The organism is Cnuella takakiae (assembly GCF_001953305.1).
GTDB classification, from domain to species: Bacteria; Bacteroidota; Bacteroidia; order Chitinophagales; family Chitinophagaceae; genus Flavisolibacter; species Flavisolibacter takakiae.
Window position 1 is genome coordinate 1,672,037 of the sequence record NZ_MTFE01000010.1, and the last position, 57,671, is coordinate 1,729,707.

49 protein-coding genes and 2 tRNA genes (1 of these 51 cut by a window edge) are annotated in these 57,671 nt (G+C 47.6%); 28 read left to right on the forward strand and 23 right to left on the reverse strand.

The features are described from left to right. Positions 1 to 173: 173 nt before the first annotated feature. From BUE76_RS07490 to BUE76_RS07500, 3 genes are all read right to left on the reverse strand, one after another. Positions 174 to 1,769, reverse strand: coding sequence for an NAD(P)/FAD-dependent oxidoreductase (locus BUE76_RS07490; protein ID WP_073043643.1), 1,596 nt, complete (start codon positions 1,767 to 1,769; stop codon positions 174 to 176). Positions 1,770 to 2,015: 246 nt separating this feature from the next. Continuing rightward, positions 2,016 to 3,080 (reverse strand): SGNH/GDSL hydrolase family protein, encoded by a 1,065-nt coding sequence (locus BUE76_RS07495; protein ID WP_073043645.1) that lies wholly within the window; start codon positions 3,078 to 3,080, stop codon positions 2,016 to 2,018. A 115-nt stretch (positions 3,081 to 3,195) separates the two neighbouring features. After that, positions 3,196 to 4,083 (reverse strand): AraC family transcriptional regulator, encoded by an 888-nt coding sequence (locus BUE76_RS07500; RefSeq protein ID WP_073044004.1) that lies wholly within the window; start codon positions 4,081 to 4,083, stop codon positions 3,196 to 3,198. A 265-nt stretch (positions 4,084 to 4,348) separates the two neighbouring features. Here BUE76_RS07500 and BUE76_RS07505 point away from each other — a divergent pair, with 265 nt between their 5' ends. The 13 genes from BUE76_RS07505 to dnaA all read left to right on the forward strand — a co-directional run bounded on the left by BUE76_RS07505 (position 4,349) and on the right by dnaA (position 23,921). Beyond that, positions 4,349 to 7,534 (forward strand): SusC/RagA family TonB-linked outer membrane protein, encoded by a 3,186-nt coding sequence (locus BUE76_RS07505; RefSeq protein ID WP_073043647.1) that lies wholly within the window; start codon positions 4,349 to 4,351, stop codon positions 7,532 to 7,534. A 13-nt stretch (positions 7,535 to 7,547) separates the two neighbouring features. Next, complete coding sequence (locus tag BUE76_RS07510; protein WP_073043648.1) at positions 7,548 to 9,233, forward strand: RagB/SusD family nutrient uptake outer membrane protein; 1,686 nt, start codon at positions 7,548 to 7,550, stop codon at positions 9,231 to 9,233. Positions 9,234 to 9,462: 229 nt separating this feature from the next. Continuing rightward, complete coding sequence (locus tag BUE76_RS07515; RefSeq protein WP_073043650.1) at positions 9,463 to 10,608, forward strand: glycan-binding surface protein; 1,146 nt, start codon at positions 9,463 to 9,465, stop codon at positions 10,606 to 10,608. A 29-nt stretch (positions 10,609 to 10,637) separates the two neighbouring features. Further along, complete coding sequence (locus tag BUE76_RS07520; RefSeq protein ID WP_073043652.1) at positions 10,638 to 12,206, forward strand: IPT/TIG domain-containing protein; 1,569 nt, start codon at positions 10,638 to 10,640, stop codon at positions 12,204 to 12,206. Positions 12,207 to 12,391: 185 nt separating this feature from the next. Then, positions 12,392 to 13,636 carry a glycoside hydrolase family 26 protein gene (locus BUE76_RS07525; protein WP_083596532.1) on the forward strand — a complete coding sequence of 415 codons (1,245 nt, stop codon included), beginning with the start codon at positions 12,392 to 12,394 and terminating at the stop codon, positions 13,634 to 13,636. A gap of 139 nt (positions 13,637 to 13,775) precedes the next feature. Next, a complete protein-coding gene (locus BUE76_RS07530) occupies positions 13,776 to 15,605 on the forward strand; it encodes a sodium:solute symporter family protein (protein WP_073043654.1) in 1,830 nt (609 codons plus the stop codon). 143 nt (positions 15,606 to 15,748) lie between these two features. Continuing rightward, on the forward strand, positions 15,749 to 16,954 hold the full coding sequence (locus BUE76_RS07535) for a glycoside hydrolase family 130 protein (RefSeq protein WP_073044028.1): 1,206 nt from the start codon (positions 15,749 to 15,751) through the stop codon (positions 16,952 to 16,954). 10 nt (positions 16,955 to 16,964) lie between these two features. After that, positions 16,965 to 18,191, forward strand: coding sequence for an AGE family epimerase/isomerase (locus BUE76_RS07540; protein ID WP_073043656.1), 1,227 nt, complete (start codon positions 16,965 to 16,967; stop codon positions 18,189 to 18,191). A gap of 64 nt (positions 18,192 to 18,255) precedes the next feature. Next, positions 18,256 to 19,362 carry a glycoside hydrolase family 26 protein gene (locus BUE76_RS07545; protein WP_073043658.1) on the forward strand — a complete coding sequence of 369 codons (1,107 nt, stop codon included), beginning with the start codon at positions 18,256 to 18,258 and terminating at the stop codon, positions 19,360 to 19,362. A gap of 249 nt (positions 19,363 to 19,611) precedes the next feature. Beyond that, positions 19,612 to 20,286, forward strand: a complete 675-nt coding sequence (locus BUE76_RS07550) for an SGNH/GDSL hydrolase family protein (RefSeq protein WP_073043660.1) — start codon at positions 19,612 to 19,614, stop codon at positions 20,284 to 20,286. Between the two features lie 395 nt (positions 20,287 to 20,681). Then, on the forward strand, positions 20,682 to 21,431 hold the full coding sequence (locus BUE76_RS07555) for a 5'-nucleotidase C-terminal domain-containing protein (protein ID WP_083596533.1): 750 nt from the start codon (positions 20,682 to 20,684) through the stop codon (positions 21,429 to 21,431). Next, a complete protein-coding gene (locus BUE76_RS07560; RefSeq protein WP_073043662.1) occupies positions 21,421 to 22,359 on the forward strand; it encodes a bifunctional metallophosphatase/5'-nucleotidase in 939 nt (312 codons plus the stop codon). The genes BUE76_RS07555 and BUE76_RS07560 overlap by 11 nt, the downstream gene beginning before the upstream one ends. 128 nt (positions 22,360 to 22,487) lie before the next feature. After that, positions 22,488 to 23,921, forward strand: coding sequence for a chromosomal replication initiator protein DnaA (gene dnaA / locus BUE76_RS07565; RefSeq protein WP_073043664.1), 1,434 nt, complete (start codon positions 22,488 to 22,490; stop codon positions 23,919 to 23,921). A gap of 286 nt (positions 23,922 to 24,207) precedes the next feature. Here dnaA and BUE76_RS07570 read toward each other — a convergent pair whose 3' ends face one another. Both BUE76_RS07570 and BUE76_RS07575 read right to left on the reverse strand, forming a co-directional pair. Further along, on the reverse strand, positions 24,208 to 24,456 hold the full coding sequence (locus BUE76_RS07570; RefSeq protein ID WP_073043666.1) for a hypothetical protein: 249 nt from the start codon (positions 24,454 to 24,456) through the stop codon (positions 24,208 to 24,210). Between the two features lie 90 nt (positions 24,457 to 24,546). Further along, positions 24,547 to 26,535: a DUF5060 domain-containing protein gene (locus BUE76_RS07575; RefSeq protein WP_073043668.1), complete on the reverse strand. Its 1,989-nt coding sequence runs from the start codon at positions 26,533 to 26,535 to the stop codon at positions 24,547 to 24,549. Between the two features lie 276 nt (positions 26,536 to 26,811). Here BUE76_RS07575 and BUE76_RS07580 point away from each other — a divergent pair. The 3 genes from BUE76_RS07580 to BUE76_RS07590 all read left to right on the forward strand — a co-directional run bounded on the left by BUE76_RS07580 (position 26,812) and on the right by BUE76_RS07590 (position 28,414). Then, a tRNA-Ser gene (locus BUE76_RS07580) sits at positions 26,812 to 26,900 on the forward strand. A 297-nt stretch (positions 26,901 to 27,197) separates the two neighbouring features. Next, positions 27,198 to 28,271 (forward strand): serine hydrolase domain-containing protein, encoded by a 1,074-nt coding sequence (locus tag BUE76_RS07585; protein ID WP_073043670.1) that lies wholly within the window; start codon positions 27,198 to 27,200, stop codon positions 28,269 to 28,271. Positions 28,272 to 28,340: 69 nt separating this feature from the next. Continuing rightward, positions 28,341 to 28,414, forward strand: a tRNA-Pro gene (locus BUE76_RS07590). A 129-nt stretch (positions 28,415 to 28,543) separates the two neighbouring features. Here the strand turns inward: BUE76_RS07590 and BUE76_RS07595 are convergent. Further along, positions 28,544 to 31,075 carry a PAS domain S-box protein gene (locus tag BUE76_RS07595; protein ID WP_158069938.1) on the reverse strand — a complete coding sequence of 844 codons (2,532 nt, stop codon included), beginning with the start codon at positions 31,073 to 31,075 and terminating at the stop codon, positions 28,544 to 28,546. Between the two features lie 184 nt (positions 31,076 to 31,259). Then, a complete protein-coding gene (locus BUE76_RS07600; RefSeq protein WP_073043674.1) occupies positions 31,260 to 31,547 on the reverse strand; it encodes a hypothetical protein in 288 nt (95 codons plus the stop codon). 102 nt (positions 31,548 to 31,649) lie between these two features. Between BUE76_RS07600 and BUE76_RS07605 the strand changes: the two genes are divergently transcribed. Beyond that, on the forward strand, positions 31,650 to 31,997 hold the full coding sequence (locus BUE76_RS07605) for a hypothetical protein (protein WP_073043676.1): 348 nt from the start codon (positions 31,650 to 31,652) through the stop codon (positions 31,995 to 31,997). Positions 31,998 to 32,121: 124 nt separating this feature from the next. Here the strand turns inward: BUE76_RS07605 and BUE76_RS07610 are convergent, their stop codons facing one another. Together BUE76_RS07610 and BUE76_RS07615 are read right to left on the reverse strand one after the other, a co-directional pair. Next, positions 32,122 to 32,703, reverse strand: coding sequence for a hypothetical protein (locus BUE76_RS07610; protein ID WP_073043678.1), 582 nt, complete (start codon positions 32,701 to 32,703; stop codon positions 32,122 to 32,124). Continuing rightward, on the reverse strand, positions 32,703 to 32,933 hold the full coding sequence (locus BUE76_RS07615; RefSeq protein ID WP_073043680.1) for a hypothetical protein: 231 nt from the start codon (positions 32,931 to 32,933) through the stop codon (positions 32,703 to 32,705). Before BUE76_RS07615 ends, BUE76_RS07610 begins: the two co-directional genes overlap by 1 nt. Positions 32,934 to 33,331: 398 nt before the next feature. Here BUE76_RS07615 and BUE76_RS07620 point away from each other — a divergent pair, with 398 nt between their 5' ends. Together BUE76_RS07620 and BUE76_RS07625 are read left to right on the forward strand one after the other, a co-directional pair. Further along, positions 33,332 to 33,589: a hypothetical protein gene (locus tag BUE76_RS07620; protein WP_073043682.1), complete on the forward strand. Its 258-nt coding sequence runs from the start codon at positions 33,332 to 33,334 to the stop codon at positions 33,587 to 33,589. A gap of 388 nt (positions 33,590 to 33,977) precedes the next feature. Continuing rightward, positions 33,978 to 35,039 carry a hypothetical protein gene (locus tag BUE76_RS07625; RefSeq protein ID WP_073043684.1) on the forward strand — a complete coding sequence of 354 codons (1,062 nt, stop codon included), beginning with the start codon at positions 33,978 to 33,980 and terminating at the stop codon, positions 35,037 to 35,039. Positions 35,040 to 35,092: 53 nt separating this feature from the next. Here the strand turns inward: BUE76_RS07625 and BUE76_RS07630 are convergent, their stop codons facing one another. The 3 genes from BUE76_RS07630 to BUE76_RS07640 form a co-directional block, all read right to left on the reverse strand. Next, positions 35,093 to 35,311: a hypothetical protein gene (locus tag BUE76_RS07630; RefSeq protein ID WP_073043686.1), complete on the reverse strand. Its 219-nt coding sequence runs from the start codon at positions 35,309 to 35,311 to the stop codon at positions 35,093 to 35,095. A 104-nt stretch (positions 35,312 to 35,415) separates the two neighbouring features. Then, entirely contained in the window at positions 35,416 to 36,483 is a 1,068-nt protein-coding gene (locus tag BUE76_RS07635) for a tyrosine-type recombinase/integrase (protein ID WP_076026723.1), read from the reverse strand. 46 nt (positions 36,484 to 36,529) lie between these two features. After that, positions 36,530 to 37,009: a hypothetical protein gene (locus BUE76_RS07640; protein WP_073043689.1), complete on the reverse strand. Its 480-nt coding sequence runs from the start codon at positions 37,007 to 37,009 to the stop codon at positions 36,530 to 36,532. A gap of 524 nt (positions 37,010 to 37,533) precedes the next feature. Here BUE76_RS07640 and BUE76_RS07645 point away from each other — a divergent pair. Then, positions 37,534 to 40,146 carry a tail fiber domain-containing protein gene (locus BUE76_RS07645; RefSeq protein ID WP_073043691.1) on the forward strand — a complete coding sequence of 871 codons (2,613 nt, stop codon included), beginning with the start codon at positions 37,534 to 37,536 and terminating at the stop codon, positions 40,144 to 40,146. Positions 40,147 to 40,302: 156 nt separating this feature from the next. Here BUE76_RS07645 and BUE76_RS07650 read toward each other — a convergent pair whose 3' ends face one another. The 10 genes from BUE76_RS07650 to BUE76_RS07695 form a co-directional block, all read right to left on the reverse strand. Next, positions 40,303 to 42,981, reverse strand: a complete 2,679-nt coding sequence (locus tag BUE76_RS07650) for a hypothetical protein (RefSeq protein WP_073043693.1) — start codon at positions 42,979 to 42,981, stop codon at positions 40,303 to 40,305. Positions 42,982 to 43,015: 34 nt separating this feature from the next. Continuing rightward, complete coding sequence (locus tag BUE76_RS07655) at positions 43,016 to 43,279, reverse strand: hypothetical protein (protein ID WP_073043695.1); 264 nt, start codon at positions 43,277 to 43,279, stop codon at positions 43,016 to 43,018. 19 nt (positions 43,280 to 43,298) lie between these two features. Then, positions 43,299 to 43,526 carry a hypothetical protein gene (locus BUE76_RS07660; protein ID WP_073043697.1) on the reverse strand — a complete coding sequence of 76 codons (228 nt, stop codon included), beginning with the start codon at positions 43,524 to 43,526 and terminating at the stop codon, positions 43,299 to 43,301. A gap of 6 nt (positions 43,527 to 43,532) precedes the next feature. Continuing rightward, positions 43,533 to 43,829 (reverse strand): DUF5681 domain-containing protein, encoded by a 297-nt coding sequence (locus tag BUE76_RS07665; protein WP_073043700.1) that lies wholly within the window; start codon positions 43,827 to 43,829, stop codon positions 43,533 to 43,535. Between the two features lie 2 nt (positions 43,830 to 43,831). Continuing rightward, positions 43,832 to 44,332 (reverse strand): hypothetical protein, encoded by a 501-nt coding sequence (locus BUE76_RS07670; protein WP_073043703.1) that lies wholly within the window; start codon positions 44,330 to 44,332, stop codon positions 43,832 to 43,834. A 4-nt stretch (positions 44,333 to 44,336) separates the two neighbouring features. Next, positions 44,337 to 45,419 (reverse strand): DUF6371 domain-containing protein, encoded by a 1,083-nt coding sequence (locus BUE76_RS07675; RefSeq protein ID WP_073043705.1) that lies wholly within the window; start codon positions 45,417 to 45,419, stop codon positions 44,337 to 44,339. A gap of 154 nt (positions 45,420 to 45,573) precedes the next feature. Beyond that, the gene (locus BUE76_RS07680; protein ID WP_073043707.1) at positions 45,574 to 46,701 is read right to left on the reverse strand and encodes an AAA family ATPase; all 1,128 of its coding nucleotides are present in this window, start codon (positions 46,699 to 46,701) and stop codon (positions 45,574 to 45,576) included. A gap of 4 nt (positions 46,702 to 46,705) precedes the next feature. Then, positions 46,706 to 46,987 (reverse strand): helix-turn-helix transcriptional regulator, encoded by a 282-nt coding sequence (locus tag BUE76_RS07685; protein ID WP_073043708.1) that lies wholly within the window; start codon positions 46,985 to 46,987, stop codon positions 46,706 to 46,708. Positions 46,988 to 46,990: 3 nt separating this feature from the next. Beyond that, positions 46,991 to 47,176 carry a helix-turn-helix domain-containing protein gene (locus BUE76_RS07690; protein ID WP_073043711.1) on the reverse strand — a complete coding sequence of 62 codons (186 nt, stop codon included), beginning with the start codon at positions 47,174 to 47,176 and terminating at the stop codon, positions 46,991 to 46,993. Between the two features lie 436 nt (positions 47,177 to 47,612). Then, on the reverse strand, positions 47,613 to 49,619 hold the full coding sequence (locus BUE76_RS07695) for a PAS domain-containing sensor histidine kinase (protein ID WP_073043713.1): 2,007 nt from the start codon (positions 49,617 to 49,619) through the stop codon (positions 47,613 to 47,615). 276 nt (positions 49,620 to 49,895) lie between these two features. On the opposite strand from BUE76_RS07695, the gene BUE76_RS07700 reads away from it, so the two are divergent. From BUE76_RS07700 to BUE76_RS07720, 5 genes are all read left to right on the forward strand, one after another. Next, positions 49,896 to 50,390 (forward strand): nuclear transport factor 2 family protein, encoded by a 495-nt coding sequence (locus BUE76_RS07700; protein WP_073043715.1) that lies wholly within the window; start codon positions 49,896 to 49,898, stop codon positions 50,388 to 50,390. A 672-nt stretch (positions 50,391 to 51,062) separates the two neighbouring features. Continuing rightward, a complete protein-coding gene (locus tag BUE76_RS07705; protein WP_073043717.1) occupies positions 51,063 to 51,599 on the forward strand; it encodes a hypothetical protein in 537 nt (178 codons plus the stop codon). A gap of 192 nt (positions 51,600 to 51,791) precedes the next feature. Further along, positions 51,792 to 52,337: a hypothetical protein gene (locus BUE76_RS07710; RefSeq protein ID WP_143157312.1), complete on the forward strand. Its 546-nt coding sequence runs from the start codon at positions 51,792 to 51,794 to the stop codon at positions 52,335 to 52,337. Between the two features lie 328 nt (positions 52,338 to 52,665). Then, positions 52,666 to 52,950 (forward strand): hypothetical protein, encoded by a 285-nt coding sequence (locus BUE76_RS07715; RefSeq protein WP_073043721.1) that lies wholly within the window; start codon positions 52,666 to 52,668, stop codon positions 52,948 to 52,950. A 122-nt stretch (positions 52,951 to 53,072) separates the two neighbouring features. Beyond that, complete coding sequence (locus BUE76_RS07720; protein ID WP_143157313.1) at positions 53,073 to 53,597, forward strand: hypothetical protein; 525 nt, start codon at positions 53,073 to 53,075, stop codon at positions 53,595 to 53,597. Between the two features lie 10 nt (positions 53,598 to 53,607). On the opposite strand, the gene BUE76_RS07725 is transcribed toward BUE76_RS07720, so the two are convergent. Then, positions 53,608 to 54,975 (reverse strand): site-specific integrase, encoded by a 1,368-nt coding sequence (locus BUE76_RS07725; protein ID WP_073043724.1) that lies wholly within the window; start codon positions 54,973 to 54,975, stop codon positions 53,608 to 53,610. Positions 54,976 to 55,409: 434 nt separating this feature from the next. Here BUE76_RS07725 and BUE76_RS07730 point away from each other — a divergent pair, with 434 nt between their 5' ends. From BUE76_RS07730 to BUE76_RS07740, 3 genes are all read left to right on the forward strand, one after another. Then, positions 55,410 to 56,639: a site-specific integrase gene (locus tag BUE76_RS07730; RefSeq protein WP_073043726.1), complete on the forward strand. Its 1,230-nt coding sequence runs from the start codon at positions 55,410 to 55,412 to the stop codon at positions 56,637 to 56,639. A 101-nt stretch (positions 56,640 to 56,740) separates the two neighbouring features. After that, positions 56,741 to 57,262 (forward strand): hypothetical protein, encoded by a 522-nt coding sequence (locus BUE76_RS07735; protein ID WP_073043728.1) that lies wholly within the window; start codon positions 56,741 to 56,743, stop codon positions 57,260 to 57,262. 9 nt (positions 57,263 to 57,271) lie between these two features. Continuing rightward, a protein-coding gene (locus BUE76_RS07740; protein ID WP_073043729.1) for a nucleotidyl transferase AbiEii/AbiGii toxin family protein crosses the window boundary here: on the forward strand, positions 57,272 to 57,671 show its 5' portion. Its footprint extends 290 nt past the window's final position; the window shows 400 of its 690 coding nt (coding positions 1–400); the start codon lies at positions 57,272 to 57,274; its stop codon lies off the right edge, out of view.

Consider the following 57,671-nt stretch of genomic DNA (forward strand, 5'->3'; position numbering starts at 1 on the left):
AGCCGCTACATAGTTCACTGTCAAGCCGAACTTGTTTCGGCATCCCCTTGTGTTTACAGTTGCTCCGATGAAGGCAGGAGATGCCGACATACGTCGGCATGACAGTTGAAAAAACATAAACTAAAAGAGCAGCCATTAGGCTGCTCTTTTAGTTTATACAAATGCATGTAATGCTACCCATTGCTTGCAATCACCATCGCTATCCGTTCGCCATCCATGGCTGCACTCACAATACCGCCTGCATAACCTGCGCCTTCGCCGCAAGGGTACAAACCGGCTACCTGCGGGTGTTGCAAGGTGTCTGCGTCGCGGGGTATACGCACCGGCGAGGAAGTGCGGCTTTCGGTGGCCACCACGATGGCTTCATTGGTGAGATAGCCGCGCATTTTTTTGCCAAATTCCTTGAATCCGCCCTGCAAGGCTTTGTGTACAAAAGGTGGTAGCACCTGCCGCAGGTCGGCGGAGGCGATGCCGGGCAGGTAGCTGCAATCGGGTAATGATTTCGATGTGCGGTTGTGTACAAAGTCATCCATCCGTTGAGCCGGTGCTGCAAGACTGCTGCCACCTGCTACAAATGCCTTTTGCTCTACCATCATCTGGAAATGTAATCCCAGCAGGTCATCACCTTTGGGTAGTTCTTTTTCCCTGATAAAAGCTTGTAGTTCTTTCAATTCAACGAGGTCTTTATAATCGGCGGTTACCACCATGCCGCTGTTGGCGTAGGGGTTGTTGCGCTTGGAAGGCGACCAGCCGTTTACCACCACTTCGCCGGGTGCTGTAGCCGCCGGGGCAATGATACCGCCGGGACACATACAAAATGAGAAAACGCCTTTTTGTTCTACCTGCTGCACCAGGCTGTAGGATGCCGGCGGCAGGTGTTCGCCGCGGTCGGGTGCATGGTACTGGATAGAATCAATCATGGTTTGCGGGTGCTCGATGCGCACGCCAAGGGCATAGGGCTTGAACTCAATGCCAATCTTCTTGTCGTGCAACAAGTAAAAGATATCCCGTGCCGAATGGCCCGTTGCCAGGATCACCGCTTCAGCAGCAATCTGGTCGCCATCGGCAGTAGCAACACCGGTACACACACCATTGCTGATATTGAAATCGGTTACCTTTTTTTCAAACTGCACCTGCCCGCCACACTCCCTGATCTTGTCGCGCATGGCTACAATGATGTGGGGCAGCTTGTTGGTACCAATATGCGGGTGGGCTTCGTACAATATTTTTTCATCGGCGCCAAAATGCACGAGGATGGAAAGGATGCGCTGGATATCGCCCCGCTTATTGCTGCGGGTGTACAGCTTGCCATCGCTGTAAGTGCCGGCGCCACCTTCCCCAAAGCAGTAGTTGCTTTCGGGGTTGACGATGCCTTCCTTATTCATGGCGGCCAGGTCGCGACGGCGGCTGCGCACATCCTTGCCTCTTTCCAGTACGATGGGTTGAATGCCCAGTTCAATGAGGCGGATGGCAGCAAACAAGCCAGCCGGGCCGGCACCTACCACAATCACTTTGCGGGCTGCCTGGTGTACATCCTGCAGTTCCAACGGCAGCAATTGGTGTGCCTGGAAAGGTTCGTCGATAAATACACGGAGGGTTAGCGTGATCCATACCTGCGAACGGCTGCGGGCATCGATCGATTTTTTGAGGATGTTATAACCGGTGATCTGTGCAGGCTTCACCGCGCAGGCTTTGGCGGCTATGTTGAGGAGGCTTGCTTCATCGGCTGCTTCTGAAGGCAGAACTCTGAGGCTGATTTGTTGTTGCATGAAATAGGATACTGCTTGTTGCAGTGGGCAAAGGTAGGTAAGGAAGGGCCACGGACGGTAGACGACAGACCACTAAAAGATCTTGCTTATCCTGAATAAGTGTCAAATCTAACATGTTTTTAAGACCTGTTAGGTGTGGGTAAAGACCACGGACGACGGACAACAGACCACGAACAGATTGATTATGTCGCCTGTCGTCCGTGGTCTTTTTTGGGCATATAACTTCAGTAATGTTTTAATACCTGCTCACCACTGCATCAACTGTTTTAAATAAGCCGTGAGTTCCGCAGCAATCTGCTTGTGCTCCGCAAGGTCGGGGTGGCTGTCGCAGCCATTGTGGTAGCGCTTGGAAAAGAAATAGCGGCTCACTTTTTTGTCGCCGGCAGCCTGCATATAACGCACCACGCCATCGAGGTAGTTGTGCTGGGCAGCCCTGAGTTGGTCATCGGCCATCGGGCTGGTGAGTAATACAAATGCAGCTGCAGGATATTGGGTGCGCATCGTTTTCAGAAACTGCACATAAGCGCCACAGAAGGTTGCGGAATCCTGTATGCCATCGTTTTGCCCCAGGCAAAAGGTAACTACATCGGGCGTGTACCTGCTGAAATCCCAGACAATGCTGTCGCCGCGCATATTTACCTTATTCCATACCTGTGGCATGGTGATGGAGAGGTTGCAACAACTTCGGATCAATCCTATACCTGAAACAGCAGATAGCTGCCATTGCGCATTAAGCGTCCTTGCCGTTGTGGGGCCATAACTCAGGTAAGCATTGTGCTGGTCGTGCCACTGGCCCTTGCCACAACCAATTGCACTGAGGTCGCTGCCGGTACCGCAGGTGATGGAGTTGCCAAAAAACTCGATCCTGCGTGCCGGTTTTTGGGGTGGCTGGCGCAGGTTGCGGGTGATCAGTCCTGCAAATTCGAGGTAGCCGATTCCAGCTTCGGTATTCTTGGCTACCACCAGTTTGTGCCATCCTTTTGAAAGTCCTTTGGCTACCCTGATGGTATCCCTTTTACCCCTGGTTTGCACCCGCCACATCAGGGTATCGTCCACCACCACTTGCAGGTAGTTGCGCGATTGCGCCCAGGGCACTTCATCATTTACCACTATGGCGCATTCCGGGCCTTCAAAGCTGGCCTCAAGGTACACACCCGGCTGCCAGGCCCTTGGTGTTTGTGGATTGGAAAAATCGAAGCGCCCGGTGTATTGCAAACGGCTATCACCGGCCGGGAAAAAGCGAGGTTTAAAAGTTTGTGCAAACAGCTGGCTGGTGCAAACCAGCGCCAGTAGAAAAAGGAAAGAACGCATAGCGCAATAGTAAAACGTTGAACGATGAAAAGCCCTCTAGCTTTAAGTACATCTACCCGCATAGCCCTGATCTGATATCTCAATACCCCAATACCCACTACCTAATACCCAATCCCTAAATAAACACCCTCGTCCCCGCCGTACGTTGATAACTTTCCCGGAACTCCTTGGGCGTGCAGTTCTTCTTCTTTTTAAAGATGCGGTTGAAGTTGGCGATGTTGTTGAACCCGCAGTGGTAGGCTATTTCGGAGATGGTTTGGGTGGTTTCAATCAGCATGCGGCTGGCATGACCCAGGCGGATATCATTGAGCGTATCGATGAAATTATTACCCGTGCGGCTTTTGAAAAACCGGCTGAAGCCCACTTCGGTCATGCTGGCCAGTCGGGCCACTTCCCCCAGGCTCACGGGCTTGTCGAAGTTGTGGTTCATATACTCCATGGCCTTTTGCACCCGGCGGCTGTTGTGCGAAAAGATCTCGTTGCTCATGGGCGAGTCGGCCAGCAGTTTCATATTGCGCGAAATAGAAAGGTCGTGGAGGATGGACAAGAGTTCCAGCACACCGTCAAAGCCATGCTTCTGGTTCAGGTTGAGCAGGCGTGGTGCCAGGGCCTCGGTGGTTTCGGGCGAAAATAGAATGCCCCGGAGCGACTGCTCAAACATCTTGCGGATAAAGGAAAGTTGGTTGCGGCGGAGCATTTTTTCATCCAGCAGGTCGCGGTGAAACTGGATGGTCACCTCCTGGATTTGTGCCCCCTTGGCCAGGTGGTGGTTAAACCAGGCATGTTTCAGGTTGGGCCCTACCAGCACCAGTTCCATATCGCCGATCTCACCGATATGGTCGCCCACTACCCGCTGTGCACCCTTGCCATGGAAAATGGCATTGAGTTCAAACTCCTCATGGTAATGCAAGGGAAAGTCGAAACCCGTTTTGGACCGGGTAAAAACCGTGTAGCAATCACTTTGGGTAAGCGGCGTGATCTCGTGCAAAAATTGATTTTTCATATTGGTGGCAATCAAATTCAAAGTAAATGTTTACCCTTGGCTTTTGCAATGACGAGGTAAAAAAATACCTATTGGTTGCATTGTAGCATCTGTTTATTTTATTCGTAAGTAAGTGATACACAATGTTTGCTTCCAAAGTAAAGTTGCCGGTTTTTGAACTTTGTAGTAGATTATTGACAAAAATGGATCATACTAAGTTAAAATAGTATTAGGGTAGGGGTAAGCCCGTACATAGATTTGGTACTTCTTAAACTATTGTTTCCATATGATTAGAACCGGATGTAAGCGTGCATTCATAACTGCGTTATGTGTGTGCTGCCTCCTTGCCGCCCAGGCACAGGAGCGGGTCGTCTCCGGGGTGATAGCCGATGAATCGGGCGCTCCCCTTTCCAATGCTACTGTTACGGTTAAAGGCACCAACACCAGGGTTACCACCGATGCCAAAGGTGCGTTCCGGGTAACGGTACCCGCATCAGCCAAAGCACTCACTGTTTCTTATGTAGGCATGGCCCCGCAGGATATTTCCGTGGATGGCCGCACTACGGTTGCGGTTAACCTGAAACCGGTTGCCGGCAACATGAACGAAGTTGTGGTGGTAGGTTATGGCCGTGCACGCCGCGCCAACCTCACCTCAGCCCAAACTACTGTTTCTGCCAAAGACATTGAAAAAACCGTAAACACCACCATCGAGCAGGCGCTCCAGGGTCGTGCCGCCGGTGTTTATGTTACCCAGAACTCGGGTCAGCCCGGTGGCGGTATCTCGGTAAATATTCGTGGTATCTCTTCCCTGGGCCGCACCCAGCCCCTGTACGTGATCGACGGGGTGCAGATCCAGTCGAACGAAGACGTTTCCTTTGGTGCTTCCAGCTCTTCCAACCCGCTTGCTGGTATCAACCCCAACGACATCGAAGACCTGCAGATCCTCCAGGGTCCTTCCGCTACCGCCATTTATGGCTCTCGTGGTACCAATGGTGTGATCCTCATTACCACCAAGCGTGGCCGCGCAGGCGATTTTAAAATCAACTACGCCTACCAGTACAACCTGCAAACACCCCCTAAGGAACTGGATGTGATGAACCTCCGCCAGTATGCGCAGATGGTGAAGGAGTACCACGACATTGCAGGTGGCACTACCCCCGCCGAACTGCTGGATCCCACCCTGCTGGGTGAGGGTACCAACTGGCAGAAAGAATTGTTCAACAATGCCGCCATGCAAAAGCACCAGCTGAGCCTGAGCGGTGGTTCGAACAACACTACCTATTATATGTCGGGTGAATACCTGAACCAGGAAGGTGTGGCTGTTGGCTCCGGCTTCAAGCGCTATGGTTTCCGGGTAAACCTGGACAACAAGCCCCGCGAGTGGATGACCATTGGCGCCAACCTGGCTTTCAACCAAACCAACGAAAACCTGACGGCTACCAACTATGGCGATGCCCAGAGCCCGCTGATTGCGAACGCCCTGCGCCTTACCCCGCAAATCCCCGTTAAAAACCTGAACGGCTCCTGGGGTGGCAGCGACCCGGTGAACGGCGCCAACCAGTTTGCACCGGTAAACCCCGTGGCACTGGCCAACCTGATCACCAACAAGAACATGCGCCGCCAGTTCCTGGGTGGGCTCAACCTGGGCATCAACCTGGCCAAGGGCCTGGTGTTCCGTACGGCCTTTAATGGTAATGTGGGCAATGGTACCTCTACCTATTATACACCCACTTACTCCATCGACCAGTGGCACTACAATACCTTGGCTTCCCTGCAGTCGGGCACCAGCACCAGCTGGTACTGGAACTGGAACCAGATGCTGGAATACACCCGCAAGTTCGGTAAGCACGACCTGGGCGTAATGGTTACCCACGAAGCACAGGAGTCGGAATTCCAGGCGCTTACTGCTGGCCGTACCGGTTTCCTCACCAACGATATCCTGGACGTAAACGCGGGTAACCCCACTTCGGCTACCAACGGTGGCGGCACCTATCCCTGGTCGATGGAGTCTTACCTCGGCCGTGTTAACTACAACTACGACAACCGTTATATCCTTACCGGTACGTTCCGCCGCGATGGTTCGCCCAACTTCGGCTCGGAAAACCGCTGGGGTAACTTCCCCTCCGTATCTGCTGCATGGCGGGTAAGCCAGGAGGAGTTTTTCGACGTTCCCTTTATCTCTGAACTGAAGCTCCGTTACGAAACCGGTTTGACTGGTAATCAGGGTACGGGTTCGGGTATCTATGCCCCGCTTAATACAGGTGCAACGCCTTGGGGTACGGGCTTCCTGCCTTCCACCTTTACCAACCCCAAGCTGCAGTGGGAAGAAACCAAAACCAATAATATTGGTTTGAACCTGGGCATGTGGAACAACCGGGTGAACATCGAAGCGGACTATTATGTAAAGAATACCGACAACCTGATCCTGCAGGCAAGCCTGCCCTGGTACATGGGTACCAATGGCAGTCCCGGCTCGGTAGGTGCACCGCTGGTAAACACCGGTTCGCTGCAAACCAAGGGTTGGAACTTTACCATCAATACCACCAATATCACCAGCAAGAATTTCCGCTGGGAAACCAACCTGAACCTGTCGCATTTCAAGAGCATCGTTACGGGCCTGAATACCGACAATGCCTTTATCGACCGCACCTCGTGGTGGATGAACAACTGGACACAGCGTGCCGCCACCGGCCAGCAGCCCTGGTTGTTCCGCGGTTATGTAGAGGAAGGTATTTTCTCTTCGCTGGATGAGATTGCCAAGAGCGCCGTACCTGTGGACAACAGCGGCAACCGCCGCCCTGTAGATCCTTCTACCGGCATCTGGGTAGGTGATGTGAAATACAAGGACATCGATGGTGATGGCAAGATCACCGTTGCCGATATGACTACCATTGGTAACCCCTGGCCCAAGCTCACCGGCGGTTTGACCAATACCCTGTCGTATAATGGCTTTGACCTGAGCATCCTGGTTACCGGCAACTACGGAAACGATATCTATAACTATATCGCTGCCGAAGCCAGCAACCCCAATAATATCAACCTGAGCCGCAACCTGCTGATCAACGCCACCACCTATGCACGGGTAGCTACCGATGCCAACGGACAGGTGGGCCTGGAAAACCCCGGCACCCGCGTTCCCCGCATGTCGAGCAACCAGGTGGCCAACGACAACAACTATGGCCGCATCACCACGCGTTTCGTGGAAGATGGTTCGTACCTGCGCCTGAAGAACGTGTCGCTGTCGTACAACCTGCCCGCCAACATCCTGTCGCGTTCCAAGGTGATCAAAGGTTTGAAAGCTACTGTGGGTGCACAAAACCTGCTCACCCGCACCAAGTACAGCGGTTACGATCCTGAAGTGGGTGCCTATGTAGGCCAGGGTTCGAGCTCGCAAAACCAGGCTATTGGTATCGACTTCGGCCGCTACCCGCTCACCCGTATGTACACGGCTACTGTTAGTCTGAATTTCTAAAAAAGCGCACTGTATGAAAAAGATCAACCGTATATATTCCTTTATGGCGCTGGTACTGCTGATGGCATCGGCAGCCAGTTGTAAAAAAGACTTCCTCGAGAAGCCGCCGCTGAGTTCGATAGTGGATGCCAATTTTTATAAAACCGATGACCAGGTAACGGCCGCCACCAGCCTGCTGTACAGCCAGGTATGGTTCGACTATAACGACCAGGCCATGTACAACCTGGGCGACTTCCGGGGTGGTACCGCCTTCTCGGCCTGGAACGACCGCGGCAACGTGTTGTTCAATACCACGGGCGATAACGGCCAGAACGGCGCCTCCTGGCGTGCGTTCTTCAACGTGGTGGCGCAGAGCAACCTGTTTTTGTACAACATGAACCGCTATGCCGGCGCGGGTGTTTCCGAGCCGGTACGGAAGCGTTCCATTGCCGAAGCCCGCTACATGCGTGCCCTGGCTTACCGCTTCCTGGTGATGAACTGGGGTCCTGTGCCTGTTATTGAAAACAACTTCGACAAGCTGTTCGACTCTACCATCACCCGCAACACCGTACCCAGCGTATGGCGCTTTATTACCCGCGAAATGCGCGCCGCGGCAGCCGACCTGCCCGAAACTGCAACGCAGGAAGGCCGCCTCACCAAGTGGTCGGCCGAGGGTATGCTGGCCCGTTTTTACCTCACCCGTTCCGGTGTGGAAGGTAGCGGTGGCCAGCGCAAGCAGGAGTTCCTGGACAGTGCCAAGTATTACGCCCAGCGGGTGATTACCCAAAGCGGCAAAAAGCTGCTGCCCAATTACAGCGACCTGTTCCGCTATCCTTACGACAACAATGCAGAATCCCTGTTTGAGCTGCAGTGGGTGTTTTCCGGACCCAATATCTGGGGTACCCAAAACAGTATGCCCGAGTACCTGGCCTTCAGCCCTGATATTGCCTTTGGTGGATGGGGTGGCGACAAAGGCGCTACCTGGTGGATGCTGAGCCAGTATGATGGTTTTTCCACACAGGCTGATGGCACCCTCAGGGGCCGTACCCTCGACCAGCGCCTGCATGCCACTTTTATGTTGCCCGGCGCTTATTACCCCGAGATCACCAAGGTGTCGGATAAGGCCAAGCTGGTAGTGCCCTTTACCGGTACAGACGCCAATTACCTGTCGATCAAAAAATACGTGATCGGTTCGCCTGTGGACCTGGCGGGAGTGGCATCGCAGCAGCACTATCCCAACAATACTTATATGATGCGTCTGGCCGAGATGTACCTCATTTATGCCGAAGCAGCCATGGGTAATACCGGCAGCACCAGCGATCCTATGGCCATAGATTATTTCAACCGGGTGCGTACCCGTGCCGGCCTGGCGCCCTACACCGTGGGTGGTGCCAATGGCAGCGGTCCTTTGACTTTGGAAACCGTACTGTCGGAGCGCTTCAAGGAGTTTGCCATGGAAGGCATGGCATGGTACGATATCGTGAGCCTGCACTATTACAACCCGCAGAAAGCTTACCAGTTGCTCAACGAGCAGGATCGCGGACTGTTCTTTGCCCGCCCCGACCAGATGCCCAATCCTACGCAATGGACCTTCACCAAAACCTCGTGGTACAACGAGCGCAGGGTAACCGCCAATGCAGGCAATTTCCAGCTGCCCATTCCCAACGTGGAACTGAGCCAGGCACCCAACCTGCAAAAGGCGCCGGTGGATTATCCATAATGTTTTACTGAACCACGGAGACAGGGAGGCAGGGAGTTGCACAGAAGAAAATGTGTTAATCCTTTACCACAACTGTTTCCGTGGTCAGTAGCAAATTTCTTGTGATGAACCACAGAGACAGGAAGACAGGGCGTTACCCAAAGAAAAGCGGGCTCCTCCGTGTCGCAACAGCCTCCGTGGTCTCCTCAACACAGCATCCTATTTCTCTTTAAAAAGAAGCTGAATCAAAATGAAAAGTCTCAATAAAGTCCTGCTGCTGCTGTTGCTCGCCATTGGCGTTGCAGGTGTTTTGCAGTCCTGTAAAAAGGATGATGATGAAGGTGGCAGACCGGTAATTAATTATGTGCGCATCACCCGCCCCGAATCGTCCGACTCGCTGTTGGTGGGCGCTGCCCAGGGCCAGCTCATTGCCGTTGTGGGTAATAACCTCAAAAACGCCGTTGCCGTTTGGTTCAACGACCAGCAGGCAATGCTTACGCCCACTTATATTACCAACACTTCCTTGCTGGTGTCGGTGCCCAGCCAGATTCCTATGGAGGTTACCAACAAGATGAAGATCTACTTCAAAAACGGCGACAGCCTGTTGCACAATTTTGAAGTACAGATTGGCGAGCCGGTGCTCAACAGCATGGTAAGCGAATATGTAAATGCTGGCAATGTTGCCACCATCAAAGGCAACTTCTTTTATGCACCGCTGACGGTTACGTTTACCGGTGGCGCCACCGGCGAACTAGTAGCTGTGGACGACGAAGAGCTGCAGGTGCGCATTCCTGCCAATGCACAGCCCGGCCCCATCACCGTTAAAACTAATTTCGGTGAAACAAAATCAGACTTCTGGTTCCGCGACAACCGCAACCTGCTGATTACTTCCGATCCCTGGACCGGTTGGTGGGGACAGGATATGGTAGTGCCCGGTACCAGCCCGCTGGCTATCAGCGGCAACTTCCTGCGCATCACCAAGAACATTGGCGCATGGGCATGGACCGAGTTTGCCGGTGGTAAGGAAGATGCGCTGGCTACCAGCAAGAACATTCCCGACGACGCGGTACTGAACCCCGACAAGTACAACATGAAGTTCGAGGTGAATACCCTGAAGCCTTACAACGGCAACCGCATCAAGTTCATGATCGGGCAGGTAAACAGCCCCGATCCCAACTGGGATGTGGAGCCTTATTTCTGGGAGCCTCCTTTCGATACCAAAGGACAGTGGCAAACCGTAGTAATTCCCTTTAATGAAGTGGTAGCTAAATACGCCACCAACTGGGGTGTTCGTCCGCAGGGTTATGGCGTGAAGATCTGGTTTCATGGCCCTGGCGCCCTGGATGCCGATATCGCTTTCGACAACCTGCGTGTAGTTCCTAAAGTGGACAAGTAAACAATCTCCCAAGCAATCAAACCAACCAAATGTTCCGACTAACGAATACCAGGCTGTTTGCCTTTACTTTTCTCTTGCTTGCCATGGTGGGATTTACCGCCTGCGACAAGGATGATGAAACTTCCGACGACGGCAGGGTGCAACTGCTTTCCTTTGGCCCCACGGGTGCCAAACACGGCGATACCCTCCGCTTTTTTGGTAACAACCTAAACCTGGTCACCGAAGTGACTTTTACCGGCAATAATGCTGTGGTAAAACAAACCGAGTTCAAGCAGCAAACCGCCCAAGAGATCTTACTGGTGGTGCCACAAGCGGCCGAGCAGGGTGTGGTAACCCTCAAAAGCGCCCAAGGTGATGTGGTGTCCAAAACACAGTTCAACCTGAATGTAACCACACAGGTTACCGGCGTTACCGCCGAGGCCCGCCCCGGTACCGATATCACGCTTTCGGGCAGCTACCTCAACTGGGTCAAAAGCATCAGTTTTGCCAAAGGCAAAGTGGTGACCTCCTTTGTAAGCAAAGCCTTTGATAAACTGGTGGTAAAAGTGCCTGCCGATGCAGAAACAGGGCCGCTGGTTATTGCCTATTCCGGCACCGATTCGGCCGAATTTGAAACGGCCGATACCGTACGGGTGATTTTGCCGGTAGCTACAGGCTTTGCACCCAGCCCGGTTAAGCACGCCGACAACCTTACCATCAACGGTACCGATCTCGACCTGACAGAAAAAGTAGGGTTTACCGGTGTGGCTACACCCATCACCGAGTTTGTAAGTAAAACGGCAACCCAACTGGTGGTGAAAGTGCCTGCGGGTGCCCAAAAGGGAAAAGTAACCCTGATGCCTGCATCGGGTGTGGCCTCTGTTTCGGCCATGGACATGGAAGTGCTGCTTCCGGCCATTACCGGCTTTGCGCCCAGCCCTGTTGATCCCAACACCAACCTCACCATCAATGGCACCAACCTCGACCTGGTGACTTCCGTAACCTTCCAGAACGCTGCGCCGGTAACGGCTTTTGTAAGCCAGTCTGCAAGCCGCCTGGTGGTGCGGGTGCCCAATGGCGTGTTGCGTGGTAAAGTGGTACTGGGTGTGCGCAACTCCAGCCTTACGGTGGAGTCGGGCGATGTGCTGGAAATTACCGGCGCCGTACCCCCTCCCACACTGGCATTCCCCATCTATACCGATGCTGTAACCGCCAATTGGACGGGCAACAGCGGCTGGATAGGCGGCGGCTGGGGTGGCAACAAAAACTACGACAACACCACGCCGGTACGCGAAGGCAGCAAATCGGTAAAGATTGATTATGTAGGCGGCTATGGCTCACCGGTTCAACTGGGTGGCACCAATATCAGCCTGGCGCAGTACCGCAACTTCAAGTTGTCGGTGTTTGGCGCGCCGGGCAGCGGTGGCAAAACCATTACCGTTGGTATCAATGGCACCAATGGTAAATTCAACATCACCGTGGTGGAAGGTAAGTGGACCGATTACAGCGTGCCGCTCACTACACTCACCAGCGATGCTGCGCTTAAAGAAATATGGGTGCAGGAGTTTAGCGGCACCGGTGGCTTCTCCGTATATGTAGATGCCCTGGGTCTGGACTAACGTCATCGCCTTTCTCTTTTTTTGATTGATACCTCCTGTTCCGGGTACGCTGGTGCTTTTTTGTAAATGCGCCGGGGCAGGAGGTTTTTTTATGGGCATATGGGACGATAGACTATGGACCATGGTCCATCGTCCATCGTCCATGGTCCATCGTCTCTTCCTCCCACACTAAAGCTCCATCTTACATGAAATGCTCTTTCCACTGGTCGACGCAGGCTGTTGCCGTGCTTGGCCTTTTGCTGGCAACAGCATGCAGTAAAAGCACCAGCAATGTTGGTAGTGGTGGTACTACGCCGCCGCCTGTTACCCCGCCAACCACGCAGGTGCCAACGCTGGCAACCATCAAGGGCGGGCTGGCCGACAAGGGTGCAAGTGATGAAACGGCCGCCCTATTTTACAACCTCCAGAAAGTGGCCAAAACAGGCGTGCTCTTTGGCCACCAGGATGCTACCAAAAGGGGCGTGGATGCTGCCGGCAGCCAGTGGGCCAACGAGCAGCACCTGGCGCCGGTAAGCCGCGAGAAGGCCGATGTGAAAACCGTTACCGGAGCCTATCCTGCCGTGTACGGCCACGACTTCCTGCATATTGCCAATTTTGAAGACGGCGCCTGGTTCGACTATGAAAAAGAAACCGCCAGGCAACTCACCATCGATGCCTACAACAGGGGCGGCGTAAACACCTACGCCTGGCATTATGCCAACCCCGTGTCCAAGGGTAACTTTTATTGGAGCCAGTCGCAGGTGGAAGCCGTGAGCAAGATCTTACCGGGCGGCAGCCACAACGAAGTGTTCAGGCAATCGCTGAAAGAAGTAGCCCTTTTTGCCAAAAGCCTGGTAGGTGCCGATGGCAAGCTGGTACCCGTGATCTTCCGGCCTTTCCACGAGTTTGACGGCGATTGGTTTTGGTGGGGTAAGCCACATTGCACTGCGGAGCAGTACAAGCAGCTGTACCAGTTTACCGTTACTTACCTGCGCGATAGCCTGGGCGTGCACAACTTCCTGTATGCCTGGAGCCCGGACCGCAACTTCAGTTCGGAAGGCGAGTACCTGGAGCGCTATCCCGGCGATGCTTATGTGGACCTGGTGGGCATGGATAACTACTGGGACCTGCGTGCCGGCAGTGCGCCTGCGCTGGCCGGGTTTAAACTCAGGATCGTCACCGATTTTGCGCAAAAGAAAAACAAGCTGGCAGCCCTCACCGAAACCGGTCTCGACAATCTTACCCAGGCTGATTGGTATACCAACCAACTGTTGAAGGTGCTGCAGTACCAGCAGATGCCGGTATCCTATGTACTGGTTTGGGCCAATACAAAAGACCATTACTGGACGCCGTATAAAGGGCATCCTGCAGAAAATGATTTCAAAACTTTTAAGCAAAACAGCTATATAGTTTTCGGCGACGAAATGCCGAAAATGTACGTGGTCCAATAAAGAGTGGCAGCAGCAGCAGATACCGTGGTCAGGCACAAACCATCAACAGCATGTTCCTGCTTTTTGATTGCCTGAATGCTTACCGTTATCTTCCTGTCTGAACCCCTTTATTCAACCTGCGTATTGCCAAGATTAATTCATGAACCTGCAGTTGATTGACCTTTCCTTCGTTGTTTCCTACCTGGTGCTGATGGTGCTGATTGGGTGGTATTACCGCAAAAAGGCCCGTCTGAACAAGGAAGCTTACCTGCTGGGTGGCAAGAAGCTGCCCTGGTATATGCTGGGATTAAGCGATGCCTCTGATATGTTTGATATATCGGGTACCATGTGGATGGTGTCGCTCTGTTTTGTGTACGGATTGAAAAGCATCTGGATACCCTGGCTCTGGCCGGTGTTCAACCAGGTAGTGAATATGATGTTCCTGGCCAAATGGCTGCGCCGTTCCAATGCCGATACCGGCGCCGAGTGGCTGGCTACCCGTTTTGGGCTGGAAGGTAAAGGGGTTAGGGCATCGCATAATATCACGGTAGCCTTTGCGCTCATTGGTTGCCTGGGTTTCCTGGCTTATGGCTTTGTGGGGTTGGGTAAGTTTATTGAGATATTTGTGCCCTGGAGCATCGTGCAGCCCCATCTGCCCTTTGCCGTGGCACCCGAATATGTGGCGCACTGCTATGGTATTGTGTTTACGCTTTTTGCCATGTTCTATTCCATTCTTGGCGGCATGCATTCCATAGTGCTGGGCGATTTTATCAAGTACTGCATCATGACCGTGGGGTGTATTGCCATTGCCGTTATTGCCATGCTGGCCTTGCAAGGAAAAAGTTTGCGGGTACCTGCCGGCTGGACCGATCCTTTCTTCGGCTGGAACCTTGGGCTCAACTGGAGCGGCATGGTAGCCGATGCGAACAAGAAGATTGCCGAAGATGGATTTAGTCCTTTTGGTGCTTTTTTTATGATGATGTTGTTCAAGGGTGTCTTTGCCGCATCGGCAGGTGCGCCACCCAATTATGATATGCAAAAAATGTTGTCCACCCGCTCGCCTAGAGAGGCCAGCATGATGACGGGTTTTGTGTCCATTGTGCTGCTGCCCATACGCTATTGTATGATCATCGGGCTTACCGTGCTGGCGCTGCTCTATTTCCCGCAGCTCAACCTGTCCAATGGTGCGGGCGGTACCGACTTTGAGCGCATCCTGCCGGGTGCCATCAATAACTTTTTGCCGGTGGGCATCCTGGGCCTGGTGCTCACGGGTTTGCTGGGTGCTTTCATGGGTACTTTTTCGGGTACCCTCAACGCTGCGCAGGCCTATATCGTCAATGATATTTACCTCAAATACATCAACCCGCAGGCTTCCACCCGCAAGGTGATGACCATGAACTATACGGTAGGTGTGGTGGTGGTAGCACTGGGCGTGGTGCTGGGCTTTTTTGCCAAAGATGTCAACAGCATCCTGCAGTGGATCGTTGGTGCGCTGTATGGGGGTTATATCGCCGCCAATATGCTGAAGTGGTACTGGTGGCGCTTTAATGCCAATGGGTATTTATGGGGTATGGCGGCCGGTATAGCCGCTGCACTGGTATTTCCTTTTTTGTTTGATGGCATACTGCCGTTGTATGTATGGCCCTTGTTGTTCCTGATTTCGGTTGTGGGTTGTGTTGCCGGCACCTATGCTGCACCGCCTACCGATGAAGCGGTGCTCAACAAATTTTATATAACAGTAAAGCCCTGGGGCTTCTGGCAGCCTGTGCTGCAAAAGGTGCAGGCTGAGCATCCCGGTTTTTTGCCCAACAAAGGCTTTGGGTTGGATATGTTCAACGTGGCACTTGGCATCATTGCGCAACTCTGTCTTACCCTGCTGCCCATGTACCTGGTATTGTCCATGCACCTGCCTTTGCTGCTGGTCATTGCCTTGCTGGCAATCATCCTGCTGGTGTTGAAACGTACCTGGTGGAACCGGCTGGAGGACTAAGGCTTGGAACAAATACCCATTGACAAATGCTGTTTTTTTATCCTTTTAAAAACGGAATTAAAAGGTTAGGTAAAAGGAAACAATTGCTTTTTCATTCCAACAATAAAACGGGGCTGCACCGTGCAGCCCCATCATTACACATCATGCATTACCTGTTCCAAGAAAGACTGGAGGCTTTGCAACAGGCACACAAGACCTTGCTTGCCCGTACCAACAAAAAGCAACCGCTGGGAAACGGCATCGTTGACCGCTATCTGTACCCTGTGCTTACGGCTGCCCATACACCCCTGTTCTGGCGCTACGACCTGAACCCCGCCACCAACCCGCACCTGATGGAGCGCTTTGGCATCAACGCAGTTTTCAATGCAGGCGCCATTAAGTTCAATGGTAAATATGTGCTGGTGGCAAGGGTGGAAGGTGCGGATCGCAAGTCTTTTTTTGCCGTTGCGGAAAGTGAGCATGGCGTTGATGGATTCCGCTTTTGGGACCATCCTATCACCATGCCCGAAACAAATGAGCCCGATACCAATGTGTATGACATGCGCCTGACGCAACACGAAGACGGCTGGATCTATGGGCTGTTTTGCACGGAGCGGCGCGACCCTTCGGCACCTGATGGCGACCAGAGCGCCGCCATTGCGCAATGCGGTATTGCCCGCACCAAAGACCTTGTACAATGGGAGCGCCTGCCCGACCTGGTGACCCGCTCAGCACAACAGCGCAACGTGGTGCTGCATCCCGAATTTGTGGAAGGTAAATATGCCTTTTACACCCGTCCACAGGATTCTTTTATTGAAGCAGGCAAAGGCGGCGGGATTGGCTTTGGATTGAGTGCGCAAATAAATGGTGCTGTTATCGACGATGAAGTGGTGATTGACCACAAGCAGTACCACACCGTGTACGAGGCCAAGAACGGCCAGGGACCAGCGCCCATCAAAACATCCAAAGGCTGGCTGCACCTGGCCCATGGGGTGCGTGCCTGTGCCGCGGGCCTGCGTTATGTGCTGTACCTCTTTTTAACCGACCTGGACGACCTGACCAAAGTGACCCACAAACCCGCCGGATATTTCCTGGCGCCGGAAGGGGAGGAGCGGGTTGGCGATGTGTCGAACGTGGTGTTTTGCAATGGCTGGATCAAGGATGACAACGGTGATGTATTTATCTACTATGCTTCTTCCGATACACGGATGCATGTGGCTACAACTACAATTGACAAGCTGCTGGATTATGTAATCCATACGCCGGAAGATGGCTTGCGCTCCGCCACATCGGTGCAAAGGCTCAATGAGCTGATTGATCGGAACAAAGCTTTTATAACTACAGGTAAATTGCAAGGTGCCCTGCTATAAGCAAATGAAGATGGACCAGGAACTCGCTGCAAGCTTAATGCAATACCACGGAGAACTGGCTTCCGAACTGGAAGCCATCCTGCAGTTCTGGATGCAACATTGTGTAGACGAACGAAAGGGTGGCTTTATTGGTAAGCTGGGTCATGATAATACGATAGATCCGGAAGCACCCAAGGGTGCGGTACTCAACTGCCGTATCCTGAGGACCTTTGCTGCGGCAGCAAGGCAAAGCGGTAACCATGCCTATCGATCCATTGCCGATCGTGCATTTGCTTACTTAGACCGGCACTTTGTTGATCCTGAATTTGGTGGGGTGTACTGGACGGTAACTGCTGATGGCAAACCGCTGGATACCAAGAAGCAGATCTATGCCCTTGCCTTTGCGGTGTATGCATTCAGTGAATATTACAAGCTAACAGGGGAAGATCGAGCCAGGCAGTTAGCCATTGGTCAGTATCGTGCCATTGAGCAGTATAGTTTTGATGCACAATACGGCGGCTACCTCGAAGCGCTGGACCGTAAATGGCAACCGCTTGCCGACCTGCGTCTGAGTGAAAAAGACGCAAACGAAAAGAAAAGTATGAATACCCACCTCCATGTGCTGGAAGGGTATACCAATCTGTACCGCGTATGGCCCGATGCTGGTTTGCGCAAACAAATTATTGCATTGATCCGCATTTTCCTTGACCACATCATGCACCCGCAAACCCATCACTTGGTTTTGTTTTTCAGCGAGCAATGGCAATCCCGTTCCTCCGCTGTTTCCTTCGGGCATGATATAGAAGCTGCCTGGCTGGTGCAGGAAGCCGCCGAAACAGTCGGCGAGGAGGCATTGCTTGCCGAAGTGCGGCATCGCTGCCTGCTGGTAGCTGATGCTGCAGCCCTTGGGCTCGATGGAGATGGCGGGCTGTGGTATGAAAAAAACGGCGCGCACTGGGTAAGAGAAAAACACTGGTGGCCGCAGGCTGAAGCGATGGTAGGTTTTTTCAATGCCTGGCAAGAGTCGGGACACATTGTTCACTTACAACGATCATTAGCTGTATGGGCATTTGTAAAAGCGCATATCCTTGACCGTGAAAAAGGTGAATGGGCGTGGGGGGTACGGCAGGACTATAGCCTGATGGATAGCGAAGACAAAGCTGGCCTGTGGAAATGTCCTTACCACAATGGAAGGGCCTGCCTGGAGCTGATGCAACGCATTGGAAAAATAGACCACCTTAATCATCAGCATTACTAAAACAAACGCCAAACGCCAAACTCATAACGCCAAATCCTGAACCATAAACTTCAAACCAAGAAACATGTATCGTTACACATTACTACTATTATGCACCTTCCTGCTTGCTGTTGCTCATGGACAGCCTGTTGATAAACGGGCAACGCCTGAAACAAAAGCACTCTTCCGCAACCTGATGCGGCTTTCGGAAAACCATACTCTTTTTGGACACCAGCACGCCACTGAGTACGGCCGTGGATGGGCTGGTGATGCGGACCGGTCGGATGTAAAATCGGTTACCGGTTCGCACCCGGCGATAATTGGTGTAGACCTGAGTGGCTTTTCCGGGCACGCTGCTGATGTTGTTGCTAAAAACAAAGCCGACCTGAAAAAGAATGTGGAAGACACGTACAATAGGGGCGGGGTAACTACCATTGCCTGGCATTTCAATAACCCGGTATCGGCAGGTGGCTTCTACTGGAAAGACTCTGTTTCCAAACCTGCAGTTAAATACCTCATCCCCGGTGGTGCGGCACATGAACAATACAAGGGTATACTGAAAGGTATTGCCGATTGGGCCAACAGCACCAGGGGTAAAGATGGTAAACAGGTGCCGATGATCTTCAGGCCTTACCACGAGTTTGACGGTGGCTGGTTTTGGTGGGGTGCGCCGCATTGTACCCGCGAGGAGTTTGTATCGCTGTGGCGTTTTACGGTAGGCTACCTGCGCGACAGCCTCGGTGTACACAACTTGCTGTATGCATTCTCTCCTGACAACAGGTTTAATACTGAAGCTGAGTTCCTGGATCGTTATCCCGGTGATGAATGGGTGGATATGGTAGGTATGGATAACTATGGCGATATGGGTCGTGATGGCTACCGCCTGGATGTTGCATCGCGCAAACTGAAGATCGTTTCAGACTACGCCCAACGCAAAGGCAAGCTGGCTGCATTTACCGAAACAGGATTGGAATCTATTCCCAACACCAATTGGTGGAATGATGTATTGTTGAAAGTGATGCGTGCAGATGGCAAACGTTTGTCGTACGTGTTGGTGTGGCGCAACGACCGCACCAGCCCCACACATTATTATGCACCCGTGCCGGGTCATCCAAGCGTGCCAGACTTCATGAAGTTTTACAACGATCCCTATACTTTGTTTGAAAAGGATTTAAAAGGCATTTATAAATAGTGCCTATTATGCCAGTTATAAGATGGCTGTGGAAAAGCTACAAGCTATTAGCTGCAAGCTTAAAGGCTTCCATGTTCACGACTTATGTAACAATGGAGTTGGTATCGTTATAAAATAAAAAAAGAAAGTATCCCAGGTTGTTCTTTACGCATCTCTGCGATTGCCCGGCGCTCTTTGCAATACTTAATTTCGACAACCAATTTCTCGCTCATTAACTATCTTCCAGCATTCCAATAAACCGCTTTCCACATGAAACAAATCTTCCGGTCATTTATCCTGTTGCTGCTTGCTGCCAGTACCCAGTTTTTTGTATGGCAAAAGAAAACCCGCATCCTCTTTTTTGGCGACTCCATAACACAGGCGGGTGTGCAGCCGGGTGGCTATATCACCCGTATGGGCGAAATGCTCAAAGCGCGTAACCTGTCGGACCAATACGAACTGGTAGGCGCAGGTATCGGCGGTAATAAGATTTACGATCTCTACTTGCGTGCCGATGAGGATGTGCTGGCAAAGAGCCCCGATGTGGTAGTAATATGGGTAGGTGTAAATGATGTGTGGCATAAAGCTTCGTCGGGTACCGGTACCGATGCTGATAAGTTTGAACGCTTTTATACTGCATTGATTAAAAAGCTACATGCAAAAGGTATCAAGGTGCACCTGGCTACGCCGGCTGCCATTGGTGAGCATACCGATTATAGTAACCAGCAGGACGGCGACCTGAATCATTATGCCAATATCATTCGCCGTTTGGCCCAGCAAAATGGTTGCGGGTTGATCGATCTGCGCAAGGCATTCCTGGATTACAACCAAAAGAACAATCCGCAAAACCTGGAGAAGGGCATCCTCACCACCGACAGGGTGCACCTGAATGAGAAAGGCAATACGCTTGTGGCCGAGCAAATGGTAGGCGCACTGGTTCGCTAATTAATTTGTAACCTGTTTATAAGCCGGAGGATTTCCTCCGGCTTATTTATTTCAGTGGGGTTGTGGAAAACCTCGGTAAGGACCATTATAACCTTTGGCAAGTTGTTGGCTGAGGGTGTTGCTGAAGATGCAGGTTTGCTGGCAATACTTATATCAATAGCGCTTTAGACTTTAAAAGAACAAATGATAATAATTGTCCTACTGTACTGGCTATAAGTCTTTTGCCTTCTCTTGTTGCATCGGTTTTGTTTATCTATTGCTACAAAAACATATAACCTTTTACGTGTGGACTTATTGGAAATTACTTATCGTGCTAAGATGGCAGATAGATTCGGTGAATAACTTGTGGAAAACCCGGAATAAGATCGGATATTTGCGCTCCCAAAAGCGAAACAGTGATCTTTTCAAAATATATAAACCTGCTCCTGCTGCTCACCCTAAGCCTGGCATCCTGCCACAGGGCAATGCATCCGGCCAAGCTGGCTTATCATGATTACAAGATAGATGCAGCTGCGCCACGCGATAGCGCAATGATGCGCATGCTGCTGCCTTACCGCGACTCGGTAGACAAAAGCATGAATGAAGTGTTGGGCATTGCTGCCGCTACACTGGAGAAGAAACAACCTTCCGGATCGCTGGGCAATTTCATGGCCGATGCGGTGCTGGATATGGCGGCAAAACAGTTCAAAATGCCTGTTGATTTTGCCATCATCAACTATGGTGGCATCCGTAGCCTGCAACTGGCGAAGGGGGAAGTGACACGCGGGAAAGTATTTGAGCTGATGCCCTTCGATAACCTGCTGGTGCTGCAAAAGTTGAGCGGCGACCAGGTGCAGCAGTTGTTTGATTATCTCGCCGCAAGAGGTGGCTGGCCCATTGCAGGTGCCAGTTTTGTGATCAAAAACAAACAGGCAACCGATGTACTGGTTGGCGGCAAACCACTGGACAAAAACAAAACTTATACGCTTGCCAACTCCGATTATGTAGCCAATGGTGGTGATGATGCTTCTTTCCTGAAGCCCATTCCGCAGATCAATAGTGGTTACCTGATCAGGGATGCTTTGCTAACATATATCCGCAACCTGCAACAGCAGGGAAAACCTATTGCTGAAATCACCGAAAACCGCATCCGCAATGCAGAATAGAAGAACATTCATCAGGCAGTCGGCACTGGCCGCTGGTTCACTATTGCTGGGTGCGCAAGCCGGTGCGGCCGAACTGCTGGTAGATGCACGCAGCCGTCAGCTGACCATCCTGCATACCAACGATACGCATAGCCGCATTGATCCTTTTCCAATGGATGGCAGCCGCAACGAAGGGCAGGGTGGGGTAGCAGCCCGTGCAGCAATGATCAATCAGATCAGGAGTGAAGCGGAACATGTGTTGTTGCTAGATGCCGGAGATATTTTCCAGGGCACACCTTATTTCAATATTTATAAAGGCGAGCCTGAAGTAAAGGCGATGGCCCGCATGGGTTATGATGCCTGCACCATTGGTAACCACGACTTTGATGGTGGTGTGGACAATCTTGCCCTGCAGATGAAACAACATGGCGGTTTCAGTACCATCGTCAGCAATTACGATTTTGCTGGTACTGCCATGGAGTCAGTTGCAGTTCCTTACCGCATCATCAAAAAAGGAGGATTGAAGGTGGGCATCCTTGGCGTGGGTATTGAGCTGGATGGATTGGTGCCTGCCAATTTGTACGGCACTACCAGGTACCTCGACCCCATTCAGAAGGCCAATGAAGTGGCCGGTATTTTGCATGCAAAGGGATGCGATCTGGTGATTTGCCTGTCACATCTTGGTTATAAATATGCAGGCAATAAAGTGAGCGATCAGCAACTGGCACGTGAAACCGAAAATATTAACCTGATTATTAGCGGACATACGCACACATTTCTGGATAAACCTGATGTGTTGCAAAATAAAAAGGGGCAGGATGTTGTTGTCAACCAGGTAGGATGGGCAGGATTGCAACTGGGCAGGTTGGATTATGATTTTAACCGGCAAAAAGGGCAAAGGTTGATAAGTGCAAACCCATTAACAGTTACGAAAAAAACGCACGAATAAAAATTTTTTTTTCGTTGGATGTTTTAGATATTCGTCTTCCTGTCCCAGCAAAATTTATTTATACACCAATTGTGTATAAGTCATCGCAAGTACAAGATTCATAAGCTTTTATAAACTGTATCAACTTCATGGAGAAGAATGCCGAACATGTTTGGTCGAACTGCCTGTCTATTATCAAAGACATTGTGGAATGGCAGCATTTCAAAACATGGTTCGAACCCATCAAACCCGTGCTGCTGAAAGAGAACGTGCTGGTGATACAGGTGCCAAGTCAATTCTTTTTTGAATACCTTGAAGAGCACTATGTAAACCTGCTGGCTAAAACCCTGAAGCGAGAACTGGGCAAAGATGCCCGTTTGGAATACCGCATCATGGTGGACGGTGGCAACAATTACAACAAGCCCGTTACTGTAGATACTGCGTCGCATGGTTACAAATCTTTTTCCAACAACGAAATGGACTTCCCGCTGGTGATCAACACACCGGTAAAGAATCCTTTCGTGATTCCTGGATTGAAGAAGATGCAGATTGATCCGCAGCTCAATCCCATTTATACTTTTGATTCTTATATCGAAGGTGATTGCAACCGTGTAGCACGTCGTGCCGGTAAAACGGTTGCGGAGAAGCCTGGTGCCAACTCTTTCAACCCGCTGGTAATTTATGGTGGTGTTGGTTTGGGTAAAACGCACCTGGCGCAAGCCATCGGTAATGAAGTAAAAAGGCTTACGCCCAACAAAGTGGTATTGTATGTGAGCTCAGAGAAGTTCATCAATCAGTTTGTGGACCACAGCCGCAACAATGCCATCAACGATTTCATCCACTTCTACCAGATGATCGATGTGCTGATCATTGATGATGTGCAGTTCTTTAACCGCGCCGAGAAATCGCAGGATGCATTCTTTGCCATCTTCAACCACCTGCACCAGAGTGGTAAGCAGTTGGTACTTACTTCCGACAAATCGCCCAAGGACCTGGAAGGTGTGCAGGAGCGTTTGCTGAGCCGCTTCCGTTGGGGTTTGAGTGCCGATATCCAGATGCCCGATTACGAAACCCGTATCGAGATACTGGAGCGCAAGATGAAGAACGACGGCCTGGAAATGCCGAAGGAAGTAGTGAAGTATATTGCTTACAACATCAACAGCAATATCCGCGAGTTGGAAGGTGCTTTGATTTCGCTGCTGGCACAATCATCGCTCAACCGCCGGGAGATTGATCTGGAACTGGCCAAGAAAGTACTGCGCAACTTTGTGAAGTCTTCCAGCAAAGAAATTACCATCGATACCATCCAGCGCATGGTGTGCGAATACTTTGATGTGCCTTACGATAAGCTGCTGCAAAAAACACGCAAACGCGAAATTGTACAGGCCCGCCAGATCACCATGTACCTGGCTAAAGCATTTACCAAGAACTCGCTTAAAACCATTGGTGAACATTTTGGTGGCCGCGATCATACTACGGTAATCCACAGTTGCCAAACGGTAAAAGACCTGATGGATACCGATGGTGTATTCCGCGATAATGTGATGGAGTTACAGCAGAAGGTGCAACTGGCATCTTTGTAAGAAAGCAGGTTTTAGAAAAACCAAATATTCAAAGGGTTTCAGAAGTTGGTAGCAGCGTGGCTGTTGCCAAATTCTGAAACCCTTTTCTTTTAAAGAAATTTTTATAAAATCTACCTGTAGACTTTTGTGGTGTTGCTGGTACAGGGCGCAAAGGAGTGCAGCCGCAGCGTAATGAGAGAATGCAACATTACTCGTGTGTAACCAGGGCTAAATGTAAGGGAGCTTATAATTTATTATTGCAACGTTTAAATTTTTTGAAACAAACGAAAACATTGCAAACTCCGCTCTACCACCACAACTCGGAAATATCAATCTGTTCGAGGTATGGATTGAGGATGTCTTCGCCATCGGAAGCATAAACACGCAGCACGTCTTTGCGGCGGGTGGTAAATTCCACTTCCACATAAAACTGCTCCACTGCATAAAGATGCATGCTGCGGGGGCCTTCGCTGCGATGACCAACAAGGGCATCGCCCCGCATGGCAATTTTTATTTGCTCCGAAGTATCCAGGGCGTTGAAAGCTACAGGCGTCATAGGTGGGTATTGTAGCTTTAAGATAGCATAAATCGCACCCGTTTGTACCCGCTATTTCACGGTACTTTGTGCTGGTAAAATCGGGTGGTTTTACTGCTTCCTGGCATTGCGCAACAGGTATCCACCCAACCCGCCGGCAAGGAGTGCCAGCAGCAAGAGACCTGCCACCTGATATTTGGGTCTTTGATAAAAGGGAGGTGTGATAACTACCTTTTCGTATTCCTTATACTTTGTTTTTTCGTCCCTGGGTCCTTTGTAAACCAGTTTCAATCCCCAGTCCTGTCCGTCGGGCAGTGGCGGCAGTTTGATTAGGCCTGTTTTTCCAGAAACCAGTATGCCATCACCCAGCAGTTGCCAACTGCCTTTGCGGGGATCAAACCATTGTGCATTGTACACGGCATCAAGCCGGGCGCCCCTGATCTCTGCCTGAGGGCAGCCTTGCTCAAAGTAGAGTAGGAAAATATGCTGGTCGGGTGTGCGGCTGCAATAGGCCCATCCTTCATAGGCAAGGAGGTTATAGTTCTTGTTGGGCGTCACCAGGTCGGCATTGGGTTCAAGGTCCTGGTAGCGGCGGCCAATTGATAAGGCAAAGGTTTTGAGGTGCCGCATTTCCGCTCCTGATCGCCATTTGAATGCTTCCCACATCTTGGTGGGTGCTTCGGGCTCTACATCACCGCCCCATATGCCTTCGGCGCCATAGCAATGCCCTGCCAGTCCACCTGAAAGAAAGCTGCCATAGGCGCAGGACCGTACATAGGCATTATCTTTTTCCGTGCCGCCATCGGCACCGCGGGTATAGTTTACACCGATACCGGCTCCACGGGCATCTTTATAGCCAGCATAGTAGGGTTCGCCGTTGAGTGCCGGCTTAGGATGTTTTTGGTAAAAGATTTCGGTTAAATACCAGTAATAGGTGTGCTCCCTCCGGTTGCCAATCTGGTGGAGCGTAACCCAGGAATCCTCGCCCCAATTTTCAAGGGTGGAAGGGTTTGCGTTAGCCGAAAGAAGGTTTTCAAACGGCAAGGGCCCATAGGTTTTTTCCACGTATTTGATGGCGGTCACATAGTCGGCAGGACTTACGGTTGCCGAAATAATATCGAGGTGCACGGGGCTTAGTACCGTGTTGTAGGCACCATAGCGTGCGTAGAAATATTGCAGGTAGCGGGCATAGGAGTGGGGCCATCCGTAATATTGGTACCATAGCAGGCTGGCATCGCGCCTGGAGGCTTCCAGGAAGGGAACAAAGCCATGCTCGTTGAGGTAGGCGATCTTACGGTCAAGGAAGTGGAAATAGGCCGGGTTGATGCGGTCCATATCGGGAAAATAGTTTTCATACCCCGGCACCCTGCCCGGAAAGAGAAAAGGCCTGCCGCCTTCATTATCCATATTCTTGGCGCTGTTCTTTCCAAATTCCACCCATGCGGAACGAACGGTGGTGCGTGCCGAGTCGTACATCCGCAGGTGGTAGGAGCTGTCGTCTGTTTTCCAATTGGGATAAGCTGCAATCACATTGATCCAGTTATACCCTTGTGCCTTGCGCAGGCGCACATAATCTTTAAAACCTGCATTGGGACCCATGGGGCGTGGTTGTTCATCATCATACCAGCGAAAGCGGCTGGCACCCATCGAAAACCATGTGTCGCCAACGGCAAAGAAAGGCGTACCATCAGCATGGATGAGTGCATGGCCATTAGGAGATGCACGCAGAAAGCCGCGGCGCAAAGTGTTGGCCGCTAATTCTGCTTCGCTCCAGGTGGTAGCAGTAAAGTCACCCTTTTTTCCGTTCAGGCCGGCATCTGCAGGCTGCGAGCCACTGGTCCAGCTGTACTTGCCGGGCTGCATGGCCACCAGCCTTACCTTAAACGTATCGCCGCCATCCCAAAAGCCATACACCCTTTTGTTGAAGCCTGGTCCTTTGAGATCTATCCAAACGGTGGCATCGGTATAAGCATTGGCGTAATTGTTTTGGGCCACAAAACGCAGTTCCTGCAACTCCCACACATGTACCGGAGGTGTTGAATGGGCGGAGTGGGCAAAAAAGGCAAGCAGGGCAGAAAGGATGATGCGAAAAAATTTCATCGTTGCAGGCTGTTGTTCCAAAAAAGGCAATCAGCGGCAGATTAGCAATAGGCTAATTGAATTGGCTCTGAAATAAAGGTTCAGCCTTGAAAAAATCTGGACCCCATGCTGCTGTCGGTTGCACTTCTTTTGGCTTCCGCTTCAGGCTCAAAGCTTTGGTGTAAAGCAGCAAAACTTTTTAGCAGAAAAAACATTTTTTAATTTTTGGAATATTGGGATGCATCTCCCTATTTTTGCAGCCCTTGCAGCACGGGTTTGTCCCTGACGCACAGGAAAGGTGAGGTGGATGAGTGGCTGAAATCAGTAGTTTGCTAAACTGCCGTACGGGTTAAACTGTACCGCGGGTTCGAATCCCGCCCTCACCGCAGAAAGAGGAACGCTAGTCGTTCCTCTTTTTTTATGCCTACTTGTCCCGCAAAAAAAGACGCTGTTTTGCTTGCCGAAGTTTTAGAATCCGAAAGATTTTGCTGCATCAAAACTGCTGCCGGTTTACTGCCAGTTTTAAACCCATGTCATTTCAAATGGTCTGTTGAAAAATACGTTTACGCTTGACCGAAATAATTGTTTTTAAAAAATCCTGTAATAGCTGTTTGTTCCGGATGCGTTTATTGAACTGATGGTTACCTGCTATTGTAAGCTAATTTTAATTCAAATCCAGACCCATGAAATGTATCCTTTTAATGCTGGCTTCTTTGCTGCTGCTAGGATGTAAAAAGGACCTGGCTGCGCCTATTGCGCAGCCAGGTGATTCTCTTTACTTTCCGCCACCAGGCAATACCTGGGCGCAAATATCCCCGGCATCCTTGGGTTGGAACGAAGCGGCCCTCCCTGCGTTGTATGATTTGCTGGAACAAAAGCAAACCAAGGCCTTTCTGATCCTTTACAACGGCCACATTGTACTGGAGCGGTACTTTGGCCGTTTCACCGCCGACAGTAGCTGGTATTGGGCGTCGGCAGGTAAAACGCTGACGGCTGCCCTGGTAGGTATTGCGCAGCACCAGGGTAAGCTCGATATCGGCAACCGGACATCCCAGTACCTGGATCAGGGGTGGACATCGCTGCCTTTGGCAAAGGAAAACAACATCACCATTCGGCACCAGCTTACCATGACTACCGGCCTGGACGACGCTACCGGCGATGCCGACTGCACCCAGCCAGCCTGCCTGCAGTTCAAAGCCGATGCGGGCACCCGCTGGGCCTACCACAATGCACCCTATACCCTGTTGGATAAAGTACTGGAACAGGCTACCGGCACCACCTTCAACAGCTATTTCCGCCAGCAGGTTGGCAGCCGGATTGGAATGGACGGCACTTGGGTAAGGGTGGGGTACAATAATGTTTTATTCAGTACTGCCCGTAGTATGGCACGCTTTGGTATCCTGATGCTGCATAAGGGTAAGTGGCAAGACCAAACAGTACTGCCTGACGCAGCTTACCAAAACAGCCAAATCAGCAGTTCGCAGCCGCTGAATCCGTCATACGGGTATCTTACCTGGCTTAATGGCAAGGACCGGCATATGCTGCCTACCTTACAGTTTGTGTTTAGTGGATCGCTGGTGCCCAATGCCCCCGCGGACCTTTTTGCCGCTTTGGGTAAGAACGACCAGAAGCTTTACGTGGTGCCCTCCAAAAAGCTGGTGGTAGTACGCATGGGTGAAAGTGCCGGCAATGTGCGGATGGCTGTTTCCAGTTTCGACAACGAGTTGTGGGGGGCCTTGAACCAGGTGATCCGCTAAAGGATTGGAATATTGTTTTGCAGGTAATAATGAAAAGCCTACATTTGCCACCCCGCAGCCCGCGGGACCCGGGAAGTAGCGCAGGCCGGTAGCGCACCTGGTTTGGGACCAGGGGGTCGCAGGTTCGAATCCTGTCTTCCCGACAACTTAGAATAGCAAACCCGCTCTAGTAGCGGGTTTTGTCGTTTTTGGTGATGAATGGTAGCAAAAAGGGTAGCAATTTTATCTATTATTCAGTTTTAAAATCAGGATTCTATTTTTGATGTCTCGTTCTAAGCAGGTAGTAATACGTAGAAAATAGCACCTTCATCTAGTTGTGATTCTGCCCAGATAAAGCCATTGTGATTTTCAACTACTTTCCGTGCAATGGACAGTCCTATCCCAGTTCCTGAATATTCTTCTTTTCCATGTAGGCGCTGAAACATTTTAAATATCTTATCGGCATATTCTTGTTTAAAACCTATTCCATTGTCTTTTATTTCAATCAGGTGAAACTTTTGATCTTTTTGTTCGGGCAACACTTTATCTGCAACATCATAGCCAAATACTACTCTAGAAGAGATTAAAATAACAGGTGTCTGTTTAGGTTTGCTATACTTTAATGCGTTGCTTAAAATATTTTGTAGTAGTTGTTGTAATTGACGCTTGTAGCCTTTGATTGTTGGAAGTTGTCCTACTTCTATCTCCGCATTCTGTTCTTCAATAATTAGCTCTAAATCACTTAATACAATATTTACTTTAACGTTTAAGTTCACCTCCTCTTTTTCCATTGGCTTTTCACTGACTTTGGAGAACTCTAGTAAATCATCCACTAAAAGGCCCATACGATGTGCTGCATTTTCAACACGATCAAATAGGTACTGCTCTTTCTCTGATAGCCGATTCCTAAGAGTTAATTTTAAGCGATTTGTAAACGTTAGCACTTTACGGATTGGCTCTTTCATGTCATGTGATGCAGCATGAGCAAACTCTTCCAAATTGCTATTAGACCTGGACAGTTCTAAATTTGATTGCATTAGGGCCTTATTAGCAAGTGCTAGTTCTAGGGTGCGCTTCTCTACCTTAAGTTCTAGCAGTTCCGCAGCTTTGCGCTCTTCTGTGATATCCATTAAGGTACCGATGATCAAAGGTTCGCTGTCGGGCTGGACAAAATGTCCATTTAACCGAACCCAACGTATATTTTGGTCCGTCTGGATGATTCTTGCTTCATAAAATAGCACACCAGTTTGTTTGGCTATTTCCAATGCTTTTTGGCGAATCGGTTGATCTTCCGGATTTACTGCATCAATAAAGGTCTGATATGGCCACTGTTTTGTAGGATCTAATCCTAAAATATCTGCACTTCTTGGTGAGTGAATAATAGTATGTTTCTTTACATTTATTTCAAAAGTTCCTAAACGGGCAATTTCTATAGCGGCATTTGCCCGTGCCTCACTTTCTTTTAGAGCTTCCGTAGCTATTATTTGCTCGTGGATTTCAATTCCTACACCTATATAACCCATAAACTCTCCGGTAGGTAAGTATCTAGGTGTTCCCTTAAATAAGTGCCAACGGTACTGCCCATCGTGTCTTTTCAAACGCACTGCAGGTAGGGTGTATGGTTCCTTATTTTGGAAAGCAGGAACATATCTTTCGAATATACCTTGTACGTCCTCTGGATGTACAATTCCATCCCAGGCCCGGCCTAAGGCCTCTTCATAGCCCTGACCAGTATAGGTAAGCCAAGTCTTGTTGAAATAACTCATTCTTGCTTCCGCATCTGGTTCTACCATGTAGACAATCATTGGTGAGTTGTCGGCCAAACTACGGAACCTTAACTCGCCTTCCTCTACCTTATGGCGAGTTAATACCTGTTCTGTAACGTCTACGGCAACCACAATAATTCCTGATATGGTGCCATCTAAGTCGCGAAAAGGTTCATACACGAAATTCAAAAAGCGGGTTTCAATTTCGCCTTTACGGGGCAGTTGCACAGGCTGTTCACTGGCATTAATGGTTTCTCCTTTTACTAGCACCCTATTAAGGAGATCTTCTAAACCTTGGTTACGAGCTTCCGGAAGCCCTTCAAAAATGGGTTTGTTCAACAGTTCTGCCTCTTCTCGACCCCAAATTTCAAAAATGCGATTGTTGGCAATCTCCACAACGAAAGAAGGGCCTTTTAGAATACACATGGCCACAGGAGATTGCAAGATCGTAGCGCGAAGATTGCGCTCACTTTGTTCCACTTTATGAGCGGCCAACACTTTTTCTGTTGTTTCTATAACAGCACAAAACAATCCGTTGATGGTTCCTGATTCATCCACAATTGGACTGTAGGAAAATGTGAAATAAGATTCCTCAATAAAGCCTCTTCGGTCGATTAAAAGCAGCTGGTCTTCTGCCCATGTTGACTGACCATTAAATACTGCATCCACTAGCGGAGATAGATCGTCCCAAATTTCAGCCCAACCTTCCCGCCCCGATTTTCCCAAGAGGTCAGGATGTTTACCCCCCGCAATGGTCCGGTAGCCATCATTGTAAAAGGTTGTAAGCTCCTTACCCCACCATACAAACATGGGGAACTTGGAATTAAGCAACAAATTGATTGAAGTGCGGAGACTTTGGGGCCATGTATCGGGAGTACCTACTGCTGTATTGCTCCAGTCTTTAGTTCTCATCAGTTCGCCAATCTCACCTCCATTTTTCAAAAAAGGAAGCGAGCTCACTTTATTAACCATAATGTATTGTAAGTCAAAGTTTGGTTCCAAAAGTAAGTAGGCTACCCTATTAAAACAGTTGGTTGGAAAATGAAAAAAGCGTTTCATAAACCGCCAAGGCATCTAATCAAGTTCATTGAAATAGATTTTGCCTTCATTGCGGCGGGTCAAGTATGGTTTATAGGGTTTACAGCAAATTGAAATAACTCCTTATAACTGGTGTCAGGCCGAAAATATAAGGCATTTAATAGATAAATGATGGTCTATAGCTCTTTAATGAAAGGTTAACACCTCAACTGTTTAGTATAGCCACCCTTTTGGATTCGTATTCGCTAGGGTGCAGCAAATGCCGACGCCCTTCCAGTTCATTTAACTTGTCTTCTTTCTGTTGCGCCAGCAGCTGCGCATCGGTTATCCCCAGGGAGCGCGAATGAATGGCCGCAATTGCTGTCAACTTTTCCAAACTGGTTTGCATTCCCTTTATGCCATCAGTAATGGCTTTGCGGATGATGAAATAAAGAACGAGGGCAACAACAAGATTGCCAGCCAGCAAGGCGGCAAGTAGTAAGGTTTGATCCATGTCGATGGTTTTGGTTCGGTGTGGCAATATAAAGCCTTTACCTAGGTAATTTAATATCGTTTCCTTTGCATTTTCCAGCTAGCCATATTCTAACTTCATCAAATGCGCTTCCATCTTACCATCCCCCACGGCATCTACACTTTCCGCTTTGATGTGGAAGCAGCGGGTAAGGATAAGCATTTTGAGCAGTGGCGCCTGGTTGCAGGTGATAGGGTTGTGGTGCTCCAGAGCAACCGGCCAATGCTCCAGGCAAGGGGACTTAAAAAAAAGCCGGTTACTTGGAAGGTTGTTGAGGGAGAGGTCAAAGATGAGAAAGCGCTGGCGAAGGTGTGCAAGGCTATTGAGGACCATCTGGCGGGGCCACCTCCACCACCTCAACCTGCATCCCCATTTCCTGATTTGCCGGCGCGAATGCTGCTGAAACAACCCAACCCCAGAAAACAGGGCTAAACAGCGACCTTTCGGCAAAAGGAAGTAGTGGTTGTAGATTATTGGGTCCTTGCTGGAGCGGGAGATTGAAGGCGGTGGTGTAAAAGTATAAAGAATAAACTATTGTAAAGGGTGAAAATGTCACCTATGAATCCGGCGAAAAAATCATGTCATAATTGTCAAGGAGGAAGTGCCCAAACATATTTGCGACAACTTTAGGCTTAGTCTGCTTACGGTTCATCAATAAATAAACTGCGTTTTTGGTATCACGCATATGGATGAAGTATGCAGGAGAAAATAAGTTGACCATTGCATAATCGTAAATAGCAAATCGCACTCTCTTGTACCGGTCAATAAACTTCCTTTTTTCTTTAGGAGAAGAAAAAGCTTTACCTGATAATATTGTCTCATCGAACTTTCTCGGCACTGCGTAAAATGATAGATTGGCAGCAGGGTTCCTTTTCCAATAATCAAGCATTGCGTAAAGGCAGGTGGTTATGACCTTAAAAGCGTCATCGTCATTATAAATTTTGTCAAACCTGTTTTTGGCATTGCGCTCATCCATTCCACAGTACTTTACCGCTGTAACACCAAAACTGAATGTTTCGAATGTTACCATGTAACGCCTGTGCACTGCAGGGAAACTGTACTGGGTGATTAAAATGGGATTAGGGACAAGTGTAGGTTTAGCACCAAGGTACCTTAAGGGGTATGGCTTATCGAACATTAGCCGATGCTAAAAAACTGGTAAACGTTATTACGTTCGCTCATTTGCTGAGAAGGAGAAAGTACTTCAAAATCGAATACTACTTTGCTTTTTGACTGACCTGGGGCATTAACAGCAAGGCGACGCCCAATAGGCAGAGCGTTGGATGCATTCAACCTATTACGCATGCGAATGCTTTTGGCCGGAGCCATTGCAACTGAAGCGGCTGCATTTTTAGCGTAGGTTTTCATTGTATTCCGTTTTGATTCCGATTGCTTTACACTTGTACTGACAAAAGTCAAAGCATTTTGATTCACAAACATAATATCAAAAATGATACAATATGCAACAATTAGTAACAATTCACGACATTTTCACACCACGCAAAGGCAATGTACGCACGGAAGAATTATGATTATCAATGACTTCGGGCCATAGCTAGGAAATGCGGGTAAAATGGAGGCTCGGGACAAGGACATGAACTCCGCCCACAATGGGTATATTGACGCCCAGTTTTGATTGCCGGAGATCTTCACGAATTGAACCTGTGCCAGCTGGGATGGTGTGGCTTGGCTAAAGCAAAAGGGCAAATGCCTCTTTATTTTCTCCAGAAACGGAAAACTCATATCTTATAATAAAAATTTCAAACATGAAGGATTATTATGTTGCACAGGTCCAGGTGATTATTGATGGAAAGGAAAGTGTTACTATCCCCATTTCTGGACAAGGATTTAATCCTAATATGGTTAAAAGTTCAGCAGAAAGAAAAGCAAGGGAAACTTACGAAGGAAACACGTTTGCGTCTGTGATTCTAAGTAAGGAGGATTATGACCTGGAAGAGTTTAAGCAAATCACTGGTGGCAACCCTCCATGGCTAGGAGGCGATCGGCTTCAACCTGGGAAATAATACTTTTACTCATTCAAATCTCTATAATTATAAAAACCATATAAATAAGCTGCTTTGCCTCTTTGCCGCTGGACTCCTGTTCTTGTATCCTACCGAATCGCATGCCCAAAAGAAAAGGTCCTACAAACCCAAAACTGTGAGTGTCAAATCGTACACCACCAAGAAGGGCAAGAGGGTCCGTGCTCACAAAAGATCATAGTTCATTCTTTCGCCTGTACAGGTAGTGATAAGAAGAGAACTGGCATAACAGATAGGGGGCAAAAGCCCCCTTTGTCTTATCCAAAGCGGTGCTAAAAGCTATCAAATATTAAAACTTCTTAATACCTTTTACGAAAGTTGCCCATCCGGCCAGTGAAAACCTTCATTTACAAACATCAAAACCAACTGTATGTTTAGAAGGGAGTTTTTGGCCAAACTAGCAGCCTACATCACTGGCACTGTAGGTATCATCGTGAACTACGATGCACTAGAAGTAATCATCACCAAATTCAGTGAGCGCCTGCATGATAATTTCTTACCAGAAAAGAACCAGGAGCTTATCAGGCAAATCTTCAGGATTCTTCCCTACCAAACCACCATTGTACCTGCAAGTAGCAATCCCCGCATTGAAGAACAGCTCAAAAAGATAAGCAGGGAAACGCCTATTAGAGAAGACGCGGACTTGCTCGACTACTTCTCCACCGCCACCCTCCGCGCCTCAGAAGCCTTCTGCCCTATATTTCTTAACCAAGAAAAGGCAGACATGAAGGATTGCAGGTTTGGGTACCGTCAGTGGGATAAGGTATTGAATGCGAGCACCACCAACAACATATTGGCACTCGGATCACCCACTTCAAACTATGCCATCAGAACGGCTATGTTCTATGACAACATCCCGGATAAGAAGCTTTGCTTTAGAATGGATCCGGAAGCACCAACATATGTAACTACACCCTACCAGTTTGCATTGGATGAAGCTGAAATAATGCGCTTTGGCAATCCTGGTGACCGTCTCTACCATGCAAAAGGTAAGGAAGGGCAAAAGGGAGAGCAAATACCTAACTGGGGCTTGAAAACAGGTGAAGAGCAGTTGATACTTCCCAAAGTGAACCCTGCAGATGGACTTTTGCTGGAAGATTTCTTGGTGATTTCCATGATGCCCAACACTTTTCATCCGGATAACGTTGATAGGAATATTGCCGTGATTTGCATTGGAGGCACACACAGCTTAGGCACAATAGCTACCAAAAACCTCCTGCAAAGCGAGAGTTGCCTGCAAGCATTAAAAGACCGGCTGGAATCAATGGACTCTCCTCCTTACTGGCAGGCTGTATTTAGAATTGAGCTGGAACCCTTTACAGAAAAGTTTAGTAAAATGAGCCTAATGGACGCTCAGAAAGTAGGTATTGAAGACAAAACTAAGCTTGTTGATTGGGCCACGAAGCTCTATGATCAACGTAGCAGGAATTAAAACGGGTTAAAAGCCTTTTTTGAATCCTTTTCCATTATCTCTATACTATCCAACTATACAACCCTGGTTTTTATTTCGCCATTTTTCTTTTCGTACTTGGCAAAGTATTCTGTCAAAGCAGTTTCTATAACATCTTTGATTTTTAGCCGGTCCCAATAAGCAACATTTTTGGTTTTCTCTAATAATTCTGTTTTGATAATAAAGGTGGCACGCTCTTCACCTTCTTTTGTACCTTTTTGAGTAGATTTCTTTGTAGAGTCTTGATTTGCCATGGTTTAAAAGTATACAAGAAGCGGCAAATTGAGTAATATATGTTTACAAATATTATTGTTAATAATTAATTGGGTTTATTTATTTTGAGCTGTTTGGGGTTACACTAATCGATTATTCTTCCAATTTCCTCATCTACCCTCTTATTTGTCAGGTGGTAATATACCCTTGTATGTTTTGTATCGGTATGACCTAGAATGGCAGCAGTGAGCTCTATGCTCACTCCAGCCTCTGCCAGCATCATGCCGGCACTATGGCGGGAAGTATGGCAGGGAATATTTTGTTCAATACCACAATCCTGTGCAATTTTTTTAAGCAATAGGTTGTATGGCCTATTTTGAACACGTAAGGGTTGCCATTGAACGGCCTCAAATAGCTGCTTGATCTTACCGCGAATCGGTAAGCTGACCATGTTTCTTGTTTTGACGAGTTCTTTTACAAGGCGATCATCAATGATATTCTTGTTTTTGTCAAAGGAAATCATATCGGAGTGTCTTAGCCCCGTATAGCAGCCAATAAGAAACCAAAGAGTGGCAATTCTCCGGTTAGGACTTGCAATAGCAGCATATTGCTCTAAAGCAATTATTTGTTTTTTCGTTAGGTAGGCTCTATTTGGATCCTTATATGCTGGTTTTTCCTTGTAATGCTTAACCTCATTGCGCTTGATTATATCATCATCGATAGCTTTATTGAGAATCAATGATATTGTTTTGAAATAATTCCAAATTGTATTGTTGTTCAACTTTTCAGTTATCAATTTAATATGTAGGTTTTCGCACCATTGTTTATCAATATCTTCTATATCTAGTTCTGGATACCATGATTCTAACACTCGAAGCTTGCTTAGATATTGGTTGATGGTTGTTTCTTTTTTAGTGCCTTTTATTGACCAAAGACTGATACAGTGCCAAGCGTATTTGTAGAAGCTTGTTAGGGTGTCCTCATCTACTGGTATATCCTGCAAACGCTTTACTTCCCCTAATTTCTTGCTCAAAATTTTATTTAAATGGCGAGCTTGTGGATGATTTACAACCTTACCATTTGTAAACTGATCGGCTCGAACCTTTATCCTTGTTGATTTAAATTTTCTGACATTCCCGTTGGTTACCCTAATAGTTACTGTTAGTCGGTCTTTGCTATCCAATCTCCCTTTAAGTATGCACTTGATAACCATTTGCAGAGGTTTTATCGTGTTAAGATTGTAAAACAAGTAGTGTTATTTATTGCAGTCGAAATCTTTCAATAGGCTTCAAAAGGTCTGCTGTAATCCCCACTTTTATGTCCTCTGGCCCCGAGTAACACCCAAACTGATCACCATTGAAAAGATAAGCTTTTGCCAAGCCACTACATCCTTTACCTATTTGAGAACACTCCAGTTTCTTTATACACCGGCTACATACTGGATGCATGCTTTCGTATAGCCTGTAATCCCTTAGAGCGATAAACCGATAGCCTGCTGCTTGGCATTTCAGTAAATGATTAACATGCGAGTTCCTCGTTAACTTGGTCACTATCACGTATGTAGGAATAGGATCATTGAAAGAATAAGCTAGTACAGCTTCTCCATGTTGCCCCATGAACCACTCTTTCTCCCTTTTTTGGATATTGGAAAACTGGTAAGAATTTAAAGCCCAGGCTGTTCCAGCTGCTTGAGTGAAAGCTTCTGGAAATTCTATGTCAATCTGTTTTTTAATAGGCATAACAAACGGTTTTATTTGAATCAAATGTAATAACTGTAAACATTTATTACAAATATTTTTGTGTTTATTTTTCGATCTATTGCTGAGCTAGTTTAAATAGTATTAGAAGTGCCTGTATTCAAGTTGCCTATTACTTACGATAATAGAAACTCATGTGACTTAATGAATCTTATTGACTAACGCTCCTCATATTACAATACACCTTCATATGGTTTGCTGGCCTAGAATTTCCAAAAATTGCTGTCGGTTATACTGGTTTATGTTCTGACCTCAAGGTGAAACAGTTTATTTCATACTTTAGCTTTCTTTCCTTCCCCTAAGCAATTCATTTCCAATCCTTTAAAATGCTAAAGTTTATCTGATTAGGCCAAATTCGGGGCCTGTTAAACGTATGTATAAATAATGTAATTGCTTCTTGAAATACAGTCTAGAACGTTGTTGGCATGTGCACCTGGCTTGCCAACCTACTAAGGCTTAAGATTTTTTATAAGAACCTATAACAACCTAATACAAAACCAAAACACATGAAACGACAATTACTCTTGTCTGTGCTATCGGCTGTTGCCGCAATTAATCTTTACGGGCAAAACACAACGCCTTACTGGAGTCTTGCTGGGAATTCAAACGGTGTTGGCACTGCCAAGTTGGGAACTACCAACTCCATTCCACTAACTCTCATCACAAACAACGTAGAGCGAATGCGCATTGATCCTACTACCGGCAGAATAGCGGTGGGTGCCAGCTTTTTGAGAGGAAAGCTAACCTTGGTCAATAATGGAAGTACTCCTTCTGCAGTATGGGTGAATAATGGAACACCGCTATTTACAGGCTTTGCAGAAGCCACGGGAGGTAATGGAGATTACATCATCAACATGGCATCAGACGCTAGGACCACTAGAGCTAACTACATGGCCAAAAGAGCAAGAGGAACACTTGCAAACCCCTTAGCCGTCATTGATAACGACTTTATTACTTCAATACAAGCATCTGGTTACGACGGCACCCAATTCCAGAACCCTGCAACCATCGATTTTTTTGTTGATGGCACCCCGTCAGCCGGGAATGTGCCTGTTCGAATATCTATGTCAACTGGCGCCAATCTAACTACAAGAAAAGAGCGTCTTAAGATTGGAAATAGCGGAAACATTGATTTCAACAGTGGACAACTGTATGTTGATCAAGCAAACGGCAATGTTGGTATTGGAACTTACCAAAGTGCAGGTAAACTTACCATTCACAACAATGGCTCTTTGCCTTCAGCTCCATGGCTGGCAGATGGAACCATGTTTACAGGCTTTGCAGAAGATAAAATAGGTGGCGCAGACTTCATAGTTAACATGGCTACCAACACACCTGATTCGCGACCAGTGTTTATGGGTAAACGATCACGTGGAACACTGGGAGCACCCCTTCCGGTAGTAGATAAGGATAAGTTGTTTGGCATCCTGCCAGCTGCGTTCGATGGGAAATCATTTCAAGTTCCTGCTTCCATAGATTTTATTGCAGATGGAGCTCCAACTGCTGGTAGTGTGCCTACCCGAATTGCATTTTTTACAGGTGCGAATGGTGCCACAAGAAAAGAAAGATTCAGTATTGGAAGTAATGGTAGTCTGAATTTCAATAGCAACCAATTGTTAGTAAGCGAAACCGCAACCGAAAGAATTGTGCGCCTCAATAACGGGCAGGTTGTGCTTTCAACTGGTATATCATCACCTGCAGGAACGATGAATCTAAACAGTTCCAAGTTGTACATCAATATGGACCAGTATGAAAAGGAAGCAGAAAAGCCAATACCACCTGATGCACTAGTAGCTGTAGGCGGCAACATGTTTCTAACCGGTGGTGTTCATTCTGAAAACGGATCGTTGATTATGGACAATGGTAGTATCGATTTGACAGGGAGTTTAAGTATTAAATATGGAGGAATTATTGCCAACTCTGGAGATGGCTCAGGTAATAGAGGTAAAACAATGATTCAGGGTGGAGAAGTGGAAATTACTGGGGAAGATTCTTACATCAACCTTCCTGGACCTTATGGAGGAATTTCCGTAAGAGGCACTTATCCAATTTTCGCCAAAGGAATTTATAACGGTAGAGGCTGGGAATTCGAAAGTAGGGGACTTCATGCTGAAGGAAATACCGAAGGTGTTTATGGAAGAAGCTATGGTTATTCATACTTAGATATTTATAGCGCTAGGAGATCTTCTGGGGTTTATGGTTTTAATGAAACTATTGGTGTTGGTGTAAGAGGGACTAGCAATAACGGTTTAGGCGTGCTAGGATCTTCAAAGTTTTCACATGGTATTTTTGGAACTACCGAAAGCGACACTGCTTTTGCAGGGTATTTCTCTGGTAAAGTCTTTAGCAGCAATGGCTATTTCAGCGCCTCCGATAAAAACTTGAAAAAGAACATCAAGAATCTTCCTGAGGGCCTTGACATTATCAATAAACTAGAGCCAAAATCTTACGAGTTCCGAAACGATGGCGCAATGGCGCAGATGAATTTACCAAAAGGAAAGCATTTTGGGCTATTGGCACAGGATGTAGAAAAAGTGCTGCCAACTTTGGTGCACACTTCTGAATTTGACCCTATGTTCACCCTTGCACCTGCAAGCTATGATTCTACAGGAAAGAATGCAGTATTGCCGCCAGTAACAGGATCCCAAGAGAAAATTGCCTACAAAGCCATCAATTATACTGAATTGATTCCGGTGCTAGTTAAGGGGATGCAGGAGCAGCAAAGCCAAATTGAAGAGCAAGGAAAGCAAACGGAAAACCTTATGAGACAGGTAGCAGAACAGCAAAAACAAATTGAGGACTTAAAAGCTATTGTAAATAAGCTTTCTGGAATTAGCACAACTTCTGCAAGCCTGAGCAGTGCAAAACTCGGTAATCCGATTCCTAACCCTTCTAAAAGCTCAACTGTCATTTCCTACAATGTGCCAGAAGGTAGCAGATCGGTTTTTTTGCTAGTCACAGACATGAAAGGAGCTTTAATAAAACAAGTAAAGCTAAATGCAAAGGGTAGTAGTCAAATAAATTTAAATACTACAGCATTGGCAGCGGGTACTTATACCTACAACTTAATTGTTGATGGTACAAAACAAGAATCGAAGCAATTGATCATAACACGGTAATTGGAAGCTTTATTTTCAATGCCTGTATGATCTCTTCGTGTAATTCATAGAAAAGGTTGTCAAGGAAGCTATTTACTATTAGCCTTCAAATGACCATCTTAATTATATGGGTGTGACAAACCGGCAGCTAGTTAGCTGCCGGTTTGTATTTAAGGTTTACCTTCTTTCCAAATACCTGAACTCATGAGGGCCGGTAAAGGTTTTGGGGTGTGCATTGTCGGATATTTCATGTAATACCACCTGGCCGGAGCAATCAGTGAAATTCATGTCGTAATGCAGTAACATGAATGTTTTGCCTTTGGTCTGCGCTGTGATATCCGTTATTTGCCATTGGTGAATGCAATCCCCTGGCGCTGGCAGGTTCAATCCGTCCGTATCCCCTTCAAAAAGACACAATACCCGGCGCTTCGCATACCATACCGCCATAGCCTGCCACCAGCCAAATGGCTGCTTGAAGCCAGGGTAAGCCGGGTGAGTGAACTTTCCTGCAAGCAGATATTTGCCGGTGCCGTCTTTCCTCAATAGAGCCCCTTTAAACAGCTTTCTCGGGCTGTCTGATACATAGACCTGCTGTTCGTGTTTTGACTGGTATTTACCACCCTGAAAAACCCTATTATACTGCCCTGAGTATTCAGCATAACCGCCGTTTATGTATGGATCGTAGGTGAAGCGAAGGTTTTGGTAAAACACATCGGTGTTATCCTGCGAGAAATCAGGGCGAACATTCAAGGTGTGCAAGGTGAGGTACACCAAGCCTCCAACCGGGGAGGCCGGGGCTTTCCAGGTAAGGGTAGCCCAATCAGGATCAGTATAGTCAACGAATGTTTGTGCTGTAGCGCTTTGGCTGCCCCAGTTATCACCAGCCTGTACCCATGTTTCTTTATCGTTTACCCGACCTAACCACCAGAAAGTGCCATCATTGCCGGCAAGCCTTACCGTCATAACGAATACAGATTGCCCGTAGTTGCTGCCGGTTTGTTTCAGCTTGTAGTCGATACTTGCTGTGAACCGGTCTTTTGCTTCTATCGGGATGGGGTTGCTTTCAATGTGGTTGCTATTGGGCACCTGATTGGTTTGTGGGGTAAACACTAGGTAGCGCTCTTTTTCGTACCCTTCAAAGAATACCCGCTTAATATAGGCTTGTGAGGTGATGGTATTGGGTGAATGGGCAAACCCAGCTTTCATTGTCCAATCCTCTACCTGGTATGCTTTCCAATCCTGCCCACCCATGGGGATGATCATTGCACCCCGGCTGAAATTGATGTTATCAACCAATTCTTTGTGGAATTCATAATTGAACACCTCTTTTACTTCCCGGTGCGGCCGGTTGTAGATAACGTTTTGCTGTTCGTTAATCCAGCTTACTTTTTCATCAAACCCCAAGAGCTTTACCGGCTCTATCATTTCCGGGTTAGGGGTAAGGATACTGGGAATAAGGGCACCGGCGCTGTCAAACTTCCAAACCTTGTATGTGCCACCTTGAAGTTCGTCGGGCCTTACAATCCACCATTTGCCGCCATTGAACTGCAAGAATGCATCTTCACCCAATATTCTTTGCAACACTTCATAGCAGGAAATAGAAGTGCCCACTTCATCTTCAAAGGTTTTTGCATCCAAATAGGTGGTTGCATACATGGGTAGGCCGGGGTTGTTTTCTTCCCACAGGTTGTGCACCAGGTTTATTCCCAACTCCAACCCGGTCTTTTGCAGTGCCCAGGCCACATACTGAATGAGAGTAAAAGTGCCTTTTGGGTTCTTGCCTGCTTTGTCCGTCAGGGGCACATCTTTCAGTAAGCCTAAACCATCGGTTGCTACCAGCTGTACCTCATTAGGGTAAGGCAGAAAGGGCTCCATTGCATCAGAAAAGGTGAGGAAGCCCTGGAAGGTTGGCACCTGCACGTTGTTGGTGTAGTGTACCACATACCACCGGTTATCTTCTCCCTCTCCAAAATTGGACAGGTTCACTTCTTCGGATCCGAGAAACCGAATGATTGCCTCTTTCGCCCTAATGGGTGTAAATGGGCTTTCTTCATTGTCAACAATGGAAACCGAAAAGGCATTGCCTGCTCCATCCAAAGGAATGATCTTGTCAACTGCTGTCGGGTTCTTCTCTGATGTATCGATAATGTCAACGGTTTGCAGTGTTTCCTCAAAGTTTCTCCATTGAAGGCGATAAATAAGCCGTTCTGGGGCATTTGGGCTGGTAGGCGGTACAATGTTGCCAAACTCGGATGCAACCGCTTCTATGCGGTATCTATGGCCCTCCTGGATGATAAAGGTGAATGTATTGGGAATGGCAGGGTAGCTGGACACGTTGCTGGTGGCTTTATAAAGCACGGTCTCAGTGGTTAGATCGGTTACTGCCAACCAGTAAAAACCAGGCAGGCCTTCAAAGATGGGCTGCTGTACGGTTATTGTTGAACCTGCTGGCGCATCCATGGTGCCGGCTTCGCTGATATAGCTTTCAAGTTTTCGCACACCATCAACATCAAGGAACAGGTTACTATCAACAAAGGGCTGCGGTTGGTCCTTGTTTACCCATTCAATAGCCGGGATGCTGGCCGGCAGCGGCTGGGCAACGGCACATTGGCTACTGTTAGGCACAATGCTTTGCACCGCATAGGGGTAGTTTGTCCGGGGGAAGATGATTACCAGATCAGCACCCAGGCAAAACCGGGTCACTTCCTTGTTTTCAACATAGTTGCCATCTGTCCGGGGAAAGATAGCCGGGATGGGTTGGCCATCTTGTGCACGGGGCTTGATCTTTCGGGTGGTTTCGTCGTATTCAACAAGGATAGTACGGCCTGCTGTTTCAAACTGGAATAATAGTTTCATTTTAGCTTGTTTTATTGTTTTGTGAGGGTTTGGATTAAAGCGTTGTTTGGTGCGTAGGTTTTACATTCACGAAGACGATGTGTTTTCCCTGGTTGTTGTCGTGGAACTCCTGGAATTCCTGCCTTGTTATCGGGTTGCTTGTTGTTGCGGGTTCATCAGGCCAACGACAGTATACTTCATCATCACAATTCCAGAAGTAAACCTTCTCTGGCCTTAGTTCATTGATACTAAGCTTGCCTGTTTGCAGGTCTTTAAGCGCTTGGAGTTTTTCTTTTCTAGATACTGGTCGACTTTTCATATTGGTACTTTTTGATTGATTACTTGATTATAAAATGCATCCCGGGGTTTTCATCACAATACCTGTTGAAAGCCTCTTCGCTCATGGGTTCTGACTGTTGCTGTGGCTTACCTGGCCAAAGGGTGTACATACCGTCTTCGCACATCCACTGGTATTTCTTTGTTGGCTGCAGGTCTGTGATGCTCTTCTTGCCCTCTATGAGTGCGCGGAGTGTTTCAATCTTTTGTTTTCTATTATTTGCTTTCATAAGCTTTTAGTTGTTGGATCCTTTTACAATCCGGTTATACAATTCATCCAACTGTTCATCGGTTAGCCTTTCTAGATCGATCTCGTTGGATATGCTTTGCATTTTGGGCATCACATAAGGCAGTAGGTCGGTGTAAGCCTTAACCTTATCGCGGCCTTCCAGCTTTTCGAATTCTTCTGCGATGACTGGAAAGTTCTTTTCCAGGAAGTCGCTCATCAATTCCCGGATCTTGCTTGTTGCTTTGTTGGCGGAACCTTTGGGCCTGCCCTCCGGATTTCCTGATTTTCCTTTTTCAAAAGGCATGGTTACTGTTTTTTGTTGTTGTTTACAATTGATGGAACGTTTTGGTATTGTGGCACCTCAAAGCCTGCAGCCTCCCATTGAGCGAGGAAGTCGGGAAAGGTTTTGCAGATCCAGTAAAAGCCGCCGGCAGATATGATGCGCTGTTGCTCCTTCTTTTGGGCTTCCCTCTGCCGGTCTGCACCTATTTTAATCTCGATGGATAGGGAACGACCCTTGTAGGTGCCGCGGATATCGGCTATTCCTTTCCGGGTGTTTCCTTTGGTCCATTTAACCTGTCCATTCATCACCCGGGGCATGCCCATTGTGTTGGTGCGGGAAGCTTCGCCATGGGGCAGGAAGTTGATAAAATCTTCTATTGCTGTTGTGAGCCCGTTGGAGGTTGTATCGTTGTATGGCTTTGTCTTGAGTGCATAGCCTCCGGATAGATCAAAGAAGCCGGGGGATTTGGCCTTGATGTGCTCCAGCTTCATCCGGCGGAGTAGTTGTTTCCAGTTGGGGTACATGGTTTTACTGTTTTACTTCTGTATTGTAATCCCACATTACCGGGTAACCAGCATCTGTAAGTGCTACACCTGCCGTTTGATCCCTGATTAAAAGCAGGTCGGCTAAATCCTGATCCTGCAGGTTTTCTCCTAACCGTTTTTCTAGCAGGTCGGACACCCGGAACCGGCCAGGTATAGCCTCCCTAATGCGGTCCACCCTGTCACACCATTCCTGGTAGCAGGTTTTGCCGGTTTTCTTGTTGAATATGCCATGATCGGGAAAGAAGGTAACCGAGCGTCCTTTTAGTGCCTGGTAGGTTTCGTATTCACGCCACCGGCAACCGCTGGCACCACCTGTTGCAAGCCATACGCAGCCGGGCATGTAAACGCTTGCTATAATGGCCGTCTTTTCACTTTCCGTGATGCACACCCGTTGCTCATTTGTGCTTTCAGCAAGCAAATGCTGCCCAAAAAAGACCTGCTGCAGGTTTAGGGCTTTGGTGCTTCCGTCAATGTATTTGCCGTAAATAAGGGAGCATGGCCGCTCTGTTGTGATGGTGTCAAAGGATCGGGTAAACCGGTTGTATTGCTCTACTGTGGCGCCTTCCTTTACCCGTTTGCCGGTTGCCTGGTTGTGTAGCATGATTTTGATTTGCCGCACGTTGCCGGCTGTATCAATTTGGGGGAATACCGCGGCGCCTTTCCAGTGCCGGGAAGTGCCTATCAGGTATTCCTCGCAAAGCTTGCCGGCTATCCTGCCACCAAATAGTGAGGTGAGGAAGTGGTGAAAGTTGTTTTGCTCATAATTGCGGAGTGATTGGTATAGGTAATGCCCTGGCAGAAAGTCCACCGGCTGTACCGGTTCGGGTGCCTGCGCTGATCGCTGCTGCCAGGCTTGCGGCCGGTCGTTTCCTGTTTCCTTCTTCCATTCGGACCATTTGTATTCGTAACCGCAACCTCCTTCCCGGTCGCATCTGCCTATGTGGTCTGGCAGGTATTCTTTTGTTTCGGAATCAACTACCCGGACGAACCTTTTCCGGCCACATTGTGGGCAGTTGTGCTTTTTGCTGGTTTTGTCAAGGCTATAGCGGTAAGTGAGGGTACTCATTTGGGGGAGTGTCAAGATGAATAAAGAGTGTGTAGGTGGGGGTATTAGTATCAGGTATCAGGTATCACCCTATATATAGGGTGTGATACCAATCGATACCATTCCTCAAGTATTAAATAATACCTTTTGATACCTAGTTGATACCTAATACCTGTCAGGCTGCTTGCCTATAAAACCCGTCCGGGTGGACATCGATTAGCCCGGCTGATTTCATCTCCTTGACTTTGGTTTTTGCTGTTTGTGCAGCATAGCCTCCCGTCTCGGTAATTGCCTTGCACAAATCCGAATAGCAAAGGGCTTTGGGGGGAGCCAGCACCTTTAGGGCCAACAGTTCAAGTTTTGCCTGACTGTTGTTTTTGCGGGTTGCTCCGGTCCCGGCTACAGCTGATGCATCAGTAGTTATAAACATCCCGGCATCATCGCACCATCTGTAGGCGCTGGTAATTGGTGCACTGTTGCGGTTCTTACCGTTTTCAAATTCGGTGGTAATGATGCGGGTGGCCTCATCCACCTTTTTTGCCAGTAGTACGCATTCAGACTCCCGGCACACTTCGGATCCCAGGTGCCCGCGGGGTTTGCTTGCATTTATACCGGGGTTTGGGTGCAGGGTGGTGATGATCGATACTTGGTGCTTTACGGTCATCTCTCGCAGCCAAATGCGGCACTCAATAGCTTGTGCTAAATCATTGACATCTTCCACCAGGTCGCCCGCACCATCTATGATCACAATACCATATTGGTTTTCCTGCAGCATCTGCTCAATTATCTTCTTACGTTCTGCTGCCCGGCTAATGGATCGAAGGCCAACCAGCATAACACGGTCGATGATAGTTCCTGGGGCAATGCTTGCCCGTTTACACATCCGGTAAAAGCTATTCCATACATCTGTTGTCGTGCGTTCGTTGTCAACGAATAGCAGGCGCCCACACAATAAGGAAACAGCAAAGCCTAATGTATCAGCCTCAGGATTCAGGATGTTCGCTGCGATGCTTTCCCCGATACTGCTTTTACCAACCCCAGGGAGGGCAATAATAGAAAGAAGGTTTTGGTAAGTAAGTACTGGAGTACCGCTGAGGGTAAGGAGTGCAGGCACCTCTGGAGGCTTATTATCCCACGTAGGAATAAATACATTCTTCCAGAAACTAGGCAGCTCATTATCCGTCTGCAAAACTTCATTCTGAATATCTGAGGTTGTAAGCGTTGGCGCTTTGTTATAGCGAGCTAAAGGTGTATCTTGTTCCGGGTTTTGAATTGTATTTGACCCGCTATTCTGTTTAGCCATGGAATCAGCGGGTTTTTTTATTGTTAGACTCTAAGGCTTCAACTATCCTGGGCCAGTTATAACGAACACTGCCTCCAAGCTTAAAGAATGGGATCTTGCCGCGCTTCTCATAGAGCCTCACTGTAGGCTCCGAGACAGCCAGGCGCTTGCACAATTCTTCTCTTGTAATAATTTCTGCCGGCTGTGGGGTTGATTGGGGTTGCTGTGCCTGCAGCATGTTGTTGATGGCCGCGGCTATCTCCTCAAGGCTGTAGCTTGAAAGGAGCAATTTGTTTGTTCCTTCCATAGCTTAGGAGTTTGTGGTTTGGTTGTTGAGGAATGCCTGAATCTCTTCCGGCTTGTAGCGTGTTTGCCTTCCGGCCTTGTGCCCTTTCAAGGTGCCGGCTTTTTTCCATCTGTTGAGGGTTGAAACAGATACACGGAGGTAGCTCGCTGCCTCCTTTTTTGTGAGCAGGGTTGCGTTTGCCTGTGACATGAAGCATAACAGTTAAAAGATTAACCGCTAGGCAGCATAATTCATAATGAAAAAGCGCCTGGTAAAAGGCGTGATTGCAACAAGTGCAATGAAGGCGAATGTGTGGGGGCGAATGTGGCGGTAGTAGTAAGCGGTATCAACCATCGGCTGACAGGGTAAAAGTAGCACAATAGTTCAATAACAAGCATAAGGGTGTAAAAAAATTTATAGCATTTCCCTTTTTTATGAACTCCTGAAATTCAGGGTGCACCTTTTTTACGGTTTCCGAAAAGTCATCCAGCCTTCTTTTTTATGGAATGTAATAATTTCCCAAGCCGCCTTTTTTTCGGCGTCGGAAAATTCAACTTTACTCTTTTTTCTGTACGGGTTTATTCAGTATTGGGAAAACTGCCGCATGCATCATAATGACTCTAAGGTTGAACTCAGGAATTGCTAATTAAGCTGGCAAGTAAATTTTGAATGCAGACCCTACCCCTGGCTGACTTTCTACCTCGATTAAGCCATCATGATTTTCCACCACTTTTTTGACAATAGATAGACCAACTCCTGTTCCACTGTATTCGGCTTTGCCATGTAGGCGGGTAAACATCTGAAATATTTTTTCACTGTATTCTGACGCAAAGCCAATTCCGTTGTCTTTAACAGCAATAAGATGATAGGCTTTGCTGTCCTTCTCCACTTCTTCAGCCAGTATTTCAATGATCGGCAGTTCATCAACCTTACTGTATTTGATGGCGTTGCTGATTAAGTTTTGAAGTAGCTGTTGCAGTTGTCTTCTGTACCCAATCACCACTGGCAGCTTTCCAACAATGATTTTCGCTCCTTTCTCTTCAATGTCTAAATCCAGATCCTCCAGTACCCGCTGCACTTTTTCGTTCAAATCAACTTTTTCCCTTTCGTGAGGCCGCTGACTAACGTGGGAATAGAGAAGCAAATCATCAATCAGGTTTCCCATGCGCTGGGTAGCATTTTCAACTCGGCTAAACGTTCGAACCTCGTTTTCGTTTAATCGGGAGGCCAGCTGCTCCCGTAGCTGCTGGGTAAAGAAATGAATCTTTCGGACGGGTTCTTTCAGGTCATGCGAAGCGGCATGTGCAAATTCTTCCAGATTTTGGTTGGAACGTTTTAATTCCTTATTCGTCTTCGCTAATTCAGCTGTTCTTTCCGCTACCACTTCTTCAATCTTTTGGTGGGCTAATACCTGCTCCGTTACGTCGATGGCAACGGCCAAAATGCCCGATATTTGGCCATCACCTTCCCGCAAAGGCGTATATGAGAAATTAATATAAACGTCTTGTACGATTCCTTCCCTGGGCAAGGTTACTTTTAGTTCTTTGGCTGAGAAGGGTACACCTGTCTGCATAACGGTGGTCATCAGTTCTTCATAACCTTGGCTTTTTGCTTCAGGAATGCCTATAAACAAGGGCTTGTTCATGACATCTTCAGCCTTTTTGCCCCAGAATTCGAACATGCTGTCGTTGGCCACTTCAATGACAAAATCAGCACCTCTGAAGATACACATAGCGAAGGGTGCTTGTATGATGGTATTGCGGAGATTCTGAGCACTGAGCTTTAGTGCCGCCTCAGCTTTCTTTTGCTCTGTAACATCTCGAAACAGCAGCATCACTCGTCTGCTTTCTTTACCAGCTAAGGGATAAACAAAAACATCAAACCAGCGGTTCATAGCCTCTGAACCTTCTTCAAAACGAATGGATTGTCCCGTACGTGCAACATCACCATACAGTTTAAACCAATGAGGCTCCAGATTAGGAATCAGTTCACGTGCGGTTTTGCCCAAGGCGTTTTGCAATCCGGTTTGTTGTTCAAAGACAGCATTAATTTCAATGAAGCGATAATCAACAGGATTGTTGTTTTCGTCAAAGATCATTTCAATGAGACAGTAACCTTGATCCATAGATTGAAAAAGGCTGCGGTACTTGGCTTCGCTTTCAATTATTTTTTTATGAGCTTGTTGAAGTGCCTGGTGTTCTTCCTCCCTTCGTTCCGACTTTAAGAGGTCTGTAATGTTTTCTGCGGTATGAACAATGTAGATAACCTCACCTTCAGCGGAGAAAACCGGCTTATTCACTGCGCTCCAGTAGGTTTCCGCTAACTGGCCATCCGAATCGGTGACATCATAACGCTGAATGGGCAACTGGTGCGGTTCTTTTTGTAGCCGCACAAGATCAAAAGAGGCGCTAACATCATTGCCTCCAGTATCGGCAGGATTTGCTGAGTTTGGCGGAAAGGCTTCAAACATGCCTTTGCCAATAAGCTGTTCTTTTGTTCTACCGGTTTGAACAAGGTATTCAGGAGTCGTCGCCAAAATGGTATAGCGTGGCGCATCGGTTTGTAACAGAATACAACTGCCCGGCAGTGCTTCAAAAAGATTGGTGTAATAGGGCTCAGGTATCTGGAACTCGGTTGAAGGCTCTTGTATCATATTGCAAGAATTGAAGATAGGAATTATGGATTATGTAACTGCATTCACCACATAGGTTTTCCGGAAGCTAAGGATTACGTAAAGAACTAGTTATACAAAGGGTAACAAGCCCGCCGTTAACATTGAATTTGTGAAAAACTGGCTCATGTGCTAAATTCAACAGCAAATAATATTGCAACACTCAAGCAAAAGTGAAGCGATATCTTTCCATATGTCATTCCTTCACAAATGCTTCTCACGTTGGCTGCAAGCGACACAAGACATCAATAAGTCAATATGAAAAGGCTAAGAACTGCTATTTTTTATGTATCCTTTGTTTGTATTACTGCTGCTTGCTCTGCTTCCCGAAAAAGCAGTAGTGAAGTAACAAAGCCATTCGCAACGGCATCGAGAGACTTATATGACACCATTGCTCACATGGACAGCTTGTTATTTGACGCATTCAACAACCGAGATCTTGACAAACAAAAAGCAATATTCGCTACCGACCTTGAGTTTTATCATGACAATGGAGGTTTAACAAACTACGATCAGTTAGTTGATAATACTCGTCGGCTTTTTGACCAAAACAACGGGCTAAGAAGAACGCTTGTACCCGGAAGTCTTGAGGTATATCCTATCAAAGACTATGGAGCTATTGAAATAGGTATGCATAGGTATTGTCACCCTGAAAATGGAAAGGACGATTGCGGAACATTCAAATTCGTTCATATCTGGCAGAAAAGACCCGATGGTTGGAAACTAACAAGAGTAATCAGCTATGGACATTGAGCTTACTGAAGTTTGTTTGCGATTAGAGACCTGTCAGCAGTTAATCGTGCATTGGCAATATGGCGGAGGGCCAATTAAATAATCGGCTGCAAAGGGTCAGGAGTGGATATAGTTGGCACCAGTCAGCCTTTGTCCACCAATTATCTGCTATTTGCACCAGCATTTTAAACACTGCAACCATGTTTACTTGGCGTGGTTTATAGCTTTACAGGTTCAGTTCAATTTTTTGCTGGGTTCATTTTCCCATCTTTTCGTTGGTTTTCATTTTTACAACCTGCAAATCAAAATTTCTCCTATTATTAGCCATTTTGTAAATCCATAAGTTCGATATACCTGCTCTACCAAAGTCATATTGTTTGTCTTAGTAATCTGGGTGATATTGCCCCCCTTGTAGCATCATTCCTAAAGTTGGGGTGCATCATAGTTTACAAAAAGGATTGAATGTGTGTATAGGAATAGAAGAAACTAGTTTGTACTTTGAACATTCATAAATACCTGGCTTTCTCAATATCACCTATTTACTGCTACAGGTAAAATGCATCATAAGCCCGGGATGCTTCAAGTTAGTGTCTGAAACTTAGGCTTTCCCAGTTAAAATAAGGTATTGCTCCAATGCAGATTTAAATGTGCAGTCTGCTTATAGGTTAAGGTTGTACTTAAAACAGAAAGATTATGAGTAACAGAATGCTTATTCTAATCGTTGTGGCTAATGGCCTAATAGGAACTGCTGACGCACAAAAAGGGGATAAAAGCATTGCCGCTGGTTTACTGGTTGGACTACCCGAGAATGATGTTATTTACGAGGATAACCGCGACTGGGACTATGGTGTGGGATTAGAAGGGGTTGGGCAATTAAACTTTACGGATAGAAGTGCTGCTCTTCTTCAAATCCAACTCACCCGCTTTTCTGGATATAGCTACAACTTTCTTGATCCAAATGGGCCTACCAGGGCCCCTACTTCTGCCTTAAGCTTATCTTTAAAGGCAGGGTACCGCTATCAATTTACCAAATCCGGTTTTTTTGCAAATTTATTGGCAGGTGTTGAAACTAATGGTTTGTATAGCTCTGCTGCATTGGGAATAGGTAAAAGGATTACAGTGAAGGAGATTTACTTTCTTGATGTTGGAATTGATTATTCAGGTGGTTTTGTAAGGCGGTACAACATAAAAGCCGTATTCAGCATTGTAAGAAGATCGAAAATTGATTAAACTCCGATTGATGTCAATAATTAGTGCCCCTTCTTATTATTTTTGGTAAATGGGCACGCTCACCGTTTTGCCGCTGTTTTTCCTCTTTATGGCCTGCAAATAGGTTTAGGAATATTGATAATGGGGTTCACTCACAATCTAGGTGCTCTTACAGGTTTGCAATATGTTTGCGCAGAATTTTCAATCCACCCCATGAAAAAAGCACTACTAGCAACCTTTTCCCTTGCTACTATGACCGCCGGCGCCCAAGACTTAACTTTACCACAGAAGATTGGCATACCCTTAAAGGATGGCGCCGTAGTTTATGAATTGGTAGATACCATCAAAGCCAGTCAGGAAAAGATTTACACAGCACTTAAGGCGGCAACTACCGAACTCTTTTCAGTTTCTGGTGCCTATATCATTTCCGCCAGCCCTTCAGAGGCCACCATATTGGGGAAAAGCAGCCTGCCAATTGCCACTAAATTGCCTTTAACAACAGTAAAAGGGAGTTTAGTCTTTAACTATGCGCTCCAGGCAAAAGAGGGTAAATACCGCATCTTGCTTACTGCATGGGAGGGCGCTAATGCTGTTTATGCCCAAAAGGGTACGCCGATACTTGAGGTTTATACTACAGGCTTAGGTTCGTCTCCAAAGTATAGAGAGCGCTATTTGACCAGCTTCCATGAAGCGGTGCAGGCTGCAATGCTCAATTTTAGTGCGAACATAAAAAAACAGCTTACATCGCTGGAATGGTAACTGATCATAAGAAATATTGTTTAGCCCCGAGCCTACTGCTCGGGTCTTTTCTATTTTACAACTAGCTTGCAAGACCCTGGCTAAACTGCTCTCTTTTGCCCTTCGCTTCTGGAAGCACAGCACAAGCATGTGACCCTTAGTTTTCGGCAATTTTTTCTTTTTACGGCCTGCAAATCGGAATTGCGACCCCTTTTTTTGGGCACGGAAAATTCGGATTTAGTAAACTAGGGAAAGAATGAATGTTTTTGAATGATCAATCTTTTGCAGATATTCATTACCTGGGAGTAGTTTTCTCCTCATTAAGCAACCAGACGTTTACTTATTTCTTATGGAGTTCTATACATTAGAGGATGCTCAGTATTTGCAAGAATACTACTCGGGAAAAGTCATCGGCAAAGCAATTGAGCCTTCAATGCCCGACTGCCTTATTAAATATATTGACCTTAAAAAAGAACCATTTACTGAAAATATGTATCAGGTTGTGGCTTTTGGTGAGGTCGGAAAAGGAAACATCATTCCCAGGCGGTCTATCCATCTAATGGCATTTAACTTGGGCTTGCCTGATCCCATGTCTGTATTAAAAAATCGTGATCAGCACTTGAATAACACTTGATTAATCAAGATAAACCCGGCGCGGTGGCCGGGCATTTGATTTCTATTTGATTAGTCAAATCAAGTTGCCTTTAGTAAAAAACTGAAGGTTAATTTTAGAATACTATGACCCAATACCAAATCATGAAATCATTTGCCCAAACTTATTGGGCTGCGCTTCCTCATTATTGGAAAGCTGAGCAGTCATTAGATAGGTCTTATTCGGCAATTAGATTTAGGTCTGAGTTTTTCCAAGCTTTAAAATGGCTGATAAAGCATTCAGGAACCTTAGTTCCACCGAGGGCAAGCAACGAAGCGTTAGATATTGCAAGTAGTTGTGGTATCGATTTGTTTGCACTTCATTGGAATAACCAGTGTACTGCAGAAAAACGGATAACAGGCCAGCGGGGTCGTAAAGTGTTTGTGCATGAACATGAATTGCCTGTAAGCGTGATGTATGCCAAAATCTTAAAAGCATCTTCGGAGATCGAAATACTAAATATTCTAATGCACCAAAAGGTTGCTTGGATTACAAAAGATGAAGACAAAAGGTTACATAAAACAGAAAGAACAATGCTTTCCTATTCAGATGCGGGGATTGCTATTCAAAAGAATCCATATGGTGACAAGTGGATGGATCGAGATTGGGTAATTTTAAGTAAGGTGTAACATAACCAGTTCAAACCGCTTCAAGGGGGGCAGCAGGTGCCGCTCCCCAAGCTTTGGCCATTACCGCTTTTTTACGTTCTCCAGCCACATCGACATAGCGTTTAAATGACTTGTATGTGGTGTGGCCCGTGATCGCCATTACTTCCTGTGAAGCCATACCCTTTTCAAGTGATAGGGTCGCAAAGGTCCGGCGGCCTGAATGTATGGTCACCAAGTCATGCTTCTTTAACACTTCAGATACCTTTTTTACTCCATACTCCCGCACCCGCTCGATGGGTGTATCGATCCCTGCCAGCTGGCAAAGCTCCTTTAGGTATAGGTTTGTCTTTTGGCCGCTGATGATGGGCAGGGGCTTTAATCGTTCCTTGTATTTATCCAGTACTGCAGCGGAGTATTGGTTTAAAGGTATGTCCAGCTTTTGCCCGGTTTTTACCGCGGTCTTCTTTATGCTGCCATCTTTCCGGATGTGGGCCCGTTTAAGGTCTGCCAGGTCGGAGTAACGGAGCCCGGTTGTGCAGGAAAAGCAAAACACATCCCGCACTTGCTCCAGTCGTTTGTTTTCGGACAGATCCAGCTCCCAAAGGCACAAAAACTCGCTTTCAGTAAGTGCAATCACTTCATAATCGCTATCCTTCCGGCTTACCTTGTAATCCCTGTAGTCCTGCCTTACCGGTATCTTATAAATGGTACGGGCATAGTTGAGCAGGGTTTTAAGGGTGCTCATTTGCTTTGCGCTGGTGGTGTTATTCATCGGATCCACCGCGGCGCCCTTTTCATCTATCCTTTCGCTGACCAGAAATGCATGGAAGGAGCGGAGGGTGGGCACATCCAAACCCTCAAAGGTTACCCGCTGCCGGGTGTTGCGCTCAAAGAAGGCAAGATGGGCAGCCAGGCCGGTGTAAACCTTAATGGTGCCCTCTTTGTGGGTAGTTGTTACATCCTTTGCAAACTGCCGGATAAAATCAACAACATAGGTTTTAGGCTGTTCTTTGGCAGCCAGGGGCCGCTCTGTAGCTTTTAGGGTATCAACTACCATCTTTGCAGTAAATGTGGCTTTATCCAGTCTGAAACGGGCTTCTACATCGGCAACTTTGCGCTTTGCTTCTTCCAGCTTGCTGTTTAGTTCTTCTACCTCGCCGGCCATTAGGATCAGTTCCGCGGCAACATCGGGTGCAGCCTTCTTGGATGCTTTCTTGTCAAGGTAAACGGCCAGCTGCTTGTTTGCATCCCAGTTCAGGGGCAGCAGCTTTACGCCCGGCACTCCATAATATTTGCGCTCGCCTTTAACCTGATAGATGAGGTGCACCGGGCAGGTGCCGTCTTGGTTGGGTTTATCGGTACGGAGCCAAAAGCGGATGGTTGTTTTATCCTTAGCCATGAGAAAAGAATTGCTACCTTCTAAAGTTAATAGGTAGCAAAAAAGGTAGCAAATTTTGGTATCACTATTTTTCGCCAGTTTTCCTTTTATAATACCCTTGCCTTTATAATCATGCAGTTTCGGCAGTATAAGTGTTGTTTAGAGAAAGGCAAAAAAAGAAGGTTCTAGGGCTGTCTTCCCGACGGAGACAAAAGTCAAAACACACTTAAAGCCCGCAAAATCAATGATTTGCGGGCTTTTTTGTGCACATCACAAATCAAAATAACTCACCGGAAATCAAATTTCTGGTGAGTTATTGGTGAGTCGAAAAGCCTGTTTTATCCCTTCTTAGCTTTGATAATCAAGGTATAAGAAACAGGCCCGGCCGCCCCGTCCGACTCACCAATAGCTCACTGGCGAAAGAACTGATTTTCAAACAGTTAAAGATTTGCAGGATGAGAACCAACAATTTACCCCGTGTGCAGTTCCTTGCACGGGCCTCGAAAGCGACCCCTAGTGAGGTTTCCCTTTATGTCCGTATCGCTGTCGGCAAGAGCCGGCTGGAGATTGCCCTGCGCAGGCGGGTGCCGGCAGAAGCGTGGGATCAGAGGAACGGTGCCGTGAAAAACAACAGGAAGCTGATGCAGGAGCTGAATCCTTACCTCCAGGATGTCCGCTATCGCATCATGGAAGGTGTGCGGGAACTGCACCTGGAGAAGAAGAAAGTGACGGCAAAGGCTATCAAAAACAGGTTCCTGGGCATCGATGAGCGTGATTATACCCTTTGCTGGCTCATGACCTACCACAACGAAAACATGAAGGCGGTGCTGGCCCCGGGCACCCTGAAGAATTACTTTACAACCGAGCGCTACCTGAAGTTGTTTCTGGAGCAAAAGCACCGGAGGAAAGACATTGAGCTTTCCGAGCTAAACTACCAGTTCATTACCGAGTTCGAGATCTTTCTGCGTAAAACCGGTCCGCTGATGGAGAACAACCCGCTGACCAATAACGGGATCATGAAACACATGGAGCGGTTCCGGAAGATAGTAACCATGGCAGCCAAAATGGAATGGATCCCGAAAGATCCTTTTCAGCAGTACTCCTTGAAATTTCAAAAGGTAGATAAGGCGTTCCTTACCCCATCTGAACTGGACCTGGTTGAAACAGCCGTCCTGCCTGTAGCAAAGCTTAATCTTGCCCGTGACCTCTTTGTGTTCAGCTGTTACACCGGTCTTTCCTATGCCGACCTGATGGGCCTGTCGCCCGCACATATTTGCATTGGGATGGATGGCGGTTATTGGATCAAAACCTCCCGGCTGAAAACAGATACCGCGGTGAATGTGCCGCTGCTTCCGCAGGCCATGGCGCTGATGAATAAGTATAGGGAAGATCTCAGGGCTGGAGTGCGCAATAGGGTATTTCCCCCACTTTCCAATCAGAAGGTAAATGCCTACCTGAAGGAGATTGCCGCCTGCTGCGGCATTCATAAGCCTTTCTCCTTTCATACCGCCCGCCATACTTTTGCCACCACGGTGACGCTTTCCAACGGTGTTCCCATTGAAACAGTGAGCAAGATGCTGGGGCATACCAAGTTGTCAACCACCCAGATCTATGCACGGGTACTGGAACGGAAAGTAGGGGAGGACATGAAAGCATTAAGCAAGCGGCTAGGCAGGGGACAGTAGATGAAAAAGGCTCAATTAATTACAGTAGACTGTAATGCATACTGCAAATAATTTACAATTTACAATTTGTAAAATGTAAATTTCCATTGTACTTTTACAGCATGGAACGCAATAATGGCATGCGGCCCCAAGATGTAGTAATCCTGCTGAAGATCCTGCTCTGGCAGGGGAGGAAGTGGCTAAAAAAAGACTTGGCGGCGGAGCTTTACCTTAGTCCAGCAGAAGTTGGCCACTCACTAAACCGCTCACAGCTTGCTGGATTGGTTGATCCTACACAAAAGAAGCTTATGAAAAAAGCTTTTGCAGAATTCCTGTTACATGGATTTGCTTACGTTTTTCCTGTAAAGCCAGGGAGCATGGCTATAGGTATTCCAACAGCTTACAGTGCGCCTGTACTGAATCAATATGTAGTTAGCTCCGAAACTATTGTCTGGCCCCACCCGGAAGGTAGAATGAAAGGCCAGTCGGTTTCCCCTCTATACAAAGGCGCTATTCAGGCAAGCCTGAAAGATAAAGCGCTTTATGATCTGCTTTGCCTTTGCGATGTGCTTAGGGTTGGACGGGTTCGGGAAAAACAAAAGGCCAAAGAGCTTTTGGAAAGCCAAATTTCTCAGGATGTTTAATCAAGTTTTATGGATTCAAGCTACCAGCAGAATGTAACCCGGATCAGGGCCGTGGCAAATGCTATGAAGCCGCTGGAGCAAAAAGTGGTATTTGTAGGTGGTGCAACGGTTGCCTTATACACCAACCCTGAAGCATCCATAGAGGTGCGCCCAACAGACGATGTAGACGTGGTAATAGAACTGGCTACCTATGGCAGTTATGCAAGGCTTGAAGAACGGTTGCGAGCAATCGGCTTTGTCAACGATCAGGAGTCAAAGGTTATATGTCGTTATAAGATCAGGGGCATTACTGTAGACATCATGCCAACAGATCCTGCAGTGATTGGCTTTAGCAACCGTTGGTACGGGGAAGGTTTCGAGCAGGCTGTTCTATATCCGATCACAGAAAGGGAAAGCATTTATATCTTTC

Bases quoted from the DNA above. Each gene is read 5' to 3' on its own strand.
- BUE76_RS07630 (WP_073043686.1), bottom strand. From the start codon at position 35,311: ATGGCAAATCAAGACTCTACAAAGAAATCTACTCAAAAAGGTACAAAA.
- BUE76_RS07495 (WP_073043645.1), bottom strand. From the start codon at position 3,080: ATGCGTTCTTTCCTTTTTCTACTGGCGCTGGTTTGCACCAGCCAGCTG.
- BUE76_RS07660 (WP_073043697.1), bottom strand. From the start codon at position 43,526: ATGAAAGCAAATAATAGAAAACAAAAGATTGAAACACTCCGCGCACTC.
- BUE76_RS07710 (WP_143157312.1), top strand. From the start codon at position 51,792: ATGAAAAAAGCACTACTAGCAACCTTTTCCCTTGCTACTATGACCGCC.
- BUE76_RS07525 (WP_083596532.1), top strand. From the start codon at position 12,392: ATGAAATGCTCTTTCCACTGGTCGACGCAGGCTGTTGCCGTGCTTGGC.
- BUE76_RS07560 (WP_073043662.1), top strand. From the start codon at position 21,421: ATGCAGAATAGAAGAACATTCATCAGGCAGTCGGCACTGGCCGCTGGT.
- BUE76_RS07510 (WP_073043648.1), top strand. From the start codon at position 7,548: ATGAAAAAGATCAACCGTATATATTCCTTTATGGCGCTGGTACTGCTG.
- BUE76_RS07725 (WP_073043724.1), bottom strand. From the start codon at position 54,975: ATGGCTAAGGATAAAACAACCATCCGCTTTTGGCTCCGTACCGATAAA.
- BUE76_RS07540 (WP_073043656.1), top strand. From the start codon at position 16,965: ATGGACCAGGAACTCGCTGCAAGCTTAATGCAATACCACGGAGAACTG.
- BUE76_RS07640 (WP_073043689.1), bottom strand. From the start codon at position 37,009: ATGCCTATTAAAAAACAGATTGACATAGAATTTCCAGAAGCTTTCACT.
- BUE76_RS07515 (WP_073043650.1), top strand. From the start codon at position 9,463: ATGAAAAGTCTCAATAAAGTCCTGCTGCTGCTGTTGCTCGCCATTGGC.
- BUE76_RS07695 (WP_073043713.1), bottom strand. From the start codon at position 49,619: ATGATACAAGAGCCTTCAACCGAGTTCCAGATACCTGAGCCCTATTAC.
- BUE76_RS07490 (WP_073043643.1), bottom strand. From the start codon at position 1,769: ATGCAACAACAAATCAGCCTCAGAGTTCTGCCTTCAGAAGCAGCCGAT.
- BUE76_RS07705 (WP_073043717.1), top strand. From the start codon at position 51,063: ATGAGTAACAGAATGCTTATTCTAATCGTTGTGGCTAATGGCCTAATA.
- BUE76_RS07570 (WP_073043666.1), bottom strand. From the start codon at position 24,456: ATGACGCCTGTAGCTTTCAACGCCCTGGATACTTCGGAGCAAATAAAA.
- BUE76_RS07730 (WP_073043726.1), top strand. From the start codon at position 55,410: ATGAGAACCAACAATTTACCCCGTGTGCAGTTCCTTGCACGGGCCTCG.
- BUE76_RS07595 (WP_158069938.1), bottom strand. From the start codon at position 31,075: ATGAAACGCTTTTTTCATTTTCCAACCAACTGTTTTAATAGGGTAGCC.
- BUE76_RS07500 (WP_073044004.1), bottom strand. From the start codon at position 4,083: ATGAAAAATCAATTTTTGCACGAGATCACGCCGCTTACCCAAAGTGAT.
- BUE76_RS07720 (WP_143157313.1), top strand. From the start codon at position 53,073: ATGAAATCATTTGCCCAAACTTATTGGGCTGCGCTTCCTCATTATTGG.
- BUE76_RS07625 (WP_073043684.1), top strand. From the start codon at position 33,978: ATGTTTAGAAGGGAGTTTTTGGCCAAACTAGCAGCCTACATCACTGGC.
- BUE76_RS07545 (WP_073043658.1), top strand. From the start codon at position 18,256: ATGTATCGTTACACATTACTACTATTATGCACCTTCCTGCTTGCTGTT.
- BUE76_RS07700 (WP_073043715.1), top strand. From the start codon at position 49,896: ATGAAAAGGCTAAGAACTGCTATTTTTTATGTATCCTTTGTTTGTATT.
- BUE76_RS07655 (WP_073043695.1), bottom strand. From the start codon at position 43,279: ATGAAAAGTCGACCAGTATCTAGAAAAGAAAAACTCCAAGCGCTTAAA.
- BUE76_RS07610 (WP_073043678.1), bottom strand. From the start codon at position 32,703: ATGTTCGATAAGCCATACCCCTTAAGGTACCTTGGTGCTAAACCTACA.
- BUE76_RS07680 (WP_073043707.1), bottom strand. From the start codon at position 46,701: ATGGCTAAACAGAATAGCGGGTCAAATACAATTCAAAACCCGGAACAA.
- BUE76_RS07575 (WP_073043668.1), bottom strand. From the start codon at position 26,535: ATGAAATTTTTTCGCATCATCCTTTCTGCCCTGCTTGCCTTTTTTGCC.
- BUE76_RS07505 (WP_073043647.1), top strand. From the start codon at position 4,349: ATGATTAGAACCGGATGTAAGCGTGCATTCATAACTGCGTTATGTGTG.
- BUE76_RS07600 (WP_073043674.1), bottom strand. From the start codon at position 31,547: ATGGATCAAACCTTACTACTTGCCGCCTTGCTGGCTGGCAATCTTGTT.
- dnaA (WP_073043664.1), top strand. From the start codon at position 22,488: ATGGAGAAGAATGCCGAACATGTTTGGTCGAACTGCCTGTCTATTATC.
- BUE76_RS07690 (WP_073043711.1), bottom strand. From the start codon at position 47,176: ATGTCACAGGCAAACGCAACCCTGCTCACAAAAAAGGAGGCAGCGAGC.
- BUE76_RS07530 (WP_073043654.1), top strand. From the start codon at position 13,776: ATGAACCTGCAGTTGATTGACCTTTCCTTCGTTGTTTCCTACCTGGTG.
- BUE76_RS07650 (WP_073043693.1), bottom strand. From the start codon at position 42,981: ATGAAACTATTATTCCAGTTTGAAACAGCAGGCCGTACTATCCTTGTT.
- BUE76_RS07735 (WP_073043728.1), top strand. From the start codon at position 56,741: ATGGAACGCAATAATGGCATGCGGCCCCAAGATGTAGTAATCCTGCTG.
- BUE76_RS07665 (WP_073043700.1), bottom strand. From the start codon at position 43,829: ATGCCTTTTGAAAAAGGAAAATCAGGAAATCCGGAGGGCAGGCCCAAA.
- BUE76_RS07675 (WP_073043705.1), bottom strand. From the start codon at position 45,419: ATGAGTACCCTCACTTACCGCTATAGCCTTGACAAAACCAGCAAAAAG.
- BUE76_RS07635 (WP_076026723.1), bottom strand. From the start codon at position 36,483: ATGGTTATCAAGTGCATACTTAAAGGGAGATTGGATAGCAAAGACCGA.
- BUE76_RS07645 (WP_073043691.1), top strand. From the start codon at position 37,534: ATGAAACGACAATTACTCTTGTCTGTGCTATCGGCTGTTGCCGCAATT.
- BUE76_RS07670 (WP_073043703.1), bottom strand. From the start codon at position 44,332: ATGTACCCCAACTGGAAACAACTACTCCGCCGGATGAAGCTGGAGCAC.
- BUE76_RS07550 (WP_073043660.1), top strand. From the start codon at position 19,612: ATGAAACAAATCTTCCGGTCATTTATCCTGTTGCTGCTTGCTGCCAGT.
- BUE76_RS07585 (WP_073043670.1), top strand. From the start codon at position 27,198: ATGAAATGTATCCTTTTAATGCTGGCTTCTTTGCTGCTGCTAGGATGT.
- BUE76_RS07615 (WP_073043680.1), bottom strand. From the start codon at position 32,933: ATGAAAACCTACGCTAAAAATGCAGCCGCTTCAGTTGCAATGGCTCCG.
- BUE76_RS07715 (WP_073043721.1), top strand. From the start codon at position 52,666: ATGGAGTTCTATACATTAGAGGATGCTCAGTATTTGCAAGAATACTAC.
- BUE76_RS07535 (WP_073044028.1), top strand. From the start codon at position 15,749: ATGCATTACCTGTTCCAAGAAAGACTGGAGGCTTTGCAACAGGCACAC.
- BUE76_RS07605 (WP_073043676.1), top strand. From the start codon at position 31,650: ATGCGCTTCCATCTTACCATCCCCCACGGCATCTACACTTTCCGCTTT.
- BUE76_RS07685 (WP_073043708.1), bottom strand. From the start codon at position 46,987: ATGGAAGGAACAAACAAATTGCTCCTTTCAAGCTACAGCCTTGAGGAG.
- BUE76_RS07520 (WP_073043652.1), top strand. From the start codon at position 10,638: ATGTTCCGACTAACGAATACCAGGCTGTTTGCCTTTACTTTTCTCTTG.
- BUE76_RS07620 (WP_073043682.1), top strand. From the start codon at position 33,332: ATGAAGGATTATTATGTTGCACAGGTCCAGGTGATTATTGATGGAAAG.